The organism is Haloarcula sediminis (genome assembly GCF_035656455.1).
Taxonomy (GTDB): Archaea; Halobacteriota; Halobacteria; order Halobacteriales; family Haloarculaceae; genus Haloarcula; species Haloarcula sediminis.
Map to the genome: position 1 here is coordinate 1 of NZ_JAYMGA010000002.1, position 53,368 is coordinate 53,368.

62 protein-coding genes are annotated in these 53,368 nt (G+C 67.5%); 28 read left to right on the forward strand and 34 right to left on the reverse strand.

The window, feature by feature from the left end; translation table 11 throughout:
- The first annotated feature begins 166 nt into the window (after positions 1 to 166).
- The 3 genes from VJ162_RS05635 to VJ162_RS05645 all read left to right on the forward strand — a co-directional run bounded on the left by VJ162_RS05635 (position 167) and on the right by VJ162_RS05645 (position 2,087).
- Positions 167 to 778, forward strand: a complete 612-nt coding sequence (locus VJ162_RS05635; protein ID WP_324662973.1) for a PH domain-containing protein — start codon at positions 167 to 169, stop codon at positions 776 to 778.
- Complete coding sequence (locus VJ162_RS05640) at positions 775 to 1,371, forward strand: PH domain-containing protein (protein WP_324662974.1); 597 nt, start codon at positions 775 to 777, stop codon at positions 1,369 to 1,371. The genes VJ162_RS05635 and VJ162_RS05640 overlap by 4 nt, the downstream gene beginning before the upstream one ends.
- Positions 1,372 to 1,502: 131 nt before the next feature.
- Entirely contained in the window at positions 1,503 to 2,087 is a 585-nt protein-coding gene (locus tag VJ162_RS05645; protein ID WP_324662975.1) for a GNAT family N-acetyltransferase, read from the forward strand.
- Positions 2,088 to 2,255: 168 nt separating this feature from the next.
- Here VJ162_RS05645 and VJ162_RS05650 read toward each other — a convergent pair whose 3' ends face one another.
- A complete protein-coding gene (locus VJ162_RS05650; protein ID WP_324662976.1) occupies positions 2,256 to 2,729 on the reverse strand; it encodes an FKBP-type peptidyl-prolyl cis-trans isomerase in 474 nt (157 codons plus the stop codon).
- A 157-nt stretch (positions 2,730 to 2,886) separates the two neighbouring features.
- On the opposite strand from VJ162_RS05650, the gene VJ162_RS05655 reads away from it, so the two are divergent.
- The 3 genes from VJ162_RS05655 (at position 2,887) to VJ162_RS05665 (ending at position 6,192) form a co-directional block, all read left to right on the forward strand.
- Positions 2,887 to 4,569 carry an acyl-CoA mutase large subunit family protein gene (locus VJ162_RS05655; RefSeq protein WP_324662977.1) on the forward strand — a complete coding sequence of 561 codons (1,683 nt, stop codon included), beginning with the start codon at positions 2,887 to 2,889 and terminating at the stop codon, positions 4,567 to 4,569.
- Positions 4,570 to 4,611: 42 nt separating this feature from the next.
- Positions 4,612 to 5,001 (forward strand): methylmalonyl-CoA epimerase, encoded by a 390-nt coding sequence (gene mce, locus VJ162_RS05660; RefSeq protein ID WP_324662978.1) that lies wholly within the window; start codon positions 4,612 to 4,614, stop codon positions 4,999 to 5,001.
- Positions 5,002 to 5,232: 231 nt separating this feature from the next.
- Positions 5,233 to 6,192, forward strand: coding sequence for an NDP-sugar synthase (locus tag VJ162_RS05665; protein WP_324662979.1), 960 nt, complete (start codon positions 5,233 to 5,235; stop codon positions 6,190 to 6,192).
- Positions 6,193 to 6,504: 312 nt separating this feature from the next.
- Here VJ162_RS05665 and VJ162_RS05670 read toward each other — a convergent pair whose 3' ends face one another.
- The 4 genes from VJ162_RS05670 to VJ162_RS05685 form a co-directional block, all read right to left on the reverse strand.
- Positions 6,505 to 7,218: a diphthine--ammonia ligase gene (locus VJ162_RS05670; protein WP_324662980.1), complete on the reverse strand. Its 714-nt coding sequence runs from the start codon at positions 7,216 to 7,218 to the stop codon at positions 6,505 to 6,507.
- Positions 7,219 to 7,281: 63 nt separating this feature from the next.
- The gene (locus VJ162_RS05675; protein WP_324662982.1) at positions 7,282 to 8,406 is read right to left on the reverse strand and encodes a DUF373 family protein; all 1,125 of its coding nucleotides are present in this window, start codon (positions 8,404 to 8,406) and stop codon (positions 7,282 to 7,284) included.
- 84 nt (positions 8,407 to 8,490) lie between these two features.
- Complete coding sequence (gene sppA / locus VJ162_RS05680) at positions 8,491 to 9,489, reverse strand: signal peptide peptidase SppA (RefSeq protein ID WP_324662983.1); 999 nt, start codon at positions 9,487 to 9,489, stop codon at positions 8,491 to 8,493.
- Positions 9,489 to 10,223 carry a proteasome assembly chaperone family protein gene (locus tag VJ162_RS05685; RefSeq protein ID WP_324662984.1) on the reverse strand — a complete coding sequence of 245 codons (735 nt, stop codon included), beginning with the start codon at positions 10,221 to 10,223 and terminating at the stop codon, positions 9,489 to 9,491. Before VJ162_RS05685 ends, sppA begins: the two co-directional genes overlap by 1 nt.
- Before the next feature lie 449 nt (positions 10,224 to 10,672).
- On the opposite strand from VJ162_RS05685, the gene VJ162_RS05690 reads away from it, so the two are divergent.
- Both VJ162_RS05690 and VJ162_RS05695 read left to right on the forward strand, forming a co-directional pair.
- Complete coding sequence (locus VJ162_RS05690; RefSeq protein ID WP_324662986.1) at positions 10,673 to 11,581, forward strand: RsmB/NOP family class I SAM-dependent RNA methyltransferase; 909 nt, start codon at positions 10,673 to 10,675, stop codon at positions 11,579 to 11,581.
- The gene (locus VJ162_RS05695; protein WP_324662987.1) at positions 11,578 to 12,081 is read left to right on the forward strand and encodes a DUF7122 family protein; all 504 of its coding nucleotides are present in this window, start codon (positions 11,578 to 11,580) and stop codon (positions 12,079 to 12,081) included. The genes VJ162_RS05690 and VJ162_RS05695 overlap by 4 nt, the downstream gene beginning before the upstream one ends.
- Before the next feature lie 8 nt (positions 12,082 to 12,089).
- Here VJ162_RS05695 and VJ162_RS05700 read toward each other — a convergent pair whose 3' ends face one another.
- The 8 genes from VJ162_RS05700 to VJ162_RS05735 all read right to left on the reverse strand — a co-directional run bounded on the left by VJ162_RS05700 (position 12,090) and on the right by VJ162_RS05735 (position 20,511).
- The gene (locus VJ162_RS05700) at positions 12,090 to 12,299 is read right to left on the reverse strand and encodes a dodecin family protein (RefSeq protein ID WP_324662988.1); all 210 of its coding nucleotides are present in this window, start codon (positions 12,297 to 12,299) and stop codon (positions 12,090 to 12,092) included.
- 95 nt (positions 12,300 to 12,394) lie between these two features.
- Positions 12,395 to 13,939: a DUF790 family protein gene (locus VJ162_RS05705; RefSeq protein WP_324662989.1), complete on the reverse strand. Its 1,545-nt coding sequence runs from the start codon at positions 13,937 to 13,939 to the stop codon at positions 12,395 to 12,397.
- Positions 13,940 to 13,987: 48 nt separating this feature from the next.
- Positions 13,988 to 14,386 carry a hypothetical protein gene (locus VJ162_RS05710; RefSeq protein WP_324662990.1) on the reverse strand — a complete coding sequence of 133 codons (399 nt, stop codon included), beginning with the start codon at positions 14,384 to 14,386 and terminating at the stop codon, positions 13,988 to 13,990.
- Between the two features lie 206 nt (positions 14,387 to 14,592).
- Positions 14,593 to 15,744 (reverse strand): DUF7344 domain-containing protein, encoded by a 1,152-nt coding sequence (locus VJ162_RS05715; RefSeq protein ID WP_324662991.1) that lies wholly within the window; start codon positions 15,742 to 15,744, stop codon positions 14,593 to 14,595.
- Between the two features lie 108 nt (positions 15,745 to 15,852).
- A complete protein-coding gene (locus VJ162_RS05720) occupies positions 15,853 to 17,007 on the reverse strand; it encodes a bacterio-opsin activator domain-containing protein (RefSeq protein ID WP_324662993.1) in 1,155 nt (384 codons plus the stop codon).
- Between the two features lie 168 nt (positions 17,008 to 17,175).
- A complete protein-coding gene (locus VJ162_RS05725) occupies positions 17,176 to 18,369 on the reverse strand; it encodes a PAS domain-containing protein (protein WP_324662994.1) in 1,194 nt (397 codons plus the stop codon).
- A gap of 143 nt (positions 18,370 to 18,512) precedes the next feature.
- Positions 18,513 to 19,847, reverse strand: coding sequence for a DEAD/DEAH box helicase family protein (locus VJ162_RS05730; RefSeq protein WP_324662995.1), 1,335 nt, complete (start codon positions 19,845 to 19,847; stop codon positions 18,513 to 18,515).
- A 160-nt stretch (positions 19,848 to 20,007) separates the two neighbouring features.
- Positions 20,008 to 20,511: a type 1 glutamine amidotransferase domain-containing protein gene (locus VJ162_RS05735; protein ID WP_324662996.1), complete on the reverse strand. Its 504-nt coding sequence runs from the start codon at positions 20,509 to 20,511 to the stop codon at positions 20,008 to 20,010.
- A 372-nt stretch (positions 20,512 to 20,883) separates the two neighbouring features.
- Between VJ162_RS05735 and VJ162_RS05740 the strand changes: the two genes are divergently transcribed.
- Positions 20,884 to 21,546, forward strand: a complete 663-nt coding sequence (locus tag VJ162_RS05740; protein WP_324662998.1) for a nucleotide exchange factor GrpE — start codon at positions 20,884 to 20,886, stop codon at positions 21,544 to 21,546.
- Between the two features lie 178 nt (positions 21,547 to 21,724).
- Positions 21,725 to 23,644, forward strand: a complete 1,920-nt coding sequence (gene dnaK, locus VJ162_RS05745; protein ID WP_324662999.1) for a molecular chaperone DnaK — start codon at positions 21,725 to 21,727, stop codon at positions 23,642 to 23,644.
- A 240-nt stretch (positions 23,645 to 23,884) separates the two neighbouring features.
- Here the strand turns inward: dnaK and VJ162_RS05750 are convergent, their stop codons facing one another.
- Complete coding sequence (locus VJ162_RS05750) at positions 23,885 to 24,397, reverse strand: hypothetical protein (RefSeq protein WP_324663000.1); 513 nt, start codon at positions 24,395 to 24,397, stop codon at positions 23,885 to 23,887.
- Positions 24,398 to 24,559: 162 nt separating this feature from the next.
- Here VJ162_RS05750 and dnaJ point away from each other — a divergent pair, with 162 nt between their 5' ends.
- The gene (gene dnaJ / locus VJ162_RS05755; RefSeq protein WP_324663001.1) at positions 24,560 to 25,708 is read left to right on the forward strand and encodes a molecular chaperone DnaJ; all 1,149 of its coding nucleotides are present in this window, start codon (positions 24,560 to 24,562) and stop codon (positions 25,706 to 25,708) included.
- Positions 25,709 to 25,748: 40 nt separating this feature from the next.
- Positions 25,749 to 26,501 carry a hypothetical protein gene (locus VJ162_RS05760; RefSeq protein ID WP_324663002.1) on the forward strand — a complete coding sequence of 251 codons (753 nt, stop codon included), beginning with the start codon at positions 25,749 to 25,751 and terminating at the stop codon, positions 26,499 to 26,501.
- Here VJ162_RS05760 and VJ162_RS05765 read toward each other — a convergent pair.
- From VJ162_RS05765 to VJ162_RS05775, 3 genes are all read right to left on the reverse strand, one after another.
- On the reverse strand, positions 26,493 to 26,678 hold the full coding sequence (locus VJ162_RS05765) for a DUF7333 family protein (protein WP_324663003.1): 186 nt from the start codon (positions 26,676 to 26,678) through the stop codon (positions 26,493 to 26,495). The two genes, VJ162_RS05760 and VJ162_RS05765, sit on opposite strands and share 9 nt — an antisense overlap.
- A 39-nt stretch (positions 26,679 to 26,717) precedes the next feature.
- Positions 26,718 to 27,458, reverse strand: coding sequence for a hypothetical protein (locus tag VJ162_RS05770; protein WP_324663004.1), 741 nt, complete (start codon positions 27,456 to 27,458; stop codon positions 26,718 to 26,720).
- A gap of 111 nt (positions 27,459 to 27,569) precedes the next feature.
- Positions 27,570 to 28,361, reverse strand: a complete 792-nt coding sequence (locus VJ162_RS05775) for an aldo/keto reductase (RefSeq protein ID WP_324663215.1) — start codon at positions 28,359 to 28,361, stop codon at positions 27,570 to 27,572.
- Between the two features lie 151 nt (positions 28,362 to 28,512).
- Between VJ162_RS05775 and VJ162_RS05780 the strand changes: the two genes are divergently transcribed.
- On the forward strand, positions 28,513 to 29,271 hold the full coding sequence (locus VJ162_RS05780; RefSeq protein ID WP_324663005.1) for a halocyanin domain-containing protein: 759 nt from the start codon (positions 28,513 to 28,515) through the stop codon (positions 29,269 to 29,271).
- Here VJ162_RS05780 and VJ162_RS05785 read toward each other — a convergent pair whose 3' ends face one another.
- Positions 29,272 to 29,784, reverse strand: a complete 513-nt coding sequence (locus VJ162_RS05785) for a type II toxin-antitoxin system RatA family toxin (RefSeq protein ID WP_324663006.1) — start codon at positions 29,782 to 29,784, stop codon at positions 29,272 to 29,274.
- Positions 29,785 to 29,913: 129 nt separating this feature from the next.
- On the opposite strand from VJ162_RS05785, the gene VJ162_RS05790 reads away from it, so the two are divergent.
- Together VJ162_RS05790 and VJ162_RS05795 are read left to right on the forward strand one after the other, a co-directional pair.
- Positions 29,914 to 30,177 carry a MarR family transcriptional regulator gene (locus VJ162_RS05790; protein ID WP_324663007.1) on the forward strand — a complete coding sequence of 88 codons (264 nt, stop codon included), beginning with the start codon at positions 29,914 to 29,916 and terminating at the stop codon, positions 30,175 to 30,177.
- 108 nt (positions 30,178 to 30,285) lie between these two features.
- A complete protein-coding gene (locus VJ162_RS05795; RefSeq protein ID WP_324663009.1) occupies positions 30,286 to 31,359 on the forward strand; it encodes a tubulin/FtsZ family protein in 1,074 nt (357 codons plus the stop codon).
- A gap of 204 nt (positions 31,360 to 31,563) precedes the next feature.
- Here VJ162_RS05795 and VJ162_RS05800 read toward each other — a convergent pair whose 3' ends face one another.
- The 3 genes from VJ162_RS05800 to VJ162_RS05810 form a co-directional block, all read right to left on the reverse strand.
- The gene (locus VJ162_RS05800) at positions 31,564 to 32,907 is read right to left on the reverse strand and encodes an alkaline phosphatase family protein (protein WP_324663010.1); all 1,344 of its coding nucleotides are present in this window, start codon (positions 32,905 to 32,907) and stop codon (positions 31,564 to 31,566) included.
- A 148-nt stretch (positions 32,908 to 33,055) separates the two neighbouring features.
- A complete protein-coding gene (locus tag VJ162_RS05805; RefSeq protein WP_324663011.1) occupies positions 33,056 to 33,196 on the reverse strand; it encodes a hypothetical protein in 141 nt (46 codons plus the stop codon).
- A gap of 115 nt (positions 33,197 to 33,311) precedes the next feature.
- Entirely contained in the window at positions 33,312 to 33,845 is a 534-nt protein-coding gene (locus VJ162_RS05810) for an inorganic diphosphatase (RefSeq protein ID WP_324663012.1), read from the reverse strand.
- A 279-nt stretch (positions 33,846 to 34,124) separates the two neighbouring features.
- On the opposite strand from VJ162_RS05810, the gene VJ162_RS05815 reads away from it, so the two are divergent.
- On the forward strand, positions 34,125 to 34,484 hold the full coding sequence (locus tag VJ162_RS05815; RefSeq protein ID WP_324663013.1) for a PadR family transcriptional regulator: 360 nt from the start codon (positions 34,125 to 34,127) through the stop codon (positions 34,482 to 34,484).
- Positions 34,485 to 34,491: 7 nt separating this feature from the next.
- Here the strand turns inward: VJ162_RS05815 and VJ162_RS05820 are convergent, their stop codons facing one another.
- Both VJ162_RS05820 and rnhA read right to left on the reverse strand, forming a co-directional pair.
- Positions 34,492 to 35,034, reverse strand: a complete 543-nt coding sequence (locus VJ162_RS05820; RefSeq protein ID WP_324663014.1) for a DUF7108 family protein — start codon at positions 35,032 to 35,034, stop codon at positions 34,492 to 34,494.
- Positions 35,027 to 35,623, reverse strand: a complete 597-nt coding sequence (rnhA, locus tag VJ162_RS05825) for a ribonuclease HI (protein ID WP_324663015.1) — start codon at positions 35,621 to 35,623, stop codon at positions 35,027 to 35,029. Before rnhA ends, VJ162_RS05820 begins: the two co-directional genes overlap by 8 nt.
- 154 nt (positions 35,624 to 35,777) lie before the next feature.
- On the opposite strand from rnhA, the gene nreA reads away from it, so the two are divergent.
- Both nreA and VJ162_RS05835 read left to right on the forward strand, forming a co-directional pair.
- Positions 35,778 to 37,073: a DNA repair protein NreA gene (nreA, locus tag VJ162_RS05830; protein WP_324663017.1), complete on the forward strand. Its 1,296-nt coding sequence runs from the start codon at positions 35,778 to 35,780 to the stop codon at positions 37,071 to 37,073.
- A 125-nt stretch (positions 37,074 to 37,198) separates the two neighbouring features.
- Positions 37,199 to 37,369 (forward strand): hypothetical protein, encoded by a 171-nt coding sequence (locus tag VJ162_RS05835; protein WP_324663019.1) that lies wholly within the window; start codon positions 37,199 to 37,201, stop codon positions 37,367 to 37,369.
- Here the strand turns inward: VJ162_RS05835 and VJ162_RS05840 are convergent, their stop codons facing one another.
- Positions 37,370 to 37,657 (reverse strand): DUF5789 family protein, encoded by a 288-nt coding sequence (locus VJ162_RS05840; RefSeq protein WP_324663020.1) that lies wholly within the window; start codon positions 37,655 to 37,657, stop codon positions 37,370 to 37,372. It lies immediately after the preceding gene.
- Between the two features lie 123 nt (positions 37,658 to 37,780).
- Here VJ162_RS05840 and VJ162_RS05845 point away from each other — a divergent pair, with 123 nt between their 5' ends.
- The 3 genes from VJ162_RS05845 to VJ162_RS05855 all read left to right on the forward strand — a co-directional run bounded on the left by VJ162_RS05845 (position 37,781) and on the right by VJ162_RS05855 (position 39,867).
- On the forward strand, positions 37,781 to 38,806 hold the full coding sequence (locus VJ162_RS05845; RefSeq protein ID WP_324663021.1) for a DUF7139 domain-containing protein: 1,026 nt from the start codon (positions 37,781 to 37,783) through the stop codon (positions 38,804 to 38,806).
- Positions 38,807 to 38,927: 121 nt separating this feature from the next.
- Positions 38,928 to 39,251, forward strand: a complete 324-nt coding sequence (locus VJ162_RS05850) for a transcription factor S (protein WP_324663022.1) — start codon at positions 38,928 to 38,930, stop codon at positions 39,249 to 39,251.
- 4 nt (positions 39,252 to 39,255) lie between these two features.
- Complete coding sequence (locus VJ162_RS05855) at positions 39,256 to 39,867, forward strand: hypothetical protein (protein WP_324663024.1); 612 nt, start codon at positions 39,256 to 39,258, stop codon at positions 39,865 to 39,867.
- Here the strand turns inward: VJ162_RS05855 and VJ162_RS05860 are convergent.
- From VJ162_RS05860 to VJ162_RS05880, 5 genes are all read right to left on the reverse strand, one after another.
- Positions 39,848 to 40,252: a hypothetical protein gene (locus VJ162_RS05860; protein ID WP_324663025.1), complete on the reverse strand. Its 405-nt coding sequence runs from the start codon at positions 40,250 to 40,252 to the stop codon at positions 39,848 to 39,850. The two genes, VJ162_RS05855 and VJ162_RS05860, sit on opposite strands and share 20 nt — an antisense overlap.
- Positions 40,249 to 40,452 (reverse strand): hypothetical protein, encoded by a 204-nt coding sequence (locus tag VJ162_RS05865; RefSeq protein ID WP_310917573.1) that lies wholly within the window; start codon positions 40,450 to 40,452, stop codon positions 40,249 to 40,251. The genes VJ162_RS05860 and VJ162_RS05865 overlap by 4 nt, the downstream gene beginning before the upstream one ends.
- A gap of 164 nt (positions 40,453 to 40,616) precedes the next feature.
- Positions 40,617 to 41,336 (reverse strand): methyltransferase domain-containing protein, encoded by a 720-nt coding sequence (locus VJ162_RS05870; RefSeq protein WP_324663027.1) that lies wholly within the window; start codon positions 41,334 to 41,336, stop codon positions 40,617 to 40,619.
- A 1-nt stretch (position 41,337) separates the two neighbouring features.
- Positions 41,338 to 41,724 carry a nascent polypeptide-associated complex protein gene (locus VJ162_RS05875; RefSeq protein ID WP_324663029.1) on the reverse strand — a complete coding sequence of 129 codons (387 nt, stop codon included), beginning with the start codon at positions 41,722 to 41,724 and terminating at the stop codon, positions 41,338 to 41,340.
- Between the two features lie 150 nt (positions 41,725 to 41,874).
- Complete coding sequence (locus tag VJ162_RS05880) at positions 41,875 to 42,342, reverse strand: PUA domain-containing protein (protein WP_324663032.1); 468 nt, start codon at positions 42,340 to 42,342, stop codon at positions 41,875 to 41,877.
- A gap of 146 nt (positions 42,343 to 42,488) precedes the next feature.
- On the opposite strand from VJ162_RS05880, the gene VJ162_RS05885 reads away from it, so the two are divergent.
- Positions 42,489 to 42,683 (forward strand): hypothetical protein, encoded by a 195-nt coding sequence (locus VJ162_RS05885; RefSeq protein WP_324663033.1) that lies wholly within the window; start codon positions 42,489 to 42,491, stop codon positions 42,681 to 42,683.
- A gap of 37 nt (positions 42,684 to 42,720) precedes the next feature.
- Here the strand turns inward: VJ162_RS05885 and VJ162_RS05890 are convergent, their stop codons facing one another.
- Positions 42,721 to 43,218, reverse strand: coding sequence for a LabA-like NYN domain-containing protein (locus VJ162_RS05890; protein ID WP_324663034.1), 498 nt, complete (start codon positions 43,216 to 43,218; stop codon positions 42,721 to 42,723).
- Positions 43,219 to 43,517: 299 nt separating this feature from the next.
- Here VJ162_RS05890 and dapA point away from each other — a divergent pair, with 299 nt between their 5' ends.
- From dapA to VJ162_RS05905, 3 genes are all read left to right on the forward strand, one after another.
- Complete coding sequence (gene dapA / locus VJ162_RS05895) at positions 43,518 to 44,444, forward strand: 4-hydroxy-tetrahydrodipicolinate synthase (protein WP_324663035.1); 927 nt, start codon at positions 43,518 to 43,520, stop codon at positions 44,442 to 44,444.
- A complete protein-coding gene (dapB, locus tag VJ162_RS05900) occupies positions 44,441 to 45,193 on the forward strand; it encodes a 4-hydroxy-tetrahydrodipicolinate reductase (RefSeq protein WP_324663037.1) in 753 nt (250 codons plus the stop codon). The genes dapA and dapB overlap by 4 nt, the downstream gene beginning before the upstream one ends.
- A gap of 311 nt (positions 45,194 to 45,504) precedes the next feature.
- Positions 45,505 to 46,344: a 2,3,4,5-tetrahydropyridine-2,6-dicarboxylate N-succinyltransferase gene (locus VJ162_RS05905; RefSeq protein ID WP_324663039.1), complete on the forward strand. Its 840-nt coding sequence runs from the start codon at positions 45,505 to 45,507 to the stop codon at positions 46,342 to 46,344.
- A 140-nt stretch (positions 46,345 to 46,484) separates the two neighbouring features.
- Here the strand turns inward: VJ162_RS05905 and VJ162_RS05910 are convergent, their stop codons facing one another.
- Entirely contained in the window at positions 46,485 to 47,837 is a 1,353-nt protein-coding gene (locus tag VJ162_RS05910; protein ID WP_324663040.1) for a protein kinase family protein, read from the reverse strand.
- 117 nt (positions 47,838 to 47,954) lie between these two features.
- Between VJ162_RS05910 and lysA the strand changes: the two genes are divergently transcribed.
- Complete coding sequence (lysA, locus tag VJ162_RS05915) at positions 47,955 to 49,190, forward strand: diaminopimelate decarboxylase (protein ID WP_324663041.1); 1,236 nt, start codon at positions 47,955 to 47,957, stop codon at positions 49,188 to 49,190.
- The gene (locus tag VJ162_RS05920; RefSeq protein ID WP_324663042.1) at positions 49,187 to 50,344 is read left to right on the forward strand and encodes a M20 family metallopeptidase; all 1,158 of its coding nucleotides are present in this window, start codon (positions 49,187 to 49,189) and stop codon (positions 50,342 to 50,344) included. Before lysA ends, VJ162_RS05920 begins: the two co-directional genes overlap by 4 nt.
- Positions 50,345 to 50,358: 14 nt before the next feature.
- On the opposite strand, the gene VJ162_RS05925 is transcribed toward VJ162_RS05920, so the two are convergent.
- Positions 50,359 to 50,979, reverse strand: coding sequence for a phosphoribosyltransferase (locus tag VJ162_RS05925; protein WP_324663043.1), 621 nt, complete (start codon positions 50,977 to 50,979; stop codon positions 50,359 to 50,361).
- 280 nt (positions 50,980 to 51,259) lie between these two features.
- Here VJ162_RS05925 and VJ162_RS05930 point away from each other — a divergent pair, with 280 nt between their 5' ends.
- Entirely contained in the window at positions 51,260 to 51,484 is a 225-nt protein-coding gene (locus tag VJ162_RS05930; RefSeq protein ID WP_324663044.1) for a HalOD1 output domain-containing protein, read from the forward strand.
- Between the two features lie 5 nt (positions 51,485 to 51,489).
- Here VJ162_RS05930 and purB read toward each other — a convergent pair whose 3' ends face one another.
- Both purB and VJ162_RS05940 read right to left on the reverse strand, forming a co-directional pair.
- Entirely contained in the window at positions 51,490 to 52,881 is a 1,392-nt protein-coding gene (gene purB, locus VJ162_RS05935) for an adenylosuccinate lyase (protein WP_324663046.1), read from the reverse strand.
- Between the two features lie 113 nt (positions 52,882 to 52,994).
- The gene (locus tag VJ162_RS05940) at positions 52,995 to 53,354 is read right to left on the reverse strand and encodes a DsrE family protein (protein WP_324663048.1); all 360 of its coding nucleotides are present in this window, start codon (positions 53,352 to 53,354) and stop codon (positions 52,995 to 52,997) included.
- Positions 53,355 to 53,368: the final 14 nt, after the last annotated feature.

The window sequence follows — 53,368 nt, forward strand, 5'->3', positions numbered from 1 at the left end:
CTCACGCTCCACAAAATCCAAATCAATCCAGTCTGTACTACCGCTGAGGCGGGCGATTTCTGGCATAGACCACCGAGAAATTCTCCCGCCTCACTTTTGATGCTTAACTAAACACGACCACCCACACCGGGAAAACACTCAACAGACCGCCGGAACACGGGTACGTATGAGCGAAGACGAGGCCGCGTACGACTGGCTGACTCTCGACTCGGACGAGGAGGTCCTCTGGTCGGGCAAGCCGGCCGCCGAGACGATGTACGGGGCGTATCTGGTCGGTATCCCGCTCATCCTCTTTGTCGGGCTCGGTTTGCTGATAATCGCCGGGGCGTATCTGAACCGGCAAAACACCGACTACGTGGTGACGAACAAGAGCGTCTACAAGAAGACCGGTATCCTCAGCCGGTCGGTCTCGGAGGTCGAGTACGAGAAGGTCCAGAACACCTCCTTCTCGGTCGGCGTGGTCGGCCGGTACTTCGACTACGGCAACGTCGATATCAGCACCGCCGGGGGCTCCGGCGTCGAGATGACCCTGCGCGGGGTCACCTCGCCACAGGACGTACAGAAGCGACTGAGCCGCCGTGTCAAGGAGATCCAGGGGAGCGCCGCGACCGGCGAGGAGACGAAAGCCGACGTGCTCGATGAGATACTGACCGAGCTCCGGGCGATTCGAACCGCGGTCGAGGGCGACGGCGGGCCCGACAGCGCCGGGTCGGACGGCACTGGTGGCGGCGCCCGGAGCGACGACGAGGCCGCGGACTGGGACGCCGAGCAGCAATGAGCGTCCCCGACTGGGCGCCGGCGGGAGCCGACGAGACGGTGCGCTGGGAGGGCCAGCCCCGGCGGCGGGTCGTCCACCTGGGTGTCGCGGCCGGCGTCGCCGCCGCGCTCGTCGTCCTCGGCGGTGCCGGGCTGGCCGCGTCGTCCGGGGCGCTCTCGCCGACGGTGGCGACAGTCGTCGGCGTCGCCCTCGCGGCCCTCGCCCTCGCGGTACCCGCCGGCGGGGCGTGGCTCTGGCGGTGGTCGACCCGCTACGTCCTGACCGACGCCGCGCTCTACCACCGGACGGGCGTGCTCTCGCTGACGGTCACAGAGCTCCGGCTGGCCAAGATACAGAACACCAGCTACGACCAGGGTGTCTTCGGGGCCGCGTTCGGCCACGGAACGGTCACCGTCGACACCGCCGGGAGCCGGGGCGCGGAGCTGACACTGCGACAGCTCGACGGCCCGGCGGCAGTCCACCAGCGAATCGCGGAGAGCGCCGGGCAGGCGGCAGGCGACCGGGCCGACGATATCCCCGGCTCGCTCGACGCCTGGAGAGCGGTCCGCACGGAGGTCCGGCGGATTCGGGCAGCGGTCGCCGGCGACCGCTAGCTGCCAGCCGCTGTCGGGCGGCCACAACGCGAGCGGTACTGAATCCCCAAGTCGCCTCGACTGTGGCGGGCCAGACACACGGCGCCGTCGGCCCGGAAACCCTTTTGCACGGGGACGGCCAACTCCCGGGCATGTACGTCCGGGATGCGAAAAACCGAGAGGAGGTCTGGCTGCTGGACCACATCGAGGAGATGGGGCTGGACGAGACGAACTTCCGTTCCCGAGACTACGTCATCGCCATCGACGAGGACGGCGGTCACAAGGCCGGCTTCGGCCGCATCCGAATCCACAAGCCCAACGACGGCGACCGCATCTGCGAGCTCACGAGCATCGGCGTCCTCCCGGAGTGGCGCGGCCAGGGCGTCGGTGCCCACGTCGTCGAGCGGCTCGTCGAGTACGCCTCCGACGAGGGGTTCGACGTGGTGTACTCGCTGACCGGCGCCGACCGCTATCTCACCCAGTTCGGGTTCGAGCGCATCGGCGAGGCGGAACTGCCGGCGCGACTGCAAGAGCGCCTAGAGGAGAAACGCGAGAACATCCAGCCCGACGCGGTGCCAATGGAACTGGACCGGAGCGACTTTTCGGTCCCGCCACGCTTTCGCGAGCGGTTCAAGAACGCCTCGGCCCACGAGGCCGAGCCCGAACCCGAAGACAGCGCCGAGGACTTCGGTATCGACCCCGACGAAGCGACCTACAAGTACGACACCGGGCGCTAGGTGTCTCTCGATTTGGTGGATTCGAGACGGCATCTGTCTCTCTGACGGCGTTCCATGACCGCCAGAAAACCCCGACCGGCTGACCAACCGTCTACGAACGGACTGAAGTCGGGGCTTTCTGGCGGTGCGAATTCGAACCAGACCGCATCACAACGCCGCCACAAACAGCTACCGCACGTCGATGACTTCGATGTCGAAGACGAGCGTGCGGCCGGCGAGCTCGTGGTTGAAATCGACCTCGACGACATCCTCGCGCACGGCGGTCACGTCGCCGTGGAGCTCGTTTTTCGCCTCGACGTGGACGCCGACCTCGGGCTCCTGTCCGACCATCTCCTCGAAGGCCTCGGGGTCGTACTCGCGGACCTTCTCCGCCTCGAACTCGCCGTAGGCCTTCTCGGGGGGGACCTCGATGGTCCGCTCTTCGCCTTCTTCCATGCCGACGAGGGCCTCCTCGATGCCCTCGATGATGTCCCCGCGGCCGACGGTGAACGAAAGCGGCGCGTAATCGGCCGGCTGGTTGCCCTGTGCCGTGATGAGGTCCTCGTGGCGGGCGACCTCCTGGCGCGACGTGTCAAAGAGGCTCCCGTCCTCGAACCGTCCGACGTAGTGGATGGTTACGCCGTCCCCGCGTTCGATTGGCATACAGCGTGTTCGGAACAGGAGGGGTTTAAACCCAACTTTTGCCGGCCGAAGCCGGGGCCGACGGAAGCGTCGGGCAGCAGTCGGGACCGGCAGACCGAGCCACGGCGGCCGCGCGTCGTCGGGAACGCTTAAGCCGGGGCCGGTCCACGCATCTGTCATGTTCGACCCCGAGGAATTGGACAAGATCCGCGAGGCGAAAGCCGAGTGGGAGCGGGAGGACGTCCAACCGACCGTCGACAGGTTCGGCGAACGCGAGGAGCGGTTCACGACGGACACGGAGGGGCAGGAGGTAAAGCGGCTGTACACGCCCGAGGACGTGGCTGACCTCGACTACGGCGAGGACCTCGGTTTCCCCGGTCGGGAGCCCTACACCCGGGGCGTCTACTCGACGGGCTACCGCGGCCGGCTCTGGACGATGCGCCAGTACGCCGGGATGGGGACGGCCAGCGAGACCAACGAGCGGTTTCACTACCTGCTCGACGAGGGCCAGACCGGCCTCTCGATGGCCTTCGACCTGCCGACCCAGATGGGCTACGACTCCGACAACGCGATGGCCGCCGGCGAGGTGGGCAAGACCGGCGTCGCCATCGACTCGCTTGCGGACATGGAGACCGTCTTCGAGGGTATCCCGCTGGACGAGGTCTCGACCTCGATGACCATCAACGCCCCCGCCGCCGTGTTGCTGGCGATGTACATCGCTGTCGGCGACCAGCAGGGCGTCGACCGCGAGGAGCTCCGTGGCACCATCCAGAACGACGTGCTCAAGGAGTACATCGCCCGAAACACGTTCATCTACCCGCCCGACCCGTCGATGCGTCTCATCACGGACATCTTCGAGTTCTGTGCCGCGGAGGTGCCCAACTTCAACACCATCTCCATCTCGGGGTATCACATCCGCGAGGCGGGCTCGACCGCCGCCCAGGAGATCGCGTTCACGCTGGGCGACGGGCTGGAGTACGTCGAGGCAGCCATCGAGGCCGGGCTGGACGTCGACGACTTTGCTCCACAGCTCTCCTTTTTCTTCGCGTCGTACAACAACATCCTCGAAGAGGTGGCGAAGTTCCGGGCCGCCCGCAGGCTGTGGGCGAAGCTCATGGACGAGCGATTCGACGCCGAGGACCCCAAATCCAAGCAGCTGAAGTTCCACACCCAGACCGCCGGCTCGACGCTGACCGCCCAGCAGATAGAGAACAACGTGGTCAGGGTGGCCTACCAGGCCCTCGCGGCGGTGCTTGGCGGGACCCAGAGTCTCCACACCAACGGCAAGGACGAAGCCATCGGCCTGCCCACCGAGGAGTCGGTGCGGACCGCGCTGCGGACCCAGCAGATTCTCGCCCACGAGTCCGGCGCGGCCGACACCATCGACCCGCTTGCGGGCAGCTACTACGTCGAGTCGCTAACCGACGAACTGGAACAGGAGGCCCGCGAACTCATCGAGGAGGTCGACGAACGCGGCGGGATGGCCCGGGCCATCGAGAACCAGTGGGTCCAGCGCCAGATTCAGGACGTAGCCTTCGAGCGCCAGCGCGAACAGGAAGAGGGCGAGCGAATCATCGTCGGCGTCAACGAGTTCGAGGTCGAGGAGGAGGGCGAGCAGGACATAGAGGAGGTCGACGAGGCCGTCGAGGCCGCCCAGCAGGACAACGTCGCCGAGGTGCGCGAGGAGCGCGACGACGCGGCCGTCGAGGAGGCGCTGGCGGCGCTGCGCGACGCGGCCGAGGGCGAGGAGAACCTCATGCCCTACATCGTCGACGCGGTGAAGGTATACGCCACCACCGGCGAGGTGTGTGACGTACTCCGGGACGTCTTCGGTGAGTACCAGCCCGGCTCGTCGATGTAGGTTCGGGACACGAACTATTACCCATCCCCGAGAAGCACGCCCATGGACTTTGACCACGCCGGCGTCGCGACAGCCGACGCCGATGGACTCGCGGAACTGTACGGCACAGTCTTCGATGCGCCGATTGCACACGAGGAGACCTTCGACGGGCTCCGCGTGCAGTTTCTCGACCTCGGGAACGGTTACTTCGAGCTTCTGGAACCGCTGCCCGACGCCGAAGGAGCCATCCCGGGCTATCTCGACCGGCACGGCCCGGGCCTACACCACGTCGCGCTGGCGACCGACGACATCGCTGGGGCGCTGGACGACGCCCGGGCGGCCGGCGTCGAACTCATCGACGAGGTCCCGCGTGGCGGCGCCTGGGGCCACGACGTGGCCTTCTGTCACCCGAAGTCGACCGGCGGCGTCCTCGTCGAGTTCGTCGAGCACTGACACGGGCGGGTGTGAGCGCCCGCCCGGCCCCGGCCGGACGACAAACCGCCACCCGGCGTCCATCTTCGCCGCTCTGTCCCTGATTCGTGTGGTACGATACCACCCATCGTTACGCGAGCCGAACAATCGGTCGAGTCGGTAAACACCGAGTGCAACGACACGGGCGCCCGAACGGGCCGGGGCGGACACCGGAGGGAAAAGAACTTGTCAGATGCAAGTGTGGGTCGACGTATGAAGGCAATTGTCCTTGCCGGGGGGTACGCGACCCGAATGTGGCCGATTACGCGACACCGACCCAAGATGTTGCTACCGGTCGGCGAGTCGACCGTGATCGACGGTATCGTCGACGAACTCGAGGGCGACGACCGCGTCAGCGAGATATTCATCTCCACGAACGAGGCCTTCGCCGGCGAGTTCGAGACCCACTTCGAGGAGCGTGGCACCGACAAGATAACCATGTCCGTCGAGGACACCAGCGACGAAGACGAGAAGTTCGGCGTCGTCGGGGCCCTGGCACAGCTCGTCGACCGCGAGGGGCTGGGCGACGAGGACCTGCTGGTCATCGCCGGCGACAACCTCTTTGGGTTCGATATCAGCGAGTTCATCGACCACTTCAAGGAGTACGACGACCCGACGCTTGCCGCCTACGACGTGGGCGACTTGGAGAAGGCCAAGTCCTACGGCCTCATCCAGGTCGAGGGCGACGAGATCGTCGACTTCCAGGAGAAGCCCGACAACCCCAAGAGCACGCTCGTCTCCATCGCCTGCTATGCCTTCCCGGCCGACGCCATCCGCTTCGAGGAGTATCTCGCCGGCGACAACAACCCCGACGAGCCGGGGTGGTTCATCCAGTGGCTCGTCGACCAGGGCTCCGTGCGACCCTTTAGCTTCGACGACGTCTGGTATGACATCGGCACGGCCGACAGCTACCTCGACGCCGTCGAGTTCGCCCTCGAAGGCGGCCAGATGGTCGCCGACGACGCCACCATCGAGAACTCCAAGCTCGGGGAGAACGTCCACGTGCTCCCCGGCGCGACGATCAAGAACTCCGCCGTCGACAACACCGTCGTCTTCCAGGACGCATCCATTACCGACGCCGACGTGAGCGACTCCGTCATCGACGTGAAAGCCAGCGTCGACGACAAGGACCTCGACAGCGCGCTGTTGGGGCAACACACCCGCGTGCAGTAGTAGTACCTTTTTACTTCGCCCCCTCTCCTCGCGCGGCCAACGGCCGCGCTGCGGGGAGAGGACTCGCAAAAATCTACGCTAAAAACTGCCGAAAGCGCGCCGGCGGCGCGCTTTCGGTGAACCGACGGCCGCTGGCCGTCGGATGCTTACCGCGACAGCCTACCTTTCCCCGTGAACGCGCGACGGAGCGCGCGTTCGGCCACCGCAACCGCCGGTCCGGTGGATTTCGGGAAGCGCGACGGCGAGAGCGACTGTAACCAGTGCTGGAGTGAGAACAGGAGCGGGAGAGCTAGATGAAGAATCGGATTCGAGTTACTCCAACCAGGCGTCCTCGACGACGATACTCCCCCGCGTCCCGTCCCACTCCGTGTCGTACTCCAGTTCGATGCGCTGGTCCATGTGTGGCCCATCAGTGACTAAGGTCTCAAACTCCCCGCCCTCGCCGAGGATGTGGACGCCGTACTCCTCGTTGAGTGCTTCCAGTTCGTCTAGCGCGTCGGCGTCGAGAGTGCGACCCAGCCAGGACTCGTCGAGGCCGTAGGCGGCCACGCGGATGATGCGGATCTCGAAGCCGGCCGAAAGCATCGCGTCGGCGAGGTCGCGGGGGTTCTCCTGCCAGAGGGGGGCAAAGAGGTTGGCCTCCAGGCGCTCGGCCATCGCCTCGATGCGGCTGGTCTGGTACTCGCTCTCGACGGCGCCGGCGGTGACGCCGGCGACGCCGACCTCGGCGTCTAGCTCTCGCAGCGCGGCCTCCAGCGGTTCGAGCTCTTCGTCGCCCTGCTGGCCGGAGTCGGGGACGTCGTCGGCGCCGAAGTCGTCGGGTTCGACCTCCACGAGGTCGATACCGATGCTCTCGGCGGCCAGGGACGCGAGCCGCGTGGCCGGGACGTGGTACATGTAGGAGTCGCCCTCGGGGTGGACCGTCACCAGTCGCTCGACGGGGTAGTCGTTCTCCAGTGCGCGGTACAGCGCCCACGAGGAGTCTTTCCCACCCGAGAACAGCGACACCCACACGCCGTCAGTCATGGCCGGCCGTAGCCGGGCCGTGGGTAAATCGCTGTCTGTTCGCGGCGTGGCGTTCCGAGGACGTCACTGCTCGACGAGGTCGGCCTCGATGTCGTTCTCGCTGACGTAGGCCGCGACGCGGACGCCGACGACGGCGACGAGGATACCCGCGACGATAAACGTCGCCAGCCGGGTCCCCAGGTCCATCGCGAAGCCGTTGACCTCGACGATGCCGAAGTCCATCGAGGGGACACGGAGGGGACCGAACACACCAGCCCGTTCGAGGAAGTACGCCGAGAACCCACGGACGACGAGGCCGACCGCGACCGCGCCAAACGGGAGATTCACGTAGGCGCTGCGGATGCCCTCCCGCTGGAGGAGCTCATCGAGCAGGCGGCCAAGCGAGGCCGCAAGCGCCGCCGCGGTCAGCCACGGGACCGAGTCGAAGAGGAACTGGTTCGCGAGAATAAAGAGGCCGGTCGAGCCGGGCGGCGATATCTCAAGGGCGCCGGCGAAGATGCCGACAATGGAGAGCCCCGCAGCGACGACGTAGGTCACAAGCGACACCTGCCCCGAGTACAGCGCCTCGCGTATCTGTCCCGGCAGCCGGGCGAGATAGTCGTCGATACCCAGTCCCTTGTAGATGAGAAACACGCCCAGGGCGGCGGCGATAGCGCCAAGCGCCGTAGTGGGCGCGACGAACTGGAGCAAGAGCGGCAGCGCGAGCAAGGCGATACCGACGGGGACAAGCACCGTCCGGCGCAGCTCCTCGTCGGCGAGGAACTGCTTGAGCAGGTAGTAGGTGGACTCGATGTCCCGGGCCTGCCGGACGACGACGCGGTCGACGGCGTCGACGCGGACGCGGCTCTCGATGATGGGGACCAGCCGCTCGTCGTCGGCGCTGTCGACGACGACCACTGCCGAGTCGGGGTCGTACTCGGTGACCAGCGACTCGGTCTGGCGGGCGATCTGGCGGTCGCTGCCGACGGCGTCGCCGCCGCCGCCGACGACCGCCACGACGGCGTCGTCGCCCTCCGCTTTGAGGTCGTCGGCCACGCGCAGCCCCTCCAGCAGGCAGTTGATACGGCTGTCCTCGGGGTCGATGACGCCAGTCTCCGTTATCGTCGACTCGACGGCGGCCCGCCCCACGACCGGGCACCTGTCGGCCACAGGGCTGTCCCGGTCGATACACACCACCAGCGTTGTCACAGTGGTGTGGAGACGGCCGCGAGATAAAAAACCCTCGCGGAGCCGCGCCCGAACCGGTTGCAGCTCACGCCGAGTGCGGTCGGCTTACCACCGGAAAGAGAGGCCGTCGACGTCCCCCTCGAAGGCGCTCGTGAGGCCGGCCCCGAGCGCGAACGCGACGGCCTGGGCGCCGCCGCGGAGCTTCGACCGGAGCCCCCGCTGGGGCTCGAACTCGGCGACGGTGACCGGCTCGCCCAATTCTGATTCGAGACGGTCCTCGACGTCCTCGCGGGTGCCGATGTCGTCGACCAGCCCCATCTCGTGGGCCTCGGTCCCGAGGAATACGCGGGCTTCGGTGTCCCGAACGGCTGCCTCGTCCAGTTCCCGTCCTTCGGCGACGGTCTCGACGAACTGGTCGTAGTAGTCGTCGATGAGCCCCTGGAGGTACTCGCGTTCGTCGTCCTCGAACTCCTTCAGCGGCGTCCCGGCGTCCTTGTACTCGCCGGCGGCGAGTCGCTCGTAGGACAGGCCGACCCGGTCGGCCAGCTCCTTGGCGTTGACCCGAGAACCGATGACGCCGATGGAGCCGACGATAGAGCCCTCACGGGCCCACAGCTCGTCACAGCCGGCGGCGATGTCGTAGCCGCCGCTGGCACAGACATCGGTGGCGTAGGCGACGGTCGGCCCGTCGAAGGACTCGGCGGCCAGCCGGATGTCCTCGCTCGGGACGATCTGGCCGCCGGGCGTGTTGAGCTTCAATAGCAGCGCGTCGGCGCCGCGGTCGTCGTCGGCGCGCTCTATCTGCTCTACGATGTCGTCCGCGCCGGGGCTGGTCGGCGGGGTGGCGATACCGCTACCGCCGCCGTCCCGCGTTATCGGCCCTTCGACGGCGACCTCCGCGACGTTGTGACTCGGCGCGACCGACCCCGCGACGTTGCTCGCGATGCGGGCGCCGACGAGCGCCGCCACGAGCACGAGCAGGACGCCGAGCAGCTCGGTGAGGTCGGTGGGGAAGACGACGAAGACCAGCGCGCCGGCGACGACGGCGACGAGGGTCCCCACCAAGACGACGCCCAGCCGGACGAGCGAATCGGCGTCGACCATCACTGGAACCCCAGCGGGCGCGCGCTCGTCGACTCCTCGCCGCCCTGTTGCATCTGCTGGGCCAGCCGGGCCTTCGTCTGGCGGATCTCCTCGGCCTGTTCGGCCAGCGTCGCGGTGTCGACTTCGACCCCCGCGAGGGGGGCGACGCCGGTATCGAGCAGGGCGCCCGCCGCCTCGGGGTCCGGGAACTGCGGGTCCGCCTCGACGACGAGGCCGACGCCGGTGAGACCGACGCGCTGGGTCTCGTGGACGAGCGCGCCGGTCGGCCCCGTGATAGCGCCCGATTCGGAGGGGGTCGGGACTCCGGCGTCGGAAAGCAGCGCCGCCCCGTCGCCGGTGGCGATGCCGTACAGCGAGGGTGCGTCGTTGCGCTCCGAGGGCATCCCGCTGAGAAACACCGGCGTGGCGTCCTCGCCGCGGAGCCAGTCGACCATACAGCCCGCGAAAGACTCGGCGGCCTCGGGCGAGACCGGCGCGTCGCTCGTGAGTGCCAGCAGGTCCCGCTCGGCGTCGGCGTAGATGCGGACCGGACCCCGGACATCGGGGTCGCCCTCGCTGTAGACGGCGATTTCGGGCAGCCCGTCACACCGGGCCGTGCCGTAGTGGACCATGTCGTAGGCGTCGACCAGGTGGTCGGCCGCCAGTTTGCCGACCAGCCCCACGCCCGGCAACCCCTCGACGAGTGTCGGTGCGTCGAGTTCGATGTCGTCGCGATGTGTCTCTACGTGTGCCATACGCTGATTGTGGTCGGCTGGCCGCTTCAAAGGCAGGGCTGCTAGCAACTGTACGCGTGGCTGGGTTCGGTGACAGTACCGCGAACGTGTACCGCCAGAAAGCCCCGAACCGTTCGACTCGGGGGGCTCGCTTCGCGCCTCGCTCGTTCCACTCGCTCGGTGCTTACGTCGCCCGCCTTCGTCGAACGGTTCGCCCCTTTCAGTCCCCCCGTAGCCGGTTGATCAACTGCATGGGTGGGACTGAAAGGGGCGACTGGCTCCGGGAAGACGGCCGACGAAAGCACTGGACTGAGCGAGCACAGCGAGCGAAGGAAGCGCGCAACGAGGCCCTCGACCGGCGACAGTCGGGGCTTTCTGGCGAGTTAAACTGCACGGGTTGCCGTTAGTACCGCTCACGTCTGTTCCTAGCTTCGAAACGCACAAGCGGGGGCCTCGCAAACCCCAGTTCAATGGAACCACCGGAGCGGTACCGACCCATCGTCGACGACTTCGAGGCGTTCCGGGACGCCTGCGAGCTGCCGCTGCCGTCGGCGGTCCGGGTCAACACTATCAAGGCCACCGTCGCGGACGTGCGGGCGGCCCTAGACGAGGCCGGCATCGGCTACGAGCCGGTCGACTGGCACGACGAGCTGTTCGTCCTGCCGGAGGCCTCGCCGGGGGCGAACTGGCCGTACTTCCACGGCTGGATTCACGGCCAGGAGGAGGTGTCGGCGGTGCCGGCGACCGTGCTCGACCCCGAGCCCGGCGAGCGGGTGTGGGACGCCTGCGCCGCCCCGGGGAGCAAGGCGACCCAGCTTGCGGCGCTGCTCGACGACCGCGGCGAGGTGGTCGCGACCGACACCAACCTCGGGCGCATCTCGGCGCTGCGGACCAACACCGAGCGCCTGGGCGCGACGAACATCGCCGTCACCCACGAGGACGCCCGGAACCACACGCTCAAGCCCTTCGGCGGGGCCGAGTACGACCGAGCGCTCGTCGACGTGCCCTGCTCCTGTGAGGGGACGATTCGGAAGAACCCCGACGCCTTCGAGGAGTGGTCGATGTCACACGTCCGGGGCATCTCCGGGGTGCAAAAGGACATCCTCGAACGGGCGGTCCAGGCCACGAAGCCCGGCGGCACGGTCGTCTACTCGACGTGTACGTTCGCCCCCGAGGAAAACGAGGCCGTCCTCGATCACGTCCTCGCCGCCGAGGACTGCGAACTGGTCGAGTTCGACCTTTCGCTCGCCCACCGCGAGGGCGTCACCGAGTGGCAGGGCTCGGAGTTCGACCCGGGCGTCCGGAAAGCCAAACGCATCTACCCGCATTTCAACGACACGGGCGGCTTCTTCTGTGCGAAACTGGAGGTCGGCACATGAACGACAGCACGAAGTTCACCAGGCTGCCCGCGACCGACGCCGAGCGCGACGAGCCCGAGCGGGCGACCCGCGAGGAAGTGCTTGAGTTCTGGGACGACCGCTTTGGCGTCCCACCCGAAACGTTCGAGGACCACACCTTCTGGGAGCGGGGCAAGGGCAAGCTCTGGTGTTACCGCGGCGAGCCGCCCTCGCCCGTCGACGTCGAGGCGCTGGGGATGACCTTCCTCAGGACGCGCCAGGAACACTGGAAGCCGACGCTGGAGGCGGTCCAGCGCTTTGGCGAGGCGGCGACGGAGTGTGTCATCCACCTCTCGGAAGACGAGGCCGAGACCTTCGTCGCCGGCGACGACCAGGAACTCGACTGGGACGGCGACTGGGGGTACCTCGTCGTCACCCACGACCTCGCCGGCCGCCGGGAGCCGGTCGGGGTCGGACTCTACGTCTACGGCGAGCTCCGCTCGCAGGTGCCCAAGGGCCGGCGCCGGGAACTGGACGGATAGCCAGCCGGCTACTGCTCGCGGTGGATGCGGAAGGCGACCTCGACTGTGGCCTTGTACTCCGTTATCTCGCCGCCCTCGACGGTGGCCGTCCAGCTCTCGACCTCGACGCCGTGGATGTCCTCGATGGTCTCGTTTGCCTCCGCGACGGCCTCGTGGGCCGCGTCCTCCCAGGACTCGGTCGACGTGCCCAGTATCTTGACGATTTTGACTGCGCTCATAGCGGTCCGACAGGGGACCACCAGCGGCCTAACTATAGACCGGTTAGCGCCTCTCAAGATGGGTAATGTCGCCCTATCGCCGACATCGGCCAGACCTACTCCGCGCGCTCCCGAACCGTCCCGCCGCTCAGGCCGTCCCACTCGATGCGGTAGCCCAGCCGCGAGAGGACGGCGCCGTCGTCGTCGATACCGTACTCGTCCAGGACGTCCTCGACGGTCGACAGCGACATACCAGGCTCGATGCGGTCGGCCAGCGAGTCCAGCACAGCGGGACGAACCAGCGTGCGCCCGATCCGCTCGTGGTCGGGGAAAGACTTGTCCTCGATGGCGTCCTCGCTGACGCCGTACTCGTCAGCCAGTGCCGCGAGCGACACCGCGTCGGCGTCGGGCCGGAGCTCGTCGGAGAGGCCGGCGGCGCTTTCCGCGACCAGGTCGTCCTCGTAGGGCCGCAAGGCGTCGCGGACATCTTTCACGCGGATGGTCCCCGAGTACGGAATCGCGCGGTGGTCGCGGGCCTCGATCGCCTCGCCGACCCCCAGGCTCTCGTCGACCGCGACGAGCATCTCGACGCCCTCTACGTCGGCCAGCCGGTCTAACTTCTTCTGTACGTACTCGGGCGTCCAGAACCCCATCACCTCGAAGAAGACCCGGAGGTCGGTATCGCCGCTTCCGGTGTCCCGGACCTCGCCGGCCCCGCCGGGGCGCCAGTCGAACGCGAAGTCCGGGATGACGACGTGTTCGCCGGCTTCGAGGGGCTCGGGCTCGCGAATCAGCTCCCAGTCCAGCCCCAGCGACGAGAAACGGGCGGCGAAATCGGCCTCGACGCCGCTGTCGTAGCTCACCTCGGTGACGGGTTCGACGCCCGGGACGGAGACATCTGCCTCGGTGAGTCGCAGCTCCCGCTCGGTGCCGCGGTCGTCGACGGTCGCCGAGAGCGTCCACTCGCCGGTCTTGGCCACCGTCCGGAGCAAGCGGGCAAAGCGGGTCCCGTACCGGCGCGTGTTCGAGAAGATGGCGTCGGGGCCGGTGACGACGACCTCCCGGCCCTCGGGCGTCGTTCGTATCTCGTACATCAGCCGGAGGCGCTTGACAGCCGAGACGACAGCCCCGGGGTCCGAGGAGCGCACCCGGACCTCGGTGGCATCGAACAGGGCGGTCTGTGCAAGCGAGAGGTTGTACTGTGCGAGGAGTTCGGCCGGCGACCAGCGAGCGTCCACATCGGTCAGAATCTGTCGGTCCTCCAGGTCGGCGTACAACGACGATTCGAGCGCCTCAACGTCGATACCGAGCCCCGCGGCCGCCCGCGAAAGCGCCGCCTCGCGTTCCCCCTCGGTGACGACGCCCACGTCTTCGGCCGCCTCGAAGGCCCGCTTTCGCGCCCGTTCGGGCGGCAGCGGGGCGCGCGTCTCGAAGGTCGCCTCCCGCTCGACGAGCTTCGCAAACCCCCTGACGAGCTTGAAGTCGTCGGCCCCACGCTCCAGGTCGGTCAGCGCCGTCCGGAGTGTCGCCCGGGACTCGCCGACGTGGCCCTGGTAGACACCCAGCACGCGGGCCGCCAGCCGCTCGTGGCCGCCGTCGGCGAACTGCGGGTGGTAGCCGCCGCCGGCCCGTGACACCCGCAGGAGGTCTTTCGTCAGCACGGTCGGGAGTGGGCGACGGCGGTACAAAAAACGACCGTCGGACGGCGGTCAGTCCTCGTTCGCTCTCCGGTTCCACTCGCGTTCCTGGCGGCGTTCAGTGAGGTGGCGCTGCCCGTCAGCCAGTTCCTCGCGGACCCGTCGCTCGTAGCCGGTCATGTCCGCGAGGATGTCGGCCTCGAACGTCTCCAGAAGGTCGTAGGTCCAGCGGTCCTCGATGGCGCCCCTGGGGAGCAGTTCGTCGCGCAACTGGTCGGCCAGGTCGGTGTGGCCGGCCTCGCGCAGCGTCGCCTCGGCGTCGTGGAGGTGGTCCATCGCGTGACCGGTGGCGTGGTGGACCTCGATGAGGCTACCGTGGGCCCGTCGTAGCCACTCGACGCCGAGTTCGGCCTCGTGCAGCGCCGACAGCTCCGACTCGCTGAGCGCCGGCGTGTCGTCCGAATCTGTCATATGAAAGACTAGTGGGTCGGGCTGTATAGCTGTGGCGGCGCCGGGTGTGGCTCGGCCGCTGGGCGGTCCATCGGTACTCGACGTACACGGCTCGACGTGCGTATCGGAGACAGTCGGACGCGGGGCTGTCACGAACAGCGACACCACCGCTCGATCTGGAGTTTCGAGAAGGAGAGCGAACCTGCTGACACCGCCCCTGATTTCCACTACAGGGGAAGCTGTTCTAGGAAGTCCTCGCTCTGGGCGTCGAGGTGGTCGAGCCGGTCGCCGAGGAGCTGGCGCAACAGCGTGACGAGCGTGTTGTCCGGCCCCTCGCCGGTGAGCGCCATCTCCCGGTAGCCCCCCGCAATCGGTTCCCCCAGCGTTCCCAGCAGGACGGCTTCGCGGTCGGCCAACACCAGCCGGCCGACCTTCTCCCGTTCCGGCGGGAGGTTCATCCAGTCGAGCTGGGGCTCCCAGATGACGACCGCCGGCAGTTCCTCGCGAACAAGGTCTCGCACCCCGGCGGACTGTGTGCCCAGATACACGTCGACGCCGCGGTCGAGCGCGTCCGCCAGCCGGCTCACACAGCCCTCGTCGAGCAGCCCGTCCGTCGTGATGAGCAAGAACAGCTCCTCGTCGGCCCGTTCGAACAGCGACTGGCCGCGCGAGACGATGTCGTCACGGCCCTCGATGGCCCAGGTGTCCGGCATCTCCCGCCCGGGCTGGACCGTCACCGCGGGCCCTATGTCGAGCCAGTCGGCGTCGAGTTCCGGGTGGCCGACGTAGCTGACCGTCTCGCCGTCGACTTCGACGAGGCCTGCCTGTTCGAGCGACGGCAGATGGGTGTGGACGAGCGAGACGAGCACGTCCGCCGCGTCGCTGTCCGGGGCCGACTGCATGCCCCGTTCCCGGCTCGCGACGCGGCGGGCGAGCGCCTCGCGGTCGATGTCGGTCGCGGACTCGATGACGGACAGGGCGACCCGCCGCCGAGCCGGCTGAATCGCCCTGAGGGCGGCGTCGGCCCCGTCCGCGTCGATGTCGAGCATCCGCCGGATAGATTCAACATTAAAGGCGGGGTGGTCGGCCCCGGCGACGGTCCCGTCGTCTACGTCCCATTCGACGAGGGCGGCGTCGTCGAGTTTGGGGAGGTGGGCGTGGTGAAGCCGGACGTGGACGCGGTCGCGCTCCTCGTGAGTCACGTCGACGAGTGACTTCCCGGCGAGTGTGGCGGCTGTCGTCGTCGCCAGTTCCTCAGTCGAGATCGGGGCTGTCCGGTCCTGCAGGACGGACAGCACGGCCCGGCGGTGGCGGTCTGTGATACACGCGAGCACGTCGTCGACCGGGACTCGTCGCGGGGTGGGTACGCTGTCGTTCATTATACCCACTGTAGAATACAGCTGTGGTTATACTGACAGCCTAAGTGTCTTGGGTCGCACCTATCGAAGCGCATCGAGATGGCGGTGTCACAGGCCTTTCGGAGTAACCTAGCGCTTCTGGCCGGTATCGTCCAACAGTCGACTGAACGCCTGGCGTTCGGCACTCCGGAGGTGCTGGTGGAAGGTCGGGTCCGCGATACCCATCGAGTCGGCGAGGTCGGCCGCGCTCCGCTCGCGGGGCCACTCGAAGTAGCCGCCGAAGTACGCCGCTTCGAGGGCGTCCCGCTGGCGCTCGGTCAGCTGCGAGAGCGCGTCGTCGGCGTCCGTCCCGGCGGGTTCGAGCGTCGCTCGTCGCTGTAGGGAGACACGCAACGCCGGGTAGTTCGACTCTAGCTGCTCGACGACCGCGTTGACCTCTACCGTCTGGGGGAACTCGACGGTGGTAACCACGGACGACTCGTCCAGCACGCCGCCCCGAATCCGGCCGCCAAACGCCGAGACGAGGGTGCTGATCGGCGGGTCGTTCCACGTGATTTCGACGCGTGATTCGCTTCCGTCTTCGCCGAGCCGGGTGACCGACTCGACCACGTCCGCCGCCCTCAGCGTGTCGACGTCGTCGGTCGGCAGCGATGCGTACATCAGGAACTGTCCGCCGCTGACCGGAATCATCCGGTCGAACCGAATCCGGTCACTGAAGGGCGCGTCAAATTCGAATAGGTCGCCGATACCGTCTATCTGGAGCTCGACTTCCGTAACGAGGTCCGAGTGGAGGGCCTGGCGCTGGGTCGCCGACATGATGGCGTGACCGATGAGCTGCCCGAGCGTGTCGAACACGTCCCGGACACCCGGGGCGAAGGCGTTGGGTTCGCCAGCGTACACCGCGAGAAGGCCGAACGTGGTCTGGCGGTACATAAGCGGGATGGCGGCCACTGAGTGAAAACCACGCGACAGGGCGGCCTCGCGCCACGGCACAAACCGGTCGTCCGTCGACACGTCCGAAACGATCTGTGTCCGCCCGCTCCGGATGGCTTCGCCGCCGAGGCGACTCTGTTCACCGCCCTGTAGCTGGACGGTCACCTCGTCCAGATACCCGTCCGCGTTGCCGGCGGAGGTACTGGGCGTGAGCGTGCGGTCGGGCAGCTCGGCGGTCCCGACCCACGCGAACTCGTAGGTGTCCAGCTCGACGAAGCGGTCACAGACCGCCCGTTCGATCTCCTCGCGGGTCGACTGGCTGACGACCGCCTGCTGGATGTCCTGTACCACGCGGTAGACCTGCGTGATAGCGTTGAGCTGGCCCCGCTGGTCCTCTATCTGGCTGATTCGCTCGTACCGATCGATGGCCGACGCCAGGACGTTCGCGACGCTCTCGATGGCGTGGGTGTCGGCCTCGGTGAACTCCCGGGGCGCCGTGTCGAAGGCGGCGAGGACGCCTCAGGGGTCCTCCGGCGACCCGATGGTGACGCTGAGGCCGCTCCGGACGCCCCGTTCGACCATGCGCTCGGGCACGTCGAAGCGGGCCTCGGTCTCGGTGTCCGTGACGACCACCGGGCCGCCCGAATCGAGCGTGTATCCGGCCTGCGTCTCACCGGCGGTCGCCGGAACGCACACCCTGTCTATGAGTTCATCGATGGGAGCGGTCGCCGCACGGAGCGTGAGAGTGTCGGACGACCCATCGAGTTCCAGCACAGCGCCGATGTCGGTGTCGAGCATCTCCGCAAGGACGGTCGCCGCCTCCGAGAGGAGGTCGGTCTCCGACGTGGTTTCGAGGGCGTAGCGACCGAGCTGTGCGATGGCCGCCTGCTGGTCGAGACGGCGAACCGCCTCCGCCTCCGCGGTTTTCCGCGGCGTGATGTCCCTGAACAGGCCGACGAAGTACCGCTTGCCGCCCATCGTGAACTCGTTGAACGAGATGCCAAGCGGCACTTCGTGGCCGTCGGCGTGTCGCCCGGGGAGTTCGACGTACGACCAGTCGATGTTGCGCTCGCCGGTTTCGAGGTAGCGGTCGATAGCGGCCAGGTGCGACTCCCGGAGCCGGGGCGGAATGATGTCGAGTTTGCTGCCACCGACCAGTGACTCCGGCTGGTGACCCAGGATAGTCTCGACCGCGGGGTTCGCGTAGGTGACGTTGCTCTCCGTATCGAGGACGATGACGCCATCGGGGATGGCTTCAGCGAGCGAGAGAAACGGCTGGGCCCACGGGGCGACCGCCCCGAATTGAGCCACGTCATCGTGACCCGTGACTCGCCTGACCACACCCACGAACCCCTCGTCGTCGCCGAGGGGTCGGAGTCTGAGTTCGCACGGGACGATACCGGCCGATTCCCTCGCAAGCGGGACGACGCCAGTCACGACGGCCGGCTCGCCCGCCGCTGTGCGGTCGAGGAGCTCCGCGACGAGCGACGCCACCTCGCCACCCGGGAACACGTCGTCGACCGATGCGCCCGCTATCGCCGTCCGCTCGTAGCCCGTGAGTGCGGTGAACCCGGCGTTTACTGTCGTGAGCGTCCCCGTCCGTGTGATACCGACGATACCTATCTCCGCCCGCTCCGCGAGCCGGGCGAGTTCCAGCGTGGACTCGCCGTTCGACTGGGTGACGTCCGCAGAGTCGTCTCGCTGGGTGTCCATCGATGAGTGAGTGAACGGTCGATACGTGCCGGACGTGTAAGAGCGCGAGGTGCCCGTTGCCCACCAGTTGCCACCGACGAGCGTACCAGTTCGATTCGGCGGGTGCCGCTGGACCAGCGGTCGGCTCGAAGCGCGGACCGTCGCTACCGCCGCCGCCGCGCCACCCGCTCCTCGGCCGTCGCCTCGGTGACGAGTTCGTACAGCAGCGCCCGCGACCCGTCGGCCTTCGGCCGCAGAATCCGACCCAGTCGCTGGGTGAACTCCCGCTCGGAGCCGCTGCCCGAGAGGACGACGGCGACGTTGGCATCGGGCACGTCGACGCCCTCGTCCAAGACGTTCGCCGTCACGACCCGGGAATACGTGCCCTCCCGGAACCGCGCCAGAATCTCACGCCGTTCGCTCGCGCCCGTCTCGTGGGTGATCGCGGGTATCAGAAACCGCTCGGAGAGCCGGTAGACGAGGTCGGTGTGGGCGGTGAAGACGATGACGCGGTCCCCGCGATGGCGGTCCAGGATATCGGCCAGCCTGTCGACCTTCCGCCGGGCGTTCATCATCACCTCGCGGGCGCGCTGCTTGGCCAGCAGCGCCTCGCGGGCCTGCGGGTCGGTTCCGGACCGTTTCACGAGTTCCTGGTAGTCACTCCCCGACCGGAGCTGAATGTTCGACTGTTTCAGGTAGTCCGTGAACGTGCTCTGGTGGTCTTCGTAGCGCTCGCGTTCGTCGTCGGTCAGAGCCACCTCGATTCGCTTGATGTCGTAGTCGGCCAGATGCTCGCCGGCGAGGTCGTCCACGGCGACCGACTGGACGAGCGGGCCGACCAGCTCCTCGATGACCTCGTGGGCGCCGTCGGGTCGCTCGAACGTCGCGGTGAGTCCCAGCCGCGCGGGTGCCACGAGCAGGCGGGCGATGTCGCGGTACCCCTCGCCGCCCAGGTGGTGGACCTCGTCGAAGACGACCAGCCCGAAGCGGTCGCCCAGTTCGTCGGCCCGGAGATACGCCGAGTCGTAGGTCGCGACCGTGACGCCCTCGACGCGCTGTTTGCCCCCGCCCAGCCGGCCGACCGGCCGGTCGAACTCGGCTTCCAGTTCGCGCTGCCACTGCTCCAGTAAGTCGATGGTCGGGACCACGACCAGCGTCGGGACGCCCAGGGCCACCATCGCCGCGATACCGATAACCGTCTTGCCACTGCCCGTGGGCAGTTCCAGACACCCCCTCTCGTCGGCCGCCCGCCAGGCGTCGAGGGCGGCCTGCTGGTAGTCCCGGAGCTCGTAGGTCGTCGCGAGGTCGACGGGTTCGGTGTCGAGGACCCGGTCGTCGTAGTCGACGCCGCGCTCGTCCAGGGCCGCCAGCAGGTCGGCGTACCGACAGGCCGGGGCGCGCGCCGATTTCGAGCGGTCGTCACGCTCGACGCCGGGCAAGCCCGCCGGGACCGTCCCACTGAGGCGGACCGTCCCCTCCTCGAAGGTCAACTCCAGCACACCCGGAGTACGACGGGACCCTCGTTAACGGTTTCGCGCCGGGGAACGGCGGTCGACGGGGACACGACGGATAGCCAGCGATTCCCGGGCGGCGGGAGACATCGCACGACACCCCCTGCCGTTCGGCCGACAGCGACCCCCGCAGAACTGTGGCGCTCTCTCAGGCTTGTTCGGCCAGTGTGTCCACCAGGACGCGGTTGTACTCGGGGATGTCCGCGACGACGCGTCCCCAGACGATGTTGCCGTCGCGGAACGCCGGTTCGTCGACCCAGGTCGCGCCGGCGTTTACCAGGTCGTCTTTGATGCCCAGCGACCCCGTCGCGTCCGACCCCTCGACGATGCCGGCGGAGATGCCGACCAGCCCGGCGTGACAGATCATCCCGACGATGTTGTCGTCCTCGTAGACGTCCCGGACGAGGTCAAGCACCGACTGGTCGCGGCGAATCTTATCGGGCGTCCAGCCGCCGGGGACCAGGACTGCGTCGACCGCCGACGCGTTGACTTCCTCGGCCGCGAGTTCGGTCTCGGCGGTGAGTCCGCCGCTCTTTCCGGTGTACTCCACGCCGGCGTCCGTGCCGACGACGTCTATCTGTGCTCCTTCCTCCTGCATGCGCATGTAGACGGCCCAGAACTCCAGATCCTCGAACCCGGGTCCGACCAACATGGCGATTCGTTTGTCTTGCAGTCTCATGTAGGATCACCGTTGGGAGTCCGAACGACACGGTCCGGACGTGTCTCGTCCGCCTCGGGCCCGTCCGGCCGATGCCCAACCGTACGTCGGAGTACATCCCATTCCGTGATAATCTTTTATCTGAGACCGTCGGGAAGACAGCCCGAAAGCGGTTCGCCACCGGCCGGGCCGAGACAGCCCTTTCGCCCGATAGAGCGAGAGACGACAGATTCGGGACAGTTGCGAACGCGGGGAGAGTCCGGCAACGACGGCCGCCACGGTGTGAGACGGGTCCGATGCCATCCACGGGGTCGCTTCCGGTCGGCTTTCTGAATCCTTTTATTCGCGTGACCACTCCCTACGGGTATGAGTGAGCAGGACGCAGCCGACGAGGCGACGACATCCGACGACGGGGATGCCGACGTCGACATCGAGGACGCCCCCGAGGACGTCGACACCGACGAGATAGACCTCGACGACGCCGCGGGCGAGGCCGACGCGGACCTCGTCGAGCGGGTCGCCGACTCCGACCCCGAGGAGATAGCCCGCGAGCTCGCGGCGCTGCGGAGCCAGAACGATTCGCTCGAAGCCGAAATCGAGGAGCTCGAATCGGAGGCCGGGGAGCTAGAGGAGAAACTAAAGCGAAAGCAAGCGGAGTTCCAGAACTACAAAAAGCGGATGAAAAAGCGCCGCGAAGAGGAGCAACAGCGGGCCACGGAGGACCTCGTGAGCCGGATTCTGGACGTGCGGGACAACCTCGAACGCGCGCTCGAACAGGACGAGGACACCGACATCCGCGGGGGCGTCGAGTCGACGCTCCGACAGCTCGACGACGTGTTACAGGCCGAGAACGTCGAAGTCATCGACCCCGACGCCGGCGAGGACGTGGACCCGAACGTCCACCAGGTGCTTGCGAACGTCGAGAGCGAGGTCGAGTCCGGCGCCATCGCGGACGTCCACCGACCGGGCTACGAGATGGCCGGCAAAGTGCTGCGCGAGGCACAGGTCACGGTCTCGAAAGACGAGTAGGGAGATAGCTCGCCCCGAACGAGCGGGTGCGAACCGGTCGGATTGCGGTGCATAATAACGGCTCCGGTTAGCACCACGTAGAATCGACAAAACCGACGGCACGCGGCCACTGCTTACCGTTTACGAGTCGTCGCATCTAGCAACTTTTAACCGCCCGAATCCGGTATAACCGGGTAAGATGGCTAGCAACAAGATTCTGGGTATCGACCTCGGGACCACGAACAGCGCGTTCGCGGTCATGGAAGGTGGCGACCCCGAAATCATCGTCAACGCGGAAGGCGAGCGGACGACTCCCTCCGTCGTCGCCTTCGACGACGGGGAGCGCCTCGTCGGCAAGCCCGCGAAGAACCAGGCCGTAAAGAACCCCGAACAGACGATCCAGTCCATCAAGCGTCACATGGGCGAGGACGACTACTCGGTGACGCTGGACGGCGAGGAGTACACGCCCGAGCAGGTCTCGGCGATGATCCTCCAGAAGATAAAGCGCGACGCCGAGGAGTACCTCGGCGACGACATCGAGAAGGCAGTCATCACGGTGCCGGCGTACTTCAACGACCGGCAGCGCCAGGCGACCAAGGACGCCGGCGAGATCGCCGGCTTCGAGGTCGAACGCATCGTCAACGAACCGACGGCGGCCGCGATGGCCTACGGGCTCGACGACGAGTCCGACCAGACCGTCCTCGTCTACGACCTCGGTGGCGGGACCTTCGACGTCTCCATCCTCGATCTGGGCGGGGGCGTCTACGAGGTCGTCGCCACGAACGGGGACAACGACCTCGGGGGCGACGACTGGGACGAGGCCATCATCGACTATCTGGCCGACGAGTTCGAAGACGAGCACGGCGTCGACCTGCGTGAGGACCGCCAGGCCCTCCAGCGGCTGACCGAGGCCGCCGAGGAAGCGAAGGTCGAGCTCTCCTCGCGCAAGGAGACCCGCATCAACCTCCCCTTCATCGCGACGACCGACGACGGCCCGCTGGACCTCGAACAGAAGATCACGCGCGCGACGTTCGAGAGCCTCACCGAGGACCTCATCGACCGGACGGTGGGCCCGACGGAGCAGGCCCTCGAAGACGCCGGCTACGACAAGGGCGACATCGACGAGGTCATCCTCGTCGGCGGCTCGACGCGGATGCCCCAGGTCCAGGACAAGGTCGAGGAGATGACCGGCCAGGAGCCCAAGAAGAACGTCAACCCCGACGAGGCAGTGGGGCTTGGCGCGGCCATCCAGGGCGGCGTCCTCTCGGGCGACGTGGACGACATCGTCCTGCTCGACGTGACGCCGCTGTCGCTCGGTGTCGAGGTTAAGGGCGGCCTCTTCGAGCGGCTCATCGAGAAGAACACCACGATTCCGACCGAGGAATCGAAGATATTCACGACCGCCCAGGCCAACCAGACGCAGGTCCAGATTCGCGTCTTCCAGGGCGAGCGGGAAATCGCCGAGGAGAACGAACTGCTCGGCGCGTTCGCCCTCTCGGGCATCCCGCCGGCCCCCGCCGGAACCCCGCAGATCGAGGTCTCCTTCAACATCGACGAGAACGGTATCGTCAACGTCGAGGCCGAAGACAAGGGCTCGGGTAACAAGGAGGACATCACCATCGAGGGCGGTGCCGGCCTCTCCGACGAGCAGATCGAGGAGATGCAACAGGAGGCCGAGGAACACGCCGAGGAAGACGAGGAACGCCGCAAGGAGATCGAGGCCCGCAACGAGGCCGAGGCCGCCGTCCGCCGCGCCGAGACCCTCATCGAGGAGAACGAGGAGGACCTCGACGCCGATGTCATCGACGACATCGAGGCCAAGGTCGAGGATGTCGAGGAGACTCTCGCGGACGAGGACGCCGGCCGCGAGGACTACGAGGACGCCACCGAGGAACTGAGCGAGGCGCTCCAGGAGATCGGCAAGCAGATGTACGACGGCCAGGCCCAGCAGGCCGCCGGCGGCGCAGCGGGTGCCGGTGCCGCAGGCGCCGCGGGCGGTGCGGCCGGACCCGGCGGTGCCGGTCCCGGCGGCGCTGCAGGCGCCGGCGCGGCCGGTCAGGGCGAGGAATACGTCGACGCCGACTTCGAGGACGTCGAGGAAGAAGACGACGAGGAGTAACACGACGAGTTGTCCTCGTCGGCTCGATAGACGAGCGGAGCGAAGTCTTCCGGTGTCTGTGCGAACGGAGAGCGAAGGCGCGTCAGCGCATCGTGCTGACGCTGTCTGAGAAAGCGAGCGGAGCGACCTTTCTCAGTTTGACGAAAGCGACGAAGACGAGGAGCCATCTCTCTCGGTTCGGCGACGGGCCGGGCCGCTCTCTGAAGTGGGCGCGAACAACAGGACGCTTCGTTTTTCGGATCAGTTCGTTTCGTTCCCGATAGTGACCGTATCGAGCGTCTCGGTCCGGGTTTCGGGCGCGCCGGTCAGCCGCCCGGTCCAGACGACCTCGACGGTGTCACCGGTATCGAGATAGAACCCGACCGAGCCGTCGGCATCAAGGTAGTTTCCGTCGTCATCGGCGTCGACGCGCGGGTCGTCGACGGTGAACGTATCGCCCTCGGCTATCGGGAGCCCGCTCGACTCGTTCGCCCACGGGAGCCGCGTCGTAGTGCCGTTGTCGGCGTCGGTGACGACCAGGGCGACGGATTGTGTGGTCCCGGCGGCCAGGCGGTCGCCGCCGGCGTGGCTCACCGTCACCGTCCCCGTCGCGTCGTCGTAGCTCCCCTCGAAGTCGGCCGTCGGCGCCGCCGTCGCGAGGTCGGCGCCCGGCCCGACGAGGGCGGCCAGCGCGGCGACGACCAGCGCTGTGGCTCCCCAGACGGCAATGCGCTCTACGGTCACCGCGCCGCGGGCGTCCGACCTGACACTCATTGGAGGAACTGTCTCCCGGGTGCAAAATAAGCGCCCCGGTCGCAGGTACCGCCGGCTGTGCCGAGCCGACGGCGTTCGCGATTGGTGCGAGCGTCGGCCGACAGGACCTGTCCCGGACCCGTTCTTTTCAAGTAGCGCAAGCCAGTACCAGTTACACAACCAATGAGCCAGGATTTCTACGAGATACTGGGGGTCTCCCGGGACGCCTCCGAGGACGAGATACAGGAGGCTTACCGGCAGAAGGCCCGGGAGTACCACCCGGACGTCAGCGACGACCCCGACGCCGAGGAGAAGTTCAAGAAGGCAAAGAAGGCAAAGGAGATCCTGACCGACGAGGAGAAACGGCGGATGTACGACCAGATGGGTCACGACCGCTTCGAGCAGGCCGAAAAGCGCGGCGGCGCCGGCGGCGGTGGCGGCGGTATGGGCGGCGCCGGCGGCGTCGGTGGCGCCGGCGGCTTCGATATGCAGGACATCTTCGACCAGTTCTTCGGCGGCGGCGGTCGCGGCGGTCGCGGCGGTTCGCGGCGCCGGCAGGGCCAGGACCTCCAGACGCGCCTGACCATCGACCTCGAAGAGGCCTACAACGGCGCCGAGAAGCAGATAACGGTCACGCGCCCGGAGACCTGCGACGACTGCGACGGGAAGGGCCACCCGCCGGACGCCGACTCGGAGACCTGTCCGGAGTGTAACGGCCAGGGTCAGACGACGCGCGTCCAGCAGACCCCGATGGGGCGGGTCCAGCAGACCGCAGCTTGTCGGCGCTGCGAGGGCGATGGGACGCTGTACGACGAGACCTGTTCGACCTGTCGCGGCGACGGGACCGTCCGAAACGAGGCCACCCTGCAGGTCGACATCCCGGCCGGCATCGAGGACGGCCAGAGCCTCCGGATGGAGCGGGAGGGCGCTCCCGGCGAGAACGGCGGCCCCAACGGCGACCTCCTCATCCAGGTGTCCGTGCGTGACCACCCCGACTTCGAGCGCGACGGCGACGACCTCTCGCACAACCACGCCATCTCGTTCCCACAGGCGGTCTTTGGCGACACCATCACCGTCCCCACCCTCGACGGCGAGGTCGAGGTCGACGTGCCGAGTGGCACCCAGAGCGGCGAGGTATTCAGGTTAGAGGGCAAGGGGATGCCCCGCCTACGTCGTCGGGGCAGCGGCGACCTCTACGTGCAGGTGCAGGTCGTGACCCCCGATAGCCTCAACAGCGAACAGAAGGAGGCCCTCGAAGCCTTCGCCGAGGCCGGCGGCGAGGAGGTCGAGGTCGAGGAAGGGTTCTTCGAGAAGCTGAAGAACTCGCTGTAGTTTCGGCTCTCTTTTGTCCGGTCGCTGCCAACGAACTGCCATGGACACGCTGAGTGACCTGGTCGCGGCGGGTCGTGAGCGCGACGGAGTGTTCTTCTCGACGCCGGAGCGGTCGGCGCCGTACAGCTACCGGGACTTCTGTACGAACGTCTGGAAGGGCGGGAACCTCATGCGCCACTACGGGGTCCGCGAGGGGATGGCGGTCGCCGTCGTCGTCGGGCCGAAGAACCCGGTCGAGGGCGACGAGCCGGGCTATCTCCGTGACTGTCCCGACGGGCTGTTGGCGATACTGGCCGCGACGCTCGACGGCGCGGTCGCGGATATCGCGCCCGGCGACAAAGTCGAGGCGACGGCGCTTGTCGCGCCTGCGGCGTGGCTCGACCGCTACGAGCTGGCGCCGGGGACGAAGGCACTGGCCTACGGCGGCCCGAGCGACGACCCGACGGTTGCGGGGTTCGAGCGCGAGCTGTGGAGCGAAAACCCGCTGCAGCCGCCGGGCGAGCGCGCGCCGGACGACCCCGCCGTGCGGGACGCCGAGGGGACCTACAGCCACGGCGAGTTACTCGCGGCCAGCGAGCGCGTGGTCGAGGGCTACGACATCGACGCGGAGACGACCGTTGCCGTCCGGGCGCCGGTCACCTCGGCGGGGGCCGTCGTCGCGGGGCTACTCGCGCCGATGCGGGCGGGCGCGACGGTCCGCTTTGGCGACGACACAGCGAGTGACCTGGCGGTGGCTACAGGCGAGGACGTACCGGAGAAAACGGTTGTTCGGCCGGGCGATATCTCAGTGTGAAGCGCGGTACTCGCCGTGTTTGACGCCCAGAAGCAGCGTCACGACGCCGAACACGAGCAGACCGCCGAGCACCATCATCACGGTACTCGTCTGCATCGGGCTCATCAGCGTCCCGACCGCGAGGACGCCGAACAGGACGAGGAAAGCTACGGCCGTCTTCAGCGCGTCTAGTTCCATACGGGCGCGAATTAGGCGCCCATACCCATAGCCGTTACTTTACTCAGTGGGGCGAACGAGGTCGGCAAGCGACACCAGCGTCCCGAGGACCCAGCCGACGGGAAACGAGATAGCGAGCCACATAACGACGTAGCCGATCCCCTCCAGTTCGAACGTCCGGGAGAACGTCTCGGCGAGGCCGACGGGGGACAGCGCGTTGTCGAGCAGCCACTGGGCCAGTGCGGTGCTGTTCGGGAGCACGACGGCGGCCAGCATCTTCGAGAACAGCGCGGCCACGACCGGCGGCAGGAAGAGGGCGGTCATGGCGAAGGGGTAGGCAAGCAGGACCGTCGTCGCCCGTCCCCCGACCGACTTCGCCCCGACGGCCAGCGCGGCCGAGACGGTCGCGACCCCGCCGGCAAGCGCGATGGCGAGGAAGCCGCCGGCGATGAGGTCGAGCTGGAACCGGGCCAGGGCGGCAAGCGCCCCCCAGACCAGAAGCGAGAGCGCCACGACGCCAAGCAGTCCGAGGCTGGCCGCGGTGTGGCCGATGCGGCGGGTCTGGAACCGGACGAACGCGCCCAGAAGTACGAGCGGGTAGACCAGCGCGATGATCGGGATTCCCAGGGCCGACCAGGCGCGATACAGCACCATGCCCATCTGGGAGTCCGGCTGCCAGGTCCCCAACACCGTATCGCCCGCGCCCCGCTGGCGGGGGTAGACGAGCTCCATCCACGTCTCGTGTAACCGCCGGAGATCGATTCGGAGACCGGCGATTACTCCGTCGCTCCCGACTGACATACTCCCAGTTTACCCCTCCCCGTGGTAAAGCTTTCAGGCCGGGTCGAAAAGAGACGACAAGAAGAGAGCCGCTGACGCGATAGATGGGTCGTACTGTCGACCGCCCCAGTGTCAGTCCCAGGCGTCGGGGCCGAAGTCGGGGTCGACCTTGCGGTCCTCGCGGTCGATGTCGTCGATGCGTGCGATCTCCTCGTCAGTGAGTTCGAGGTCCAGGCTCCGCCAGTTGTCCGCGATGTGGTCGCGGCCGGTCGCTTTCGGGATGGCGGTGACGCCCTTCTCGCTGAGCCACGCCAGGCTGACCTGGGCGGCGCTTACGTCGTGGTCGTCGGCGATGTCGGTCAGCACGTCGCTGTTGAAGACGTCGCCGCGGGCCAGCGGCGAGTACGCGACGAGCTCGTAGTCGTGTTCGTCGGCGTGGGCGCGCAGTTCCTCCTGCTGGAGGAACGGGTGGATCTCGACCTGGTTGGCAAACAGCGGCGCGTCCAGGATATCCATGGCCTCCTCGACGTGGTGGGGCTCGAAGTTCGAGACGCCGACGTTGTCGATCTTGCCCTGCTCGTAGAGTTCGTCGAACGCGCCCAGAGTCTCCTCGGCGTCGTAGGCGCCGGCCGGCCAGTGGACGTACAGCAGGTCGACGGCGTCGACACCGAGGTCGTCCAGGCTCTGTTCGGTTGTCTCGTGGACGTCCTCGGGCGCGAGGTTCGCGTTCCAGACCTTCGTCGCGAGGAAGAGGTCCTCACGGTCGAGGTCGGCGGCGGCGATACCATCGCCGACGGCATCCTCGTTCCCGTAGGCCTGTGCGGTGTCGACGTGGCGATACCCCATCTCGATTGCGGTCTCGACGCTGTCGGCACACGCGTCGGGATCCTCATTTTGCCAGGTTCCGAGCCCGAGCATGGGCATCCCGCTTGCGCGCGCGACGCTGTCGGCTGTTGGCGTCTGCTGTGACATCACTTTGACTGTCGTGTTCGCGGCTGAAAAGGGGCCGGGAACCGGCCGAGCGGACCGACTGGAAACCGACATATTCAGGACGGGCCGGTCCCAACGTCGACCTATGACAGACGGTAGTAGGGACGTGTCTCGTCGGGCCTTTATGCGGACGGCGACGGGGGCGACGGCCGTCGCAGCCGCCACCGGTACCGCGGCCGCACAGGAGGGGACGGCGACTGAGAGTGGTACAGCGACCGGCACGCCGGCGGGCACCGCGACCGCCAACGGCACCGAAGCCGGCACCGAGACCGGGACGGCCGGTGGCGATGGCGGCGGTGGTGGCGGCGGCCCGCCGGACTTCGGCGGCTTCCTCGACGGGGTCGGGAACTTCGACGGGAGCGTCACCGACGCGACAGGACAGGACACGGCAACGGTCGAGGTCGGCGTCCAGGCCAACGGAGGGGCCTACGGGTTCGGACCGGCGGCTATCCACGTCGACAACGGCGCGACGGTCCAGTGGGAGTGGACCGGCGAGGGCGGCGGCCACAACGTCGTCCAGGACGGCGGGGACACCCTCGACTCGGGGGAAGCAGTGTCGAGTTCCGGCGTCAACTACGAGCACACCTTCGAGGAGGACGGCATCTACAACTACGTCTGTGTCCCCCACGAGGGCCTCGGCATGAAGGGGTCGGTCGTCGTCGGGAGCGACTACCCGACCCAGAGCACCGGCGGCGGCGGTGGCGGCGAGACCGGTCCGCTCGGGGTCCCCGGGAGCGCGAAGATGCTCGGTGTCGCCACCTCCGTCGTGATGGTCGCGACGCTGGGGATGGCGTACGTCTTCATGCGCTACGGCGGCGACTACGAGACGCCCGGCGACGAGTAACTAGCCGGTTCGGATCTCGACGTCGGCGTCACGGGGTTCGCCCTCGATGTCGTCGACGACGCGTCTGACGATTCTGGTCGCTTCCGTGCGGACGAGCGGTTTGACCTTCTCGATGACCCAGCCCATAGAGACGAGTCTCGGCAGGTCGACGGCGCTCGGTGAGGCCGAATCGGCGTCGTACTCGATGTGGAGGACGACTTCGGTGGCCGCCTCGACGCCCTCGGGCGCCTCGGTCGGCGTTATCCCCCAGTAGCCCTCGGCGTCGATGTCTTTCACGATGCGCCAGTCGATGCGCTCGGGCGGGTCGACACCGGTCACCTCCGAGCGGGCCGTGTAGGTGAGTTTCCACCACGAGAACTGGAGGGCGTATCTCGTCCCGACGGCGCCGTCCCCCTCCTGGGTCACCCGGTCGAGATACTCCGAGTACCGCGCGTAGCCCGGGAAATCAAGGAGGAAGTCGTACAGCTCCTCGGGGGGCGCGTAGACGACCGTGCGAGCCTCGAGTTCGTCCACACGAACCAAGGGGTCGGTCCCCACTGTAAGCTTTCGGCCACCAGCCGGTTAGAAATTGCCGGAAGATTCCCACAGTGCATGAATCGGAACAAGAAATATTATTACCCTGTATGCGATACGGTGTAGTATATGAGCGTATCCGAGATACAGAACGCCGAGGCCGACGAGGTGGGCTGGGAGGCCGTCGCGGACCTGCCGCCCAGCGCGAAACTCGTCGCGAAGGTACTGGAGTACAACGACAGCCTGACCCAGAGCCAACTCGCCGAGGAGACGCTACTGCCGCCCCGGACCGTCCGTTACGCGCTGACCCGCCTGGAGGATGTCGGCGTCGTCGGTTCCCGCTTTTCCTTCTCGGACGCGCGCAAGCGCATCTACGCGCTCACCATCGAGTAGTCGGGACACCGGACTCGACTGCACTCGCACGCGGTCACGGTCGCGCGGCCACCGCCGTGGCCCCCAGTCGGGGCAACGTTGATTAGTTCCGCGACTTAGATGTTCTGTATGAAAGTCGTCCTGATAGGTGTTGGTCAAGCCGGGGGGAAGGTAACCCAGTCCCTCGCGGAGTTTGACTACAACATGGGGTTCAACGCCGTCCGGGGCGCGCTGGCGGTCAACACCGCCAGAGCCGACCTCCAGAACCTCGAACTCGATACCACACTCATCGGCCAAGACCGCGTGAAAGGCCACGGCGTCGGCGGCGACAACGAGCTCGGCGCCCAGATAATGCAGGAAAACGCCACCGAGGTCCTCGACAACATGGACGGGCGCATCACCACCGAGGCGGAGGCCGTCGTCGTGGTCGCCGGGCTGGGCGGGGGCACCGGCTCCGGCGGCGCCCCGATGCTCGTCCGCGAGCTCAAGCGCATCTACGAGATGCCGGTCTACATGCTCGGTGTCCTCCCGGGCGACGACGAGGGCGGGCTCTACCAGGCCAACGCCGGCCGGTCGCTGAAGACCGCGGTCCGGGAGTCCGACTCGCTGTTGCTCGTCGACAACGACGCCTGGCGCGGCTCCGGCGACAGTGTCGCCGAGGGGTACGACCGCATCAACGACGCCATCGCCCAGCGCATCGGCCTGCTGCTTGCCTCCGGCGAGGCCGTCGAGGGCGTCGGCGAGAGCGTCGTCGACTCCTCCGAGATAATCAACACCCTGCGGGGCGGGGGTATCTCCGCCGTCGGCTACGCCAGCGCCGAAGCCAGCGAGGACGCCGACGAGAACGTAAACACCATCACCAGCGTCACCCGCAACGCCCTCCTGACCAGCATGAGCCTCCCCGACGCCACCGACGCCGAGTCCGCCCTCCTGGTCATCGCGGGCGACCCCGACCGACTCTCCCGGAAAGGCGTCGAGCGCGCGCGCCGCTGGGTCGAAGACGAGACGGGCAGCATGGAAGTTCGCGGGGGCGATTTCCCGCTGGGCTCGGATAAGATCGCCGCGCTGGTCGTCCTCTCAGGGGTCGAACGCTCCGACCGCGTCGACAAGTTCATGGAGAAGGCGAAAATAGCCGCGAAATCACAGGGCGGTAACAGCGATCCCGACGAGTTCACCAACGACGATCTGGACTCGCTGATGTGAGGGCCGGGAGCGCGCTCCGTCGCGCGACTCGGGGAAAGGCAGGCGCTCCTGTGGAGCATACCGCTCGCCGACGGCGAGCGGTTTCACCGAATCCGAACGCAGTGAGGATTCGGCCTTTTTCATCGACGTTTTTCAAGGAGTGGTGCCCACAGCGAACGGAGTGAGCGAGGACACCCGACGCAAAAAAAGGTCGGTAAAAAGGTACTATACGAGACTGGAGCCGTCGAACTCGGTCCGGTCGTAGTCGTGGTCCATCAGGTCGAGGATGGTGGGCGCGATGTCGTAGAGGTCGGCGTCCGCGATACGAGCGTCGTCGTCGTCGACGAACAGCGTGGCGTTGTCAAACGAGTGCATCCCGTTGCGGGGGCCGACGTCGAAGACCTCGTCGCTGCCCTTGAACCCGGCCTTGAGGTCGAAGCCGTGGTTCGGAACGACCACGAGGTCGGGGGCGATGTCGGTGTGGTCGCCCCGGAAGGCGTCCTCGCGGGTGACGACGCGGTCGGCGACCTTGTTGCCGTTGGGTCCTTCCAGGTCTTCGAGTTTCGCCTTGAGGTCGTCGCGGACGTCCTCGTACTCCGCTTCGGTGACGCCGCCGTTTGGCTCGCGTCCCTCCAGGTTGATGTAGAACCGGCCGGGAATGAGCGAGTAGGCCTTGGTGTCCTCGCTGATGTCGCCGAGTTCGGAGTGGTCCTCGTCGGCAAAGTCCAGCCACCCCTCCTGGGCGAGCCACTCGTTGAAGTGGACCTCGTGTTCGAGCGTGGTGAAGCCGTGGTCGGAGGCGACGACCATCGTCACGTCGTCGTCGAGTTGCTCGCGCAGTTTCCCCAGGTACTCGTCGACCTTGCGGTAGAAGTCGAAGAACTCCTCCTGGTACTCGCCGTCCTGCTCGTAGTGTTTGAACAGGAAGTGATTCACCCGGTCGGTGGTCATGAAGACGCCGAAAAAGAGGTCCCAGTCGTCTTCCTCGACGTAGTGGGAGAACGCCTCGTAGCGTTTCTCCAGGGTCCTGTGTGCGTCCTCGACGAACTCCGTCTTGTCGTCGTCGTGGCCCAGTTTGGCGTTGACGTCGATGCGGTAGTCGTTGGCCTGGAGATAGTCACGCAGGTCGTCCGGGTACGCCGCCTTGTCGACACCGGGCGAGAGGAAGCCCGAGACCATCCGCTGGACGTTGCGCTGTGGCGGGAAGGTGACGGGGACGTTCAGCACCGTGGCGTCACGGCCCGCGTCGGTGATGCGGTCCCACAGCCGGGTCGCCTGGACGTCCCGACCCATGGGGACGTAGGTGTCATAGGAGCCGACCTCACGGTCCTGAAAGCCATAGACACCGGTCTCGCCGGGATTGACGCCGGTCGTCAGCGCCGGCCAGCAGGCGCTCGACTCCGGCGGGACGATGCTGTCGATGGGGCCGGCCGCGCCCGACTCCTTGATCTCGGTGAGGTTCGGAAACACGTCCGGATGCTCGTCGATGAGGCTGTACGGTACCCCGTCGATGCCGAAGAAGGCGACGCGCGGCGCGTCGTCGCCTTTCAGACGGTCGAATAGTCCCATGGGAACCGTTAGACAGGTCGGGGACAAGAAGCTTCTTTTCGCACTTTCGTCAGGGAAAGCGGCAATATTAATTTCGCGTCGTTCCAGTGTGGCCGGTTACGCCGTCGAGGCGACCGCGCCGGGGGCTCGGGCGACCGGGTCCGCGCTGTCAGGCCGACCGGTCCGCGTTCGCCGGCACGACTGTGAGATGCGCGATGGCCGGCGGTGCTGGTCGCTCGGTGTCGGCGTCGAGGTCGAAGCCGTCCGTCGGCGGAGCGGACTGGTCGGTCGCCATGTGTACCTGTACCATCGGTCCGGCGCCCCAAAAGATTACCCATGCTCATACATAATCGGCAACCGCTTCCGGTATTACCGATAGAAATACAGCGCCGTGGGCCGTCGGCGCCGAGCGGAGCGAGGCGAGGTCAGTTGAAGTGCTCGTCGTAGAGGTCCTGTGCGTGTTCGATAGCGTCCATCGCGGCCTGTTTGTCCTCCCATCCCAGCGTCTCGACTTCCTTGCCTTCCTCCAGGTTCTTGTAGGTCGAGAAGAACTCGTCTATCTCGTCGAGGGTCTGCTGTGGGATGTCGTCCAGGTCCTCGATGTGGTCGTAGCGGGGGTCCTCGGTCGGGACGGCGATGACCTTATCGTCCTGTTCGCCGTCGTCGTCCATCTTCATCAGGGCGACCGGGCGGGCCTCGACGACACAGCCGGGGAACGTCTGGTCCTCGACGAGGACGAGCACGTCGAAGGGGTCCTCGTCGTCGTAGTACGACTGCGGGATGAAGCCGTAGTCGGAGGGGTAGTGGACGTTCGAGTGCAGCACCCGGTCGAGCACGACGCCGGGGATGTCCTTGTCGTACTCGTACTTGTTGCGTTCACCCTTGAGACACTCCACGACGGCGTAGATTTCTTCCGGCGGGTTCGGTCCGGTTTCGAGGTCTTCCCAGAGATTTGTCATCGTTCCCGTGTGCGTCGGGGGGTCAAAAAGGAGTTTCGTAATTCGGGCGGCGCCCGTCGTGCATAAGCTACTTGTCGGCTGACAACAGAGTCGCCTGTACGGCGTTAGGACCCTCCTACTACCGACCGTCGGCACCCCGCCATAGCCTGCTCGATGAGCCTATTGACCGGGTCTGTGACAATTATTGATTTCCGATATATCGGCCACTATCGGCTGATACTACCCCGACATACGTCGAAGTTAACAAGTGTTAAATAGCTTGATGACATCTAACTAACTATGTCAGAGGCACAATCCGTAGCGAGCAGTCCCGGTGTCGCAAAAGACCTGACCGCCTTCCAGCAGAACATCCTCGTAATCCTCGCCGAAGAGCCACGGTATGGACTGGCTATCAAGCGAGAACTGGAGTCCTACTACAGTGACGAGGTCAACCACGGCCGCCTGTACCCCAACCTCGACGACCTCGTCGAGATGGATCTGGTCGAGAAGAGCGAACTCGACAAGCGTACGAACCAGTACTCCCTGACAGCAGAGGGCAAGGAAGCAGTGCTTGACCAGCTCGGCTGGGAGTTCTCGAAGTTCGTCACCGGCGGCGACCGCGCCGAGGAGCTGCACGACCTCGTCGACGACCAGGCGTAAGCGCTCCCTACAGACGTTCGGCTTCTTCGACCGCTAGCTGCACAGAGTCTTCCAGCAGCGCGCGCTGTTTCTCGGTCGGCCAGACGTTGCGCGGGAAGTACTCCTCGCGGAACTCGGCCAGTTCCGCCGGCGTGGCCTCGGCGATAGGCTTCGCGTAATGGTTCCCCATGAAGTCCGCGAGGGCCCGCGCCGTCGCGGCGTGGGCGTCGCCGTGTTCGTCCCGGACCGCCTCGACGACGGCGCGGTTCTGTTCTTCGACCTCATTCCACTCGTCGGGGTCCCCTGGGCCCGAGAGGCGAATCTCGACGCCGCGGTCCGTGTCCTCGACGCGGTCGGGCCGGATAACGCCGTCCTCGACCCACTCGGATGGGTAACAGACGAGCACGTCCCCGGTGTCCTCCTCGCGGATGCGGGCCTCGTAGTCGTGTTCGTCGAGCAGGGCCGCCCGCTGGTCGCGGTAGGTGGCCACCGCGCCCTCGTCGACGGCCTGGCGGGCCAGTCGGGTGAGTCGTTCCGCCTCGTCTCGCGTGTCGGCTGGGAGGTCAGGCATCGTCCAGTGCGTCGTTTGCCAGTTGGTCGGCGCGGTCGTTTATTTCCCGCGGAACGTGTTCTAGCTGCCAGTCGTCAAAGCCCGTGAGCAACTCCCGGACGCGCACGCGCCGCTCGCGGAGTTTCGGGTCGTTGGTGTCCCACTCCCCGCGGACCTGCTTGACGATGAGCTCGGAGTCCCCCCGGATGTGGACCTCGTCGAAGCCGTAGTCGGTCGCGACCTCCAGGGCCCTGATGAGGGCGGCGTACTCGGCCTGGTTGTTCGTCGCCCGGCCGATGGTCTCGCCGCCCTCGGCGACGATGCCGCCGTCGTCGACCAGCACGTACCCGACCGACGAGGGGCCGGGGTTCCCCCGGCAGGCGCCATCGAAGTAGGCGTGGACGCGGCCGCCGTCGTCGCCGCGCAGCAGGGCTTCCAGCTGTGCGGTGTCGCCCCCCTGGACGACCACCTTGTCGTCGTAGGCGACCGCGGTCGCGCCGCCATAGGTCGCGCGCCAGCGCTCGTGGTCGGTGTTGCCGTCTGTGACATCGACGCCGGCCTCAACGAGCGTCTCGCGGGCGGTGTCGGGGTCGCACTCGATAACGGGCATTGGTGGGAGAGACCGGGCCGGCGCTAAAGGGGTTGTGGTCGGGCTTCCAAGGGGTGTCTCACAGCGGTGGTCTCCGGCCGTTCGATATCCGATTCGCGTCTCGGACCACGACGAGGGACAGGTTCATACAGACCAGGAGCAAATTCGGGCGTAGATGCGACTCGACGAGTTCATCGAGGGGTACGAGCGCGACGAGGCCGCCGAGAAGCGCCGCCTCGCCGAGGAGAAGTCCTACGCCATCACCGACCACCTCGAAGACGTCGAACGGCAGTTCGACGAGGCCCTCCAGGGCGACGCGCTGTTTGGCTCGACCGCACCCGAAATCTTCGTCGGCCGGTCGGGCTACCCGAACGTCTCGACGGGACTGCTCTCGCCCGTCGACCGCGACGCCGCCGCCGAGGGGTACGCCACCAGCGGCGACTGGTACAGCGAGGGGCTGGGTATCGAGGACGTACTCCAGCGCCGGACCGGAATGTTGAACTCGACGCGGACGACCGCCGTGGATTCGGTCCAGACGGGCGGCCGTCGGAGTCGGGACACCGGTAACGCCTACGACGTGTGGGAGGGCTTTGTCGGCGTCCAGCGCGAGGTCGCCATCGCCGACCACCCGGTCGACGTGGAAGTCGGGCTCGACGGGAAACCCGACATCGACCTCTCCTTCGACGACGTTGGGACGCCGACCGGCCCGCGCGCGACGGCGACGGGCGCGGACCTCACCGAGAACCCCCACGTGCCCAGAGCCGTCGAGAAGACGCTCGAAGACGACGACTGGCAGGCCCAGGGGGCGATGACCTATCTCTACCGGCGGGGGTTCGACGTCTACGACATCAACACCATCCTGTCGGCGGGGGCGCTCGGCCAGGCCAGCGAGCGGTCGCTGGTGCCCACGCGCTGGTCGATTACCGCGGTCGACGACACCGTCGGGCAGTATCTCCGCGGCACGCTCCGGAACAGCGACACCATCGACAAGCCCGAGCTCTGGTACAACGAGTACATGGGCAACCGCTACTGGGTCATCCTCGCGCCGGGCCGCTGGGAGTTCGAGCTCGTCGAGATGAAAGCGCCCCAGAGCGTCTGGAACCCCCGGCCCGAGACGGGCTACTACATGTCAAGCGCCTACGAGGGGTTCGAGGGACGGACCGGCTACGTCGAGGAGACCGCCGGCGCGTACTACGCCGCCCGCCTGGGTGCGCTGGAGCACCTCAAAGAGCGGGGCCGGCAGGCCAAGTGTCTCGTCCTCCGGGAGATAACGGACGAGTACTGGGCGCCCGTGGGGGTCTGGCAGGTCCGGGAGGGCGTCCGCAACGCCTTCGAGGGGGAGCCCGGCATCGGCCAGACGTTCGGCGAGACGCTCGATGCGATCGCGGACCAGCTACCCGTCCCGATGGGGGCACTGCGGCGCAAGTCCGAGCTGGTCGCCGGCCTGCAGTCCCAGCTCTCTGACTTCTAGGGCGGCCCCGGGTCGTCGGTTCCGACCCCGCCGCCCTCGCGTAGTTTTCGAGTTTAATACAGCGTTTCAGGGCCGCTATCTGCCGAATCGACGGTTTTACACGGTCGAGCCTGCGAGAGTCAGACGTGCCCTCACAGCCACCGGATGCTCCCCGCGCCGAGCTAGAGAGCGAGGCCTACCACATCACCGTCGACGACGGGGCGGACTCGTTCTGTGCGCTCAGCATCGAATCGCCCGAGAACGACCAGGCGTGGCTCATCTCGGATACGGTCACCGCCTTGGAGTCGATGCGGTAGTTACTCCGTCGGGACCGGCCCGGTGCCGATGACCTCCCGCACCGCGGCCTCGAACTCGTGTCGGTCCGGGAAGTACGTCTCGTCGACCGACTCCAGCACCGAAGCCAGCTCCTGTGGCCCCTCCGGCGTCCGGATAGTCGTGTCACCCTCCCGGTCGACGACGGTACTGTGTTCGATACCCCACGAGAGCCGTGCGGTCACCCGCGAGAGCGGGGCGCCCGCAACGTCGGGGCCCTCGCCGAGCTCGACGGCCGGTTCCGCCTCTTCCTCGCTGTCCTCATCGCTCATATCGGAACTGTGCCCGCGGGCCCGATTAGTGCTTTCGGAACGCCGGCCACGCGTCGCTCGCGCTCGCCCGCGTCATGCGGGCGTCTGACGGGTAGTTTTGAGGAACGGCGTTCTAGTGCTTCTATGACCAGTCTGACGGACGTGTACGAGGGGGAGGTCGGCCGCGTGGCGACGCGGCGCCAGCAGCTCGTCGGGGGCGGGTTGTTCCTGGCGGGGGCGGCGGGGCTCGTCGGCGCCATCGCGCTGGCGACCACCGGGCTCGGGACGACGCTGGGGCTGGGGGCGTACGCGGCCCGGGAGGTGGCCGGCGTCGTCGCCGGCGCGGGGCTGCCGGCGGTCGTACTCGGCATCTTCGCCGTGCTCCCGGCGGGTCCCCGGACCCGGCTGACCGCGGTCGCCGGCGCCGCTGTCGCGCTGGTCGGCGTGGTCGCGTTCCAGCGGCTCTACCCGTACAGCTGGATGGCCGACGCCCCGCTGCTCGCGCTCGGCGCCAGCACCGTCTACTTCGTCGGCGTGTTGACGACGTTCTGGTGTCTGTTCGCCGCCCTGGCGACGTTCAAGACCCGCAACGACCCCGGCGGCACCGCCCGCATGGAAGTCACCGAAGAAGGGACCATCAGACTCGTAGAGCAGTCCCGTTCGTTCCCCGGACTGGGCGGCATCGGCTTTTTCGGGCGCGACCCCGACGGCGACATCGAGACCCAGACCAACCGCCGCGAGGCGGCCACCAGCGATGGCGGGGCGACCCAGCGCGGCGCCGACGGGAACGGAGTCGGTAGCAAGTCGACCGCCGAGTCCAGTGCCGCCAGTCAACAGCGCGATACCGGTCCCCGACAGCCCGACCGCGGCGCCCAGCAGTCCGGCTCCAGCGCTCCGCCGACCGCGCCGGCCGAACACGAACTCGACCCGAAACTGGCCAACGCGGGCCCGGAGGCGTCGCCCTCGACTGACGGCGGCACCACGACCGCCACCGGCCGGGACCCCATCACCGAGACGGCGGCCCACCGCGGCGAGCCCGACAGCTACTGTGGGAACTGCCGGCACTTCCAGTACGTGATGGACGAGGGTGATGTCGCTCCATACTGCTCGTTCCACGAGGAGACGCTGGACGACATGGACGCCTGCCCCGCCTGGGTCGATAACGGATAGACCGACAGAACAGCCGTTTTCCCAGACCCGTGACTGCCAGCGACGAGGCGCTGTCCGGGGACGCCACCCGGTGAGGAACCCCGGCGTTTAACACAGGCGGGCGGCCTAACGTGGGGTAACAATGGAATTTTGCGACGACTGCGGCTCGATGATGAAGACGGAAGACGACATGTGGGTCTGTGGGAGCTGTGGCTACGAGAAGACGCGAAGCGCCGAGGCCGACAAGAAAGCGGTCACGACACAGGGCCAGGAGTCCTCAGAGATCGTCGACACCTCCGAGGTCGACCCACAGGACATGGGACCGACGACGAACGCGCGCTGTCCGGAGTGTGGCAACGAGCGGGCGTTCTACGAGATGAAACAGATCCGGGCCGCCGACGAGTCCGAGACCCGCTTTTTCACCTGCACCGAGTGCGAGCACAAGTGGCGGGAGGACGACCACTAGGGTCGTGGCGCCCGACGCCGCGTTCCCGGTCGTCCCCGAAACGCGGCTGGCAGACAGCGGGTGGGAACTGCTCGACGAGCGCGTCGAGACCGTCTTCGAGCTCCAGCGTGCAAAGGTCACCGGCGCGACCAGACTCTACGACGACGTGCGAACGCGCGAGGCCGCCGAGTCGGCGGCCGGACTCAACCGGCAGTGGCGGTTTTTCTTCGCGACGGCGCTTTCCTTCCGCCCGCCGCTGGCGCCCGGTATCGGCCCGATGATGGTGCTGCCGACGATACGTTCGGAAGCGGGGTCGGCCTTCGCGAGCGAACTCCGGGACCGGGGCTTCGAGAACGTCTCGCGTGGCCGCAGAGAGCGGGCTCGGACCGAACGCGGCGACAGAGTGCATCTGCGGAGCTACACGGCCGAACTCCCGCTGGATGACGTGGCGGCGACGCTGTCGATAACGGGCTGGGTCGGTGTCTGGCACGCCGACGGGTTCCGCATCGCTGCGGGCGCCTACCCGGGAGAGTCGGTCGGCGACACTCTCGGTCTCGACGACCCGGACGGGCCGCTGGACCGGTCACCACAGGAGTACCGCGACGAACTGCTCGATCTCATCCGCGCCGTCGAGTGAGCGCCAGGAGCGGGCCGTCCGGGACCAGTTCGACCGGCCCCAGCCCGAGCCGCCGGGCCAGGTCGCCCGGGACAGCGTCGTCACCGACGCGGGCCAGTGGCACCCCGCGAACGCGGACCTCGGCGGTCAGTCCGACGGAGGAGAGCAGCGCCGCCGCGTCCATCACGCCGAGCGGTCGGTTCCGGTACAGCGAGACAGCGGCGGAAACGGAGGGCAGGTCGAGCGCCACGAGGTCGTCGTAGCCCACGACGCCCGCCGGGTGGCCGTCCAGCTCGACGTCCAGGTCGGCCTCGACCGACAGCGCGGGCCGCCCTTCGAGGGCGTCCAGCAGCTCCGCGAGGGTCTCGGGCCCGTCGCCGTGCTGTCCGGTCGGTGTCGCCGTCACTCCTTCTCGCGGGCCTTGACGGTGAGCGTGCCGTCGACACGCCAGTAAGCGTACTCGGGGTCCTCGCCCGTGGTGCTGGGGACGTCGACCTCCATGTCCTCGAACTCGTACGTTATCTCCGCGTTCCGACCGGTCAACCGGTCGTACAGCCCGATAGCGAGTTCGGGCCACGTCGTCGTCTCGTCGGGAGCGTCGCTCATGCAGGGGGATATATGTGTCACTGGGGCTTGAAACCACGCCCCGCGGAAATCGGTGTGTCGCCGCGGCTCGCTTCGCTCAGAACCTCGCTACCGCTCTCCGGCTCGCGTCGCTCGCCGGTTCGCATCGAGGCGTTCGGTCGCTTCGCTCCCGAACGCCTCGCTCGCTACGGTCGTCGCGCGAACGTCAGATACCCGGTGTGGCCGACGCCGCCGGTCGAGGGGCGGGAGCCGCGGTCGTCGAAGTCCATCTCCCGCTGGATGGTGTCGAGCGTCTCGATACCGTCGAGTCCGACCTCACGGGCCGCGGCGACGACCTCGCGGGTGTTCTCGACGAACGGGGAGTACACCGCGAGCGAGCCGCCCCGCGAGAGCAGCGTGGGCGTCCGCTCGACGACGGCGGGGGCGTCCTCGGTGTCGAGTGTCACCGCGTCAAAGCCCGACAGTCCGTCCAGGTCGTCGGTCACGTCGCCGGTCCGGACCTCGACGCTGTCGTCGACCCCGGCTATCTCCATGTTGTTGCGTGCGACATCGGCAAAGTCGGGGTCGATCTCGTAGGTCACCACGTCGGCACCCATCCGGCCCATATAGGCGCTGAGGATACCGGTCCCTGTCCCCGCGTCCAGCACGCGGTCGCCGGCGGCGATACCGGTCTTGCCGACCACGAGCCCCACGTCGCGGGGCATCATCGGCGCGCCGGTGCGTTCGAGATGGGCAAAGAGGTCCGGCCCGCGGAGCCGTCGGACGGTGAAGCCAGTACCCAGATGGGTCTCGACGACGTCGCCGGGTGCCACGTCTTCGGGCACCTCCAGGATGCCGAGGTCGGACTCGAACCGCTCGCCCGGTTCGAGCAGATACTCGCGGTCCTCGTGGACGAACAGATACACGCTACTCCAGTTCGTCGACCGCGTCCGCGAGGTCGCCGTCGTTTGCCTCCAGCGTCTCGCGGGCGGTGTCCTCGTCGACACCGGTCCGCATCGCGACGATTTCCACGTCGTCCTCGTCGACCGCGCTGCCCGCGGCCGAATCGCTCGATTCCTCGCTGTCCTCGGCCGCACCGGCATCGAGTTCGCGCGTCTCGGGGTCGCCGACGACCTGGTAGGTCTTCTGGCCCTGGGCCTCCATCAGCTGGACCTCGGCGTCCGTGAAGACGAGTTCCTCGTCGGGGGTCCGGATAATCACTTCCTCGGCATCGATATCCTCCATATCGATACCCATCTGTTCCATCATCTGTTTCATCTTGCGCGGGTTCATCCCGCCGCCTCCGCCGAACATACCCGAGGCTGCGCGTTCTGGAATAAAAAGCCCACCGACCCGTCGGCTTCCCCGCTGGTGGGACACCGCGAGTCCGCAGAATCTCAGTCACCGACACGCCGTCGTCCCGGCCCTCGTGGTACGACTGTCACGCCCGTCGCACAGCGACGCTCAGCTATCCGCGCCCTGTCTGACCTTCACTGCCATCCCGGTCTCGAAGTCGGCCATACCCTCGCCGGGCAGCTCCGCGCGGCCGACCGCAAGCAGGTCGCCGTTCTCGTGGACGACGAGCGTCTCGTCGCCGGGCCGGATGTCGGGGTCTGCTTTCCGGACGAACTTCGCGAAGGCGTTGCGGCCCTCGCGGACGAACGGCTCGCTCTCCGACCCCACGACGACGCGGTAGGCGGGGGCGTCAAACGAGTCCAGCAGGCGTCGGCCGCCGGCCAGCCCGAGAACGAAGCGACCGTCGGTGGCGTAGGTGGCGATGCGACCGTCGTCGGCGTGGACCTGGCGGGGCCGCCCCGAACTGGTGTGGGTGACCTCGACGGCGGACGCGGCCGGGAACAGCGCCGCGCCGGCGCCACGTCCGAACTGGTAGTCGGCCCCGCGACGGAGGCCACGGAGCTCGCTGTCGCTCATTGCCCGAGATGGCGTCTGTGTGGGTAACCCGTTTTCGGTCCGGAGGCGGGCGGACAGTCGCCGGCCCCATCGCCTGCCACGTCCCGGGCAATTGCTGGCCGCGTTTGGGGAAATTTATACCCGATGGCCCGTTAGTTTCGGTCACAATGGCTACAGACAAGCGGAAAGTGTATGCGGGCGCCGCGTTGCTGGTCGTCAGTTCGGTGTTGATTCTCGCGTCGGGCCCGTTCGATATCGGTATCTCGACCACCATCGCCGGCGTGATGGGCGCCGTCGCGGCGCTGGGGCTTGCCGCCGGCGCGTTGCTGGTCGGGACCTCCGAAGACGGTCGGGCGGTCTGAACGCGGTCTTTCTCTCCGTCCTGCTCCGTGGCGACCGCTACAGCAGGAACTTGTCAGGGTCGCTACTGAGGTCGACGAAACCGTCGACGGCGGACTTGAGGTCTTCCGAGGAGGACTCCTCGAAGCCCATCGCCTCGATGCGACACCCCTCGTGGCGGACGTACCGACAGACGCGAGCGAAGTCGCCGTCGCCGGTACAGAGGACGATAGCGTCGTTGTGTTTTGCCAGCGTAACCGCGTCGAGGCTCATCCCCACGTCCCAGTCGGCCTTCTGTGAGCCGTCCTGGAACGTCTTGATGTCCTTGATGCGGGTCTCGAAGCCGATGTCGGTCAGCGCCTCGAAGAAAGACTCCTCCTCGGGGGAGTCGGCACGGATGACGTAGGCGATAGCGCGGGTGAGTTCGCGGCCGTCGACGGCCGCTTCGAGCAGTTCCGAGTAGTCGATGTTCCGCGAGTAGAGACTCTGGGCTGTGTGATAGAGGTTCTGCGCGTCGGCCAGGATGGCCACGCGTTGTCCCGGATGTGAGACAGTCATACGCTGATTTGTCACCCGAGCCCGGATAGGTTTTCGGGCTCGGCGGGAGCAAAAAGGATAAGTCGCTCACGGACGGCGCTTGTGGTATGCGACGACGCTGGCTCCCGGGTCGGGCGGTACCCAGTGGCGACGGCGTCGTCCCCAAACGCAAGCGCAAGCCATAGCTTCTGACTCCCGGCGGGCGTCACCCCGTCGCGGGTCGCTGACTCGTGGCGGGCGTGGCGAACCCGTCACGGGTCGCTTCTCTGGTCGAGGACAACCGGACGACTAATCCCACAGCGACACCACACCACTCAGCAATGACAGCAATCGACTTCCACGGCGTCTACCCCGCGATGTGTACGCCGTTCCACGATGACGACGAGCGCAGTATCGACTTCGAGACACTCCGCGAAGACGCCCGACGGCTCGAAGCCGCCGGCGTCGACGGCCTGGTCCCGGCCGGCTCGACCGGCGAGTCGGCGACGATGACCCACGACGAACACATCGAGGTCGTCGAGGCGGTCATCGACGCCGTCGACGACGTCCCCGTCATCGCCGGCACCGGCTCCAACAACACCCGCGAGGCCCTCTCGCTCTCCCGGCGGGCCGCCGACGCCGGCGCCGACGCTCTGCTCCTGATTTCGCCGTACTACAACAAGCCCGAACAGCGCGGGCTGGTCGACCACTACGAGACCATCGCCGACGCGGTTGACTGCCCGCAAATCGTCTACAACGTCCCCTCGCGGACGGGACAGAACATCGAGCCGGACACCGCCGTCGAGCTGGCCGCCCACGAGAACATCCAGGCCTACAAGGCCGCAAGCGGCGACATGAACCAGATATCGGAGATAATCGAGCGTACGCGCGACGAGGAGTTCGCGGTGCTGTCGGGCGACGACGGGATGACGCTCCCGATGCTCTCGGTCGGTGGGGCGGGCTGTATCTCCGTGGCCGCCAACGTCGAGCCCGAGCGCACCTGCGCGATGGTCGGGGCGGCACTGGCCGGAGACTACGAGCGCGCGCGAGCCATCCACCACGAGCTCGGTCCGCTCTTTCGCGAGCTGTTCGTCGAGACCAACCCCATCCCGGTCAAGGAGGCCATGCGGATTCGCGGCTACGGCCCGGCCCACCTCCGCTCGCCCCTCTCGCGGCTGGGCGACGAGTACCTCGATGACCTGCGTACCGTACTGGCCGACCTCGAAACCGAAGATCTGGAGGACGCCTACGCGGAGATAGAGCGATGACACGGGTCGCGGTAAACGGGGCGGCGGGCCGCATGGGACGGGCGGTCATCGAGACGGCAGCCGGCCGCGAGGACGTAACGGTCGTCGTCGGCTTCGGGACGGAACCGGACGAGATAGCCGGCGTCCCCGTCGTCGCCGAGGGACACGTCGACGCGTTGACCGACTACGACGTGGACGTGGTCGTCGACTTCGCGGTCCCCGAGTCGACCCTGTCCGTGGCCGAGGCCTGCGTCGCGGCCGACGCGGGGCTGGTCGTCGGGACGACCGGCTTCGACGATGACGGGCTGGCCGCGCTGGACGACGCCAGCGACTCGATTCCGCTGCTGAAGGCGACGAACTTCTCGCGGGGCATCCAGGTGCTCCAGCGCGCCGTCCGGGAGGCGGTGGGGGCGCTGGACGACTACGACCTCGAACTCATGGAGAGCCACCACAACGGGAAAGTCGACGCGCCATCCGGGACCGCAAAGAGCCTGCTGGACGTGATTCAGGAAGAACGCGACGTCGAACCCGTCTACGGCCGGGAGGGACACGCCCCGCGTGCCGACGACGAGATCGGCGTCTTCGCCCGCCGGGCCGGCGACATCCGCGGCGAACACGAACTCATTCTCGCGGGCAACGACGAGGTGCTGTCGCTCTCCCATCACGCCGAGGACCGGGCCGTCTTCGCCGCCGGGGCCCTCGACGCCGCGGCGTGGCTCTCGGGACGGTCGGCCGACCAGTACGACTTCGGCGAGGTCGTGGACGCCTGAGAGTCGTATTATCGACCTTATACACTCTTGTCAATTTAACGTATAGCCTTATACCGGACGAGCGGCCACTGTGTGATATGGTCACAACACACCGACGACCGGCGTCCCGGTGCCCACACTGTGCGGGCGAGTTCGAACCGACACCGACAGCCACCCACTGCAGCGACTGTGGCTACATACGGAGCGCCAACTGACTGTCCCGGTCGCATCGGCTCACAACTAGCCAACTGTTCTCCGTTGGCCGACCCGGCGTAGCGTCCGCTGCAGCGGAATCCAGTGTCGCTATACGTTCGGAGCAGGTACGCGGCCATATGCTCGGACAGGACCTGCAGCGCAACATCGAGGACCTCTGGACAGCGTACGAACAGGGCGCCACCGTCGAGGACGTCGAGCCGCCACAGCTCGATACGCTCGATGAGTTCCTCGCCGCACTGGAAAACGGCGACGTTCGCGCCGCCGAGAAGCGAGACGGCGAGTGGGAGGCAAACGAGTGGGTGAAACAGGGCATCCTCCTGAACTTCGCCTTCCGGCGGACCCACGAGCGTGAACACGGCGGCGTCACCTACCACGACGTGCTGCCGCTGCGTGACACCGCCGACCTCGGCGACCGCGGCACCCGCAACACGCCCGACGGGACGACCATCCGGCGCGGGGCGTACCTGGGCGAGGACTGCATCATGATGTCGCCCTCCTTCGTCAACATCGGCGCCCACGTCGGCGACGGGACGCTCATCGACTCCTGTGACACCGTCGGTTCCTGTGCACAGATCGGCGAGAACGTCAAGCTCGGCGCGAACACGCTCATCGGCGGCGTCCTCGAACCGGTCGAGAGCGCCCCCGTCATCGTCGAGGACGACGTCTCCCTGGGCGCGGGCTGTCGGGTGACCAGCGGCTTCGTGGTCGGCGAAGGCTCCATCGTCGGCGAGAACACGCTGCTGACGCCGCGCATCCCCGTCTACGACCTCGTCGAGGAGGAGGTCCTCTACGGCGAACTGCCGCCCGAGCGGCGGGCCTTCCAGCGCTTCGTCGACTCCTCTGTCGGCGAACACGACCTCATCCCCGGCGGCGCCTACAAGCCCGCCGTGGTGGCGACCGACGTCGAAGAGGAGACGCTGGAGGCGACGGAGCGGGAAGACGCGCTCAGAGACTAGCGAGGTTCCTCACGGCGTTTGGAACCTCGACACCGCAAGCGGTGACCGCAGGGAACCGCGAGCAGCGAGACGTCTCGCTTCGCTCGGACCGCCCACTCACGACTCGCGTCGCTCGCCGTTCGTGATTCGAGACTTCTCGCTTACACTGCCTCCGCCAGCGCCCGGTAGAACGCCCCGGCGGAGTCGAACCGCTCGTCGGGGTCAGCCGCGAGCGCCCGGGCGAGATGTGGTTTGACCCGGGAGGAGACGCTCTGTATCGGCCGCGGCATCGTCGCTGGGTCCGGCGACGGCGGGTCGGGCGGGCGCTGCTCACAGCAGAGCCAGTAGGCCAGCGCGCCGAGCTGGTAGACGGCGGTCGTCGCGGTCAGGCGGCCCTCCCGCTGTTCGGGCGCGAGAAACGGGCCGTCGTGGGCCAGCCCGACCGCCTCGCGGACGGCCCACTCGATGCCCCAGTTGGCGACCGTCGCCCGCCGGCCCCCATCCGCCTCTAGCAGGTGGACGTTCTCGGGGACCAGCCCGCAGAGCGTCGTCGACTGGCCGCCCACGGTGTCGACCGCATCGGCGACGTCGCCAAGCACTTCGACCCGAGAGCGGGCCGGAAGCTCCGTCCCGATGTCGGCAAGCGAGTGCGCGCCGACGCGGTAGGCGACCCAGGAGGTGGGGTCGGTGCCGGACTCGTGTATCGCGGCGACGTTGGGCGCGCCATCGTGCGCCTGCCAGCGCTCGAACGGCTCGGCGAAGGCCTCAGGGACGCCCTCGTCGGTCGCATACTTCCGCGAGACGGTGAGTATCTGGGCGTCGGTGCCGCCGTGCCACGGCGTCGAGTAGCGGTGGACGGCGCCGTCGGTGTCGGTAAACTCCACCTGGGTCACGTCGGGAACGGAGGCGCCGAGCTGGCCGGGACTGGCCGGGCCGACTGTCCCCACGTCGGAGGGGCCCGCCGGCTCGTCTGAGGAGGTCGTCCCGGGCTCGGGTTCGTCCGGCTGCTCGGGCTCGGGGATCTCGGCGACCGCGTCGGGGTCGAAGCGCACGCCGGACCGGGTGATGTCGTTGCGTAGAAAGCGGTGGGCTCGCTCCTCGAACTCCTCGCCGCGGCCGTCGTAGACCCGGAGGTGCTTGAAGTCATAGAGCCCCTGGAGCTTCTTGGCGCGGTCGGCGGCCTCTTGGCGTGTGGACGCGACCGTCATCGCGCAGGTCCCGGCCTCGGGGACGACGCTCCACCCGCCGACGAGTTCGTCACGGCGTACCGTGAGTATCTCAAACAGCGGGTTCCAGTAGAGCCCGCCGACGCTGCGCGGGGAGTCCCACCGGACGAGACACGGGTGGCGGTCGGCCTCCATCTTCGATTTCGCGTAGCGCATGGCCGAGAGCTGGGAGTCGTGGGTGGCGTGGGTCTCCCCCGTTCGTGACCCCTGGCGGTAGTCCTCGACGACCCAGAGGCTCCCCTGCTTGATTATCTCCAAGGGCGGCCGGCGCGGGACCTCCTGTTCCATGATATTACCGGGTTCTCCCTTCCTGCTGGAGAGTCGATTGTTGGAGCAAAAATAGGTTTGGGTGCGCGCAACCCCGGAGCGCAACCCTTGTTACCGGGCGTCGCCGTGTATCAAGCAATGAGTCAGGACTCTCCGCCGGTCCGCCGTCTCGCGGACTGGGACCACGACCGCCTCGGTCGGCTTGGGGCCGACCACGGGACGCCGCTGTACGTCGTCGACCTCGACCGCGTCGCCGAAAACTACGAGCGGTTCGCGTCGGCGTTCCCCGACGCCCACGTGATGTACGCCGCGAAGGCCCACACCGGCCGTGCCGTCCTCTCGAAGCTGCTTTCGGCCGGCGCCGACATCGAGTGTGCCGCCGCCGGCGAACTCAAGCGGGCCATCGAGGCCGGGGCGGACCCGAACACGCTGCAGTACACCGCCGTGAACCCGCCCGACGGCGACCTCGACTACGCCGTCGAACTGGCCGAGGAGAACCCAGGTCTCACCATCACCGGCGGCGCTCGGGACACTTTCGACCGCCTCGAAGACCGGGGGTACGACGGCCGTGTCGCCGTCCGCATCAACCCCGGTATCGGCACCGGTCACCACGAGAAGGTGGCGACGGGCAAAGACGCCAAGTTCGGTATCCCCTACGAGCAGGTGCCCGAGGTGGCCGCGGACGTGGCCGACCGGTTCGACCTCGTGGGCATCCACGCCCACGCCGGCAGCGGTGTCCTCCACGACGACCTGGACGACCACTGCCGCGCCATCGGGAAAGTCGCCGACATGGGTCGGCGCGTCGAGCGCGAAGTGACGCCCCTGGACTTCGTGGACTTCGGCGGCGGCTTCGGCGTGCCCTATCGCGAGGACGGGGAGCCACTGGATATGGTGGTCGTCGGCGAGAAGGTCCGGGACGCGGTCGGCGAGTTAGACGCCCGGATAAAGCTCGAACCGGGCCGCTACGTCGTCGCCGACGCCGAACTCATCCTCACGAAGGTAAACACTATCAAGGAGGCACCCGCGGCGACGGTCGTCGGCGTCGACGCCTCGCTGGCGACGCTCATCCGGCCGGCGATGTTCGGGTCGTACCACCCGATTCGGAACGTATCGGCCCCCGACCGCGACCCGGAACCGGTCTCCGTGGGCGGGCCCTGCTGTACCAGCGCCGACGTGTTCTGTACCGACCGACCCATCGCCCGCCCGGAGCGCGAGGAGCTGCTGGCCATCGGCAACGCCGGCGCCTACGGCTACGAACTCGCGAACCAGTTCCACTCCCAGCCCCGGCCCGCGGAGGTCGCCATCGAGGGCGGAGAGACGCGAATCGTCCGGGAGCGCGAGACGCTGGCCGACGTGACCCGCATGGAGCGATGAGCGTCGGCTTCGACCTCGAAGCGTTCCACCGGGAGGCCGTCGAGACCGACTCGACCGAGGACGTGGGCCCGATTCGGGACCTGCTCGTGGCGACGCTGGACCGGGCCGGCGCCGACCCGACTGTTGACGAGCTTGGCAACGTCATCGCGACGGCGGGCGCGGCCGACCCCGACGCCGCGGCGGCCGCCGACGGGACCCATCTCGTCTTGAACACCCATATCGACACCGTGCCGCCCCATCTGCCCTACGAGCGTCGGGAGACACCGCCGGGCGACGAAGAGATAACCGGCGATGGAGGCGGCCTCACCGGCGACGTCGTCTGTGGCCGGGGCGCGTGTGACGCGAAGGGGCCACTCGCCGCGCTCGTCGAGGCCTTCCTCACCGTCGAGCCCGAGGATGGCGCGGTGACGCTGGCCGTCTCCACCGACGAGGAGACCACACAGACCGGCGGCGCCCACCTCGCCGAGACGCTCGATGCGGACGGCTACATCGTGGGCGAGCCCACGGGACTGGACGTCTGTACCGCGGCGAAGGGGCAGTTCGAGGGCCGGGTGACGATTCACGGCGAGAGCGGCCACGCGGCGGACCCCGAGAGCGGGGCCAACGCCATCAGAGCCGCGGCGCCCGTCCTGCAGGCGATGGAGAGCTACGACGAGCGCGAGGGGCCGGGGAGACACGAGCCGCTGGGTCGCCCCATCCTGACGCCGTCGATGGTCGAGGGCGGCGAGGCGACCAACCAGATACCGGCCGAGTGTACCATCACGTTCGACCGGCGCTCGGTGCCCCCCGAGACGAGCGACGAGTTCCCCGGGGCGCTGGAAGCCCACCTCTCGGAGTGGCTCCCCGAGTCGATGAGCCTCGACGTGGCGCTCATCCGGCCCGACACGCCCTTCCCCGACGCCTTCGCCACGGACCCCGATTCGGCCCTCGTCCGGGCGCTCGGCGAGGCAAGCGGCGGGGCCGTCCGGCCGTTCGAGGCCGCGACGGAGGCCTCCTACTTCGCCGAGAGCGGCCCGACGGTCGTCTTCGGTCCGGGCGTGCTCTCCGACGGTGTCGGCGCGGTCGCCCACTCGAAACGCGAGTACGTCCGCCTCTCGGAAGTCCGGGCCGCCGCTCGCGCGGTCCGGGAGACCGTCGAGCGACTCGTCCAGTAGCGCCGCTGTGCCGACTAGTCGAGCAGCGCCATCGCTTCCTCGTCGGTCACCTGCGAGAAGTCCCGGAAGAACTGTCCGACGGCCCTGAACGACCGGGGCCGCTCCAGCACGACGAGGTGGTCGACCCGCCGCTCCAGGTCGTCGGCGGTCCGGGGCGACCCGACCGGAACCGCGGCGGCGACACTCGCAGCGCCGGCCGCCCGGACCCGCTCGACGCAGGCGAACATCGTCGCGCCCGTTGCGAGCCCGTCGTCGACGATACAGACGTGCTCGCCGTCGAGGGAAAGGGGCGGGCGGCCCTCGCGGTAGCGGTCGAACTTCTCTCTGGCCGCCCGCCGTTCGCGGTCGATTTCGTCGTCCAGATACCCCGCGGGCGGGTCTACCTTCCCGATGAGGGAGTCGTTGCGCCACGTCGTCCCGTCGTCGGCGACGGCGGCGACCGCCAGCTCGGGGTTGTCGGGCGCGCCGACCTTGCTCGCGACCACCACGTCTATGGGAACGTCGAGTTCGTCCGCGACGGGGCGGGCGACCGGCAGCCCGCCGCGGGGGATACCCAGGACGACGTCGACAGCGAACGCCGACTGACGGACCGCCGCGGCCAGCTGTTCACCGGCGTCCGTTCGGTCCGTGAACATATCAAATCGTAGGGCAGAGGCGGACTTAATCCCCGCGGCTACTCCGAGGACACTCCTGTGTAGTGTCCGCCGACTTCGCACGGTCACGGGAACGCGACGACGGTGCAGTCCGAGGTCAACCGGCCGCTGGCGGCGCTACCGACCAGTCGACGCGTCGGCTCGCAGGCAAAGCGAGGGGTCGCTGACGCCGCCACGGCTGATCAGTCCTGAGCGGAGTCCGCTGGGCGAGCGCGAGTCCGACGGCCATCAACTATTCAAGCAGAGATATCGGTTATTGGGTATGGATGATAATCGAACGGTGACAGACGAAATCGTCTCCGCGGTCGCCCAAGCGGAGGGTGTCGACCCGGCCGACGTGGAGCCCTCGCTGTTCGAGTCCGTCGACACCAGGGCGTTAGAGCGGCTCTTCCGCGACACCAGGGGCCACGTCACCTTCGAGTACAAGAACTACGTGGTGACGGTAAGTAGTGACGGCGACATCACGCTCGAACCGCTGGCCACGTAGACCCGCTACGTCCCGTCGACGTCCGCCGCCAGGTCGGCCGCGAGGCCGGTGTAGCCGGCCGGCGTCAGCGCTTCTAGCTCCGCCCGCACGTCTTTGCTCACGTCGAGGCCCGCAATCATTTCGCGGAAGTCCTCGATGGTCACGTCCTGACCCCGCGTCGCCTGCTTCACCTGCTCGTAGGCGTCGTCGTGGCCCTCCCGGCGGAGGATAGTCTGGACGGCCTCGCCGATAATCTCGGGCGTGTCGTCCAGCTCCGCCCGCATGACCTGCTCGTTTGGCACTACCTTCGCCAGCCCGTTCTGGCACTTGCCGTAGGCGATAAGCGAGTACGCCAGGGCGGAGCCGACGTTTCGCTTGACCGTCGAGTCCGAGAGGTCCCGCTGGAGCCGGGAGTTGGTGACGTAGTCCCCGAGGAAGACGAGATCGGAGTTCGCTTTCGAGAGGTTCCCCTCGCTGTTCTCGAAGTCTATCGGGTTGACCTTGTGGGGCATCGTCGAGGAGCCGGTCTCGCCCTCGACGGTCTGTTGCCCGAGATAGCGGTCGGAGACGTAGAGCCACATGTCCCGGTTCATGTCCAGCAGGACGTTGTTGGCCCCCCGGACCGCATCGAAGAGGACCGCGAGGTCGTCACAGGGATTGACCTGCGTTGTCAGGGGCTCGTGGTCCAGACCGAGCGAGCCGACGAACGCCTCGGCGACGGCGGGCCAGTCCACGTCCGGGTAGGCGGCGTGGTGGGCCGCATACGTCCCGGAGGCCCCGGCGAGCTTGCCCGAGAGCGAATCCGCGGCCCGCTCGATGCGGGCGATGGCCTGCCCGAGTCGGGAGGCGTAGACCGCCATCTCCTTGCCGAACGTCGTCGGGGTGGCCGGCTGGCCGTGGGTCCGGGCGAGCATCGGCAGGTCGGCGTGCTCGTGGGCCATCCCGACGAGCGTATCACGAATCTCGCGCAGTTCCGGCACCAGCACGTCCTCGGCGGCTGGCTTGACCAGCAGGCGGTGAGCCAGGTTGTTCACGTCCTCGCTGGTCAGCCCGAAGTGAATCCAGTGGTCGGCGTCGAGCCCCTCGGGCATGCCCAGACGGATGAAATACTCGATGGCCTTGACGTCGTGGTTCGTGGCAGCGTACTCGCCGTACCCCTCGGTCTCAAGTTGCTTGACGACGCTCGCGTCCTCGTCGTCGAAGTCCTCGTAGAGCGCGCGGAGTTTGGCCCGCTGGTCCGTGGCGATGGAGAGGGGTGTCGCGTCGAGGTCGGCCAGCGCGACGAGATACTCCACTTCCACTTCGACGCGGGCGCGCATGAGCGCCCGCTCGCTGGCGTACGGGACGAGCGGTTCGGTGTACCGGGCGTAGCGGCCGTCGAGCGGAGAAACGGCGGCGAGGGGGCCTCTGTCGGTCATACCGCACTCTCCGCCGGAGACCCGAAAAAGCGTGTCGACTCACACTGCCGGCTGGACGGTCGAACCCGGAGTCACGACCTCGTTTTCGAAACGTCGCAGCCGGCATGTCCGCGTTATGGCAGCTTCAGGTACGTGTCGCCCCGCTGCTGGACGCGCACGACCTCGGCGACGCCGGACCGCACCGTCGTCACACCGGTCGCGAGGTCCTGTGCGGCGTGGCCAAACCGGTCCAGGGAGTTCGCGCAGGCGGAAATCTCGACGCCGGACTGGGCCATCCGCGTCACTTTGTCAGCCTCGGGACTGGTTTCGAGGAGGAAACGGACCCCGGGCCCGTTGACGACGACCTCCATCAGCTCCGGCGGCGTCTCGACTGAGTCGTCGTTGACGAGGTTCGCGAGATTGCGCAGCGCCATCTGCCAGTCACCGATGTCGTCGCTGGAGATGTGTACCAGAATCGAACAGTGACTGCTCATGCCAGCCGATGCGT

Coding starts and splice junctions, on each gene's coding strand:
- VJ162_RS05635 (WP_324662973.1), top strand. CDS start 167: ATGAGCGAAGACGAGGCCGCGTACGACTGGCTGACTCTCGACTCGGAC.
- VJ162_RS05640 (WP_324662974.1), top strand. CDS start 775: ATGAGCGTCCCCGACTGGGCGCCGGCGGGAGCCGACGAGACGGTGCGC.
- VJ162_RS05645 (WP_324662975.1), top strand. CDS start 1,503: ATGTACGTCCGGGATGCGAAAAACCGAGAGGAGGTCTGGCTGCTGGAC.
- VJ162_RS05650 (WP_324662976.1), bottom strand. CDS start 2,729: ATGCCAATCGAACGCGGGGACGGCGTAACCATCCACTACGTCGGACGG.
- VJ162_RS05655 (WP_324662977.1), top strand. CDS start 2,887: ATGTTCGACCCCGAGGAATTGGACAAGATCCGCGAGGCGAAAGCCGAG.
- mce (WP_324662978.1), top strand. CDS start 4,612: ATGGACTTTGACCACGCCGGCGTCGCGACAGCCGACGCCGATGGACTC.
- VJ162_RS05665 (WP_324662979.1), top strand. CDS start 5,233: ATGAAGGCAATTGTCCTTGCCGGGGGGTACGCGACCCGAATGTGGCCG.
- VJ162_RS05670 (WP_324662980.1), bottom strand. CDS start 7,218: ATGACTGACGGCGTGTGGGTGTCGCTGTTCTCGGGTGGGAAAGACTCC.
- sppA (WP_324662983.1), bottom strand. CDS start 9,489: ATGGTCGACGCCGATTCGCTCGTCCGGCTGGGCGTCGTCTTGGTGGGG.
- VJ162_RS05685 (WP_324662984.1), bottom strand. CDS start 10,223: ATGGCACACGTAGAGACACATCGCGACGACATCGAACTCGACGCACCG.
- VJ162_RS05690 (WP_324662986.1), top strand. CDS start 10,673: ATGGAACCACCGGAGCGGTACCGACCCATCGTCGACGACTTCGAGGCG.
- VJ162_RS05695 (WP_324662987.1), top strand. CDS start 11,578: ATGAACGACAGCACGAAGTTCACCAGGCTGCCCGCGACCGACGCCGAG.
- VJ162_RS05700 (WP_324662988.1), bottom strand. CDS start 12,299: ATGAGCGCAGTCAAAATCGTCAAGATACTGGGCACGTCGACCGAGTCC.
- VJ162_RS05710 (WP_324662990.1), bottom strand. CDS start 14,386: ATGACAGATTCGGACGACACGCCGGCGCTCAGCGAGTCGGAGCTGTCG.
- VJ162_RS05715 (WP_324662991.1), bottom strand. CDS start 15,744: ATGAACGACAGCGTACCCACCCCGCGACGAGTCCCGGTCGACGACGTG.
- VJ162_RS05725 (WP_324662994.1), bottom strand. CDS start 18,369: ATGGACACCCAGCGAGACGACTCTGCGGACGTCACCCAGTCGAACGGC.
- VJ162_RS05735 (WP_324662996.1), bottom strand. CDS start 20,511: ATGTTGGTCGGACCCGGGTTCGAGGATCTGGAGTTCTGGGCCGTCTAC.
- VJ162_RS05740 (WP_324662998.1), top strand. CDS start 20,884: ATGAGTGAGCAGGACGCAGCCGACGAGGCGACGACATCCGACGACGGG.
- dnaK (WP_324662999.1), top strand. CDS start 21,725: ATGGCTAGCAACAAGATTCTGGGTATCGACCTCGGGACCACGAACAGC.
- VJ162_RS05750 (WP_324663000.1), bottom strand. CDS start 24,397: ATGAGTGTCAGGTCGGACGCCCGCGGCGCGGTGACCGTAGAGCGCATT.
- dnaJ (WP_324663001.1), top strand. CDS start 24,560: ATGAGCCAGGATTTCTACGAGATACTGGGGGTCTCCCGGGACGCCTCC.
- VJ162_RS05760 (WP_324663002.1), top strand. CDS start 25,749: ATGGACACGCTGAGTGACCTGGTCGCGGCGGGTCGTGAGCGCGACGGA.
- VJ162_RS05765 (WP_324663003.1), bottom strand. CDS start 26,678: ATGGAACTAGACGCGCTGAAGACGGCCGTAGCTTTCCTCGTCCTGTTC.
- VJ162_RS05770 (WP_324663004.1), bottom strand. CDS start 27,458: ATGTCAGTCGGGAGCGACGGAGTAATCGCCGGTCTCCGAATCGATCTC.
- VJ162_RS05775 (WP_324663215.1), bottom strand. CDS start 28,361: ATGCCCATGCTCGGGCTCGGAACCTGGCAAAATGAGGATCCCGACGCG.
- VJ162_RS05780 (WP_324663005.1), top strand. CDS start 28,513: ATGACAGACGGTAGTAGGGACGTGTCTCGTCGGGCCTTTATGCGGACG.
- VJ162_RS05790 (WP_324663007.1), top strand. CDS start 29,914: ATGAGCGTATCCGAGATACAGAACGCCGAGGCCGACGAGGTGGGCTGG.
- VJ162_RS05795 (WP_324663009.1), top strand. CDS start 30,286: ATGAAAGTCGTCCTGATAGGTGTTGGTCAAGCCGGGGGGAAGGTAACC.
- VJ162_RS05800 (WP_324663010.1), bottom strand. CDS start 32,907: ATGGGACTATTCGACCGTCTGAAAGGCGACGACGCGCCGCGCGTCGCC.
- VJ162_RS05805 (WP_324663011.1), bottom strand. CDS start 33,196: ATGGTACAGGTACACATGGCGACCGACCAGTCCGCTCCGCCGACGGAC.
- VJ162_RS05810 (WP_324663012.1), bottom strand. CDS start 33,845: ATGACAAATCTCTGGGAAGACCTCGAAACCGGACCGAACCCGCCGGAA.
- VJ162_RS05815 (WP_324663013.1), top strand. CDS start 34,125: ATGTCAGAGGCACAATCCGTAGCGAGCAGTCCCGGTGTCGCAAAAGAC.
- VJ162_RS05820 (WP_324663014.1), bottom strand. CDS start 35,034: ATGCCTGACCTCCCAGCCGACACGCGAGACGAGGCGGAACGACTCACC.
- rnhA (WP_324663015.1), bottom strand. CDS start 35,623: ATGCCCGTTATCGAGTGCGACCCCGACACCGCCCGCGAGACGCTCGTT.
- nreA (WP_324663017.1), top strand. CDS start 35,778: ATGCGACTCGACGAGTTCATCGAGGGGTACGAGCGCGACGAGGCCGCC.
- VJ162_RS05840 (WP_324663020.1), bottom strand. CDS start 37,657: ATGAGCGATGAGGACAGCGAGGAAGAGGCGGAACCGGCCGTCGAGCTC.
- VJ162_RS05845 (WP_324663021.1), top strand. CDS start 37,781: ATGACCAGTCTGACGGACGTGTACGAGGGGGAGGTCGGCCGCGTGGCG.
- VJ162_RS05850 (WP_324663022.1), top strand. CDS start 38,928: ATGGAATTTTGCGACGACTGCGGCTCGATGATGAAGACGGAAGACGAC.
- VJ162_RS05865 (WP_310917573.1), bottom strand. CDS start 40,452: ATGAGCGACGCTCCCGACGAGACGACGACGTGGCCCGAACTCGCTATC.
- VJ162_RS05875 (WP_324663029.1), bottom strand. CDS start 41,724: ATGTTCGGCGGAGGCGGCGGGATGAACCCGCGCAAGATGAAACAGATG.
- VJ162_RS05880 (WP_324663032.1), bottom strand. CDS start 42,342: ATGAGCGACAGCGAGCTCCGTGGCCTCCGTCGCGGGGCCGACTACCAG.
- VJ162_RS05885 (WP_324663033.1), top strand. CDS start 42,489: ATGGCTACAGACAAGCGGAAAGTGTATGCGGGCGCCGCGTTGCTGGTC.
- VJ162_RS05890 (WP_324663034.1), bottom strand. CDS start 43,218: ATGACTGTCTCACATCCGGGACAACGCGTGGCCATCCTGGCCGACGCG.
- dapA (WP_324663035.1), top strand. CDS start 43,518: ATGACAGCAATCGACTTCCACGGCGTCTACCCCGCGATGTGTACGCCG.
- dapB (WP_324663037.1), top strand. CDS start 44,441: ATGACACGGGTCGCGGTAAACGGGGCGGCGGGCCGCATGGGACGGGCG.
- VJ162_RS05905 (WP_324663039.1), top strand. CDS start 45,505: ATGCTCGGACAGGACCTGCAGCGCAACATCGAGGACCTCTGGACAGCG.
- VJ162_RS05910 (WP_324663040.1), bottom strand. CDS start 47,837: ATGGAACAGGAGGTCCCGCGCCGGCCGCCCTTGGAGATAATCAAGCAG.
- lysA (WP_324663041.1), top strand. CDS start 47,955: ATGAGTCAGGACTCTCCGCCGGTCCGCCGTCTCGCGGACTGGGACCAC.
- VJ162_RS05920 (WP_324663042.1), top strand. CDS start 49,187: ATGAGCGTCGGCTTCGACCTCGAAGCGTTCCACCGGGAGGCCGTCGAG.
- VJ162_RS05925 (WP_324663043.1), bottom strand. CDS start 50,979: ATGTTCACGGACCGAACGGACGCCGGTGAACAGCTGGCCGCGGCGGTC.
- VJ162_RS05930 (WP_324663044.1), top strand. CDS start 51,260: ATGGATGATAATCGAACGGTGACAGACGAAATCGTCTCCGCGGTCGCC.
- purB (WP_324663046.1), bottom strand. CDS start 52,881: ATGACCGACAGAGGCCCCCTCGCCGCCGTTTCTCCGCTCGACGGCCGC.
- VJ162_RS05940 (WP_324663048.1), bottom strand. CDS start 53,354: ATGAGCAGTCACTGTTCGATTCTGGTACACATCTCCAGCGACGACATC.